Below are 56,167 nucleotides of genomic sequence, written 5' to 3'. Positions count from 1 at the left end.
TGGTCGCTGACGGGCTGATCCCCGAGGGCGAGATCGAGGACATGAAGGCCGCCTTCCAGAAGCACCTCAACGAGGAATTCGAGCAGGGCAAGACCTTCAAGCCGAACAAGGCCGACTGGCTTGACGGCAAGTGGTCGGGCCTCGACCGCGAGGGCGAGGAATATGTCGCGGGCGAGACCGGCATCGACCCCGAGGCGATGACCCGCATCGGCGCCGCGCTGACCACCGTTCCCGAGGGGATGAACCTGCACAAGACCGTGGGCCGTCTGCTCGAGGCGAAGAAGCAGATGTTCGCCACCGGCGAGGGCTTCGACTGGGCGACCGGCGAGGCGCTGGCCTTCGGTTCGCTGCTGCTGGAGGGCCACGGCGTCCGTCTGGCCGGTCAGGACAGCACCCGCGGCACGTTCAGCCAGCGCCATTCGGCCTTCATCGACCAGCAGAGCGAGGACCGCTATTACCCGCTGAACCACATCGCCGAGGGCCAGGCCCAATACGAGGTCATCGACTCGATGCTCTCGGAATATGCGGTGCTGGGCTTCGAATACGGCTATTCGCTGGCCGAGCCGAACAACCTGGTCATGTGGGAGGCCCAGTTCGGCGATTTCGCCAACGGCGCGCAGATCATGTTCGACCAGTTCATTTCCTCGGGCGAGAAGAAATGGCTGCGCATGTCGGGTCTGGTCATGCTGCTGCCCCACGGCTTCGAGGGTCAGGGTCCGGAACATTCCTCGGCCCGTCTCGAACGCTTCCTGCAGGGCTGCGCAGAAGATAACTGGATCGTCGCGAACTGCACGACGCCGGCGAACTACTTCCACATCCTGCGCCGCCAGCTGAAACGCAAGTTCCGCAAGCCGCTGGTCCTGATGACCCCGAAATCGCTGCTGCGCCACCCGATGGCGATCAGCAAGGCCGAGGAATTCCAGACCGGCAGCACCTTCCACCGCGTGCTGTGGGACGACGCGCAGCGCGGCGGCTCGGCCACGGAACTGGTCGCGGACGACAAGATGAAGCGCGTCGTCGTCTGCTCGGGCAAGGTCTATTACGACCTGCTCAAGGCGCGCGACGAGGCCGGGATCACCGACATCTACCTGCTGCGTCTGGAACAGTTCTATCCCTTCCCCGCCCAGGCGATGGTCAAGGAACTGGGCCGCTTCAAGCAGGCCGAGATCGTCTGGTGCCAGGAAGAGCCCAAGAACCAGGGCGGCTGGAGCTTTGTCGAGCCCTATCTGGAATGGTGCCTCGAACGTCTGGGCGCCAAGCACACCCGGGCGCGCTATGCGGGCCGCAATGCCGCCGCCTCGGTCGCCACGGGTCTCGCCTCGCGCCACAAGGCCGAGCAGGAGAGCCTGATCGCCGACGCGCTCGGCCTAGAAGGTTGATCCGATGAGCACGCCAGTCCACGTTCCCGCTCTGGGCGAGTCCGTGACCGAGGCGACGGTCGCCACCTGGTTCAAGAAACCGGGCGACCGCGTCGCGGCCGACGAGATGCTCTGCGAGCTGGAAACCGACAAGGTGACGGTCGAGGTGCCAAGCCCCATCGCGGGCATCCTGGCCGAGATCGTCGCAGCCGAGGGCGAGACCGTCGCCCCCGACGCCCTTCTGGCACGGATCGGCTCTGCCGATGCCGGCGCCAGCGAACCAAAGCCCGAGAAACCGCAGGCCCAATCGCAGGCCGACAAGACCCCGGAAGGACAAGGCAAGATGAGCGGCAAATCCGTGGACGTGATGGTCCCCGCCCTTGGTGAAAGCGTGACGGAAGCGACCGTCGCCACCTGGTTCAAGAAGCCCGGCGACCAGGTCGCCGCCGACGAGATGCTCTGCGAGCTGGAAACCGACAAGGTCTCGGTCGAGGTCCCGGCCCCGGCTGCGGGCGTTCTGGCCGAGATCCTGGCCGGCGAAGGCACCACGGTCGATGCAAAGGCCCGCCTCGCGATCATCACCGAAGGCGCCAGCGGCGCGAAATCCGCCGCCGCCAGCGGCGCGCAGGCCGCCCAGGACACGGTGCTGAAGAATGCCGGCCCCGAGGAGATGCGCCCCCGCGACCCCGAGGACGCGCCTTCCGCCAAGAAGGCCATGGCCGAGGCCGGTCTCAACCGCGACCAGGTCCAGGGCTCGGGCCGCGACGGTCGCGTGATGAAGGAAGACGTGGCCCGTGCCGCCTCGGCGCCCGCCCCGGCCCCGGCGGCCGCCCGCGCGCCCTCGTCCGCCGATGACGCGCCGCGCGAGGAGCGGGTCAAGATGACCCGCCTGCGCCAGACCATCGCGCGCCGCCTGAAGGACGCGCAGAACACCGCTGCGATGCTGACGACCTACAATGAGGCCGACATGAGCGGCATCATGGCGCTTCGCAACGAATACAAGGACGCCTTCGAGAAGAAGCACAAGGTCAAGCTGGGCTTCATGTCCTTCTTCGTGAAGGCCTGCTGCCACGCCCTGAAGGAAGTCCCCGAGGTCAACGCGGAAATTGACGGCACCGACGTCGTCTACAAGAACTTCGTCCATATGGGCGTCGCCGTCGGCACGCCCTCGGGCCTTGTCGTGCCGGTCGTCCGCGACGCCGACCAGAAATCCTTCGCCGCGATCGAGAAGGAGATCGCCGAACTCGGCACCAAGGGCCGCGACGGCAAGCTGTCGATGGCCGAGATGCAGGGCGGCACCTTCACCATCTCGAATGGCGGCGTCTATGGCTCGCTGATGTCCTCGCCGATCCTGAACCCCCCGCAATCGGGCATCCTCGGGATGCACAAGATCCAGGACCGGCCGGTCGTGGTCGGCGGCCAGATCGTCATCCGCCCGATGATGTATCTGGCGCTCAGCTACGATCACCGCATCGTCGACGGCAAGGGCGCGGTCACCTTCCTCGTCCGCGTCAAGGAGGCGCTGGAAGACCCCCGCCGCCTGCTGATGGATCTCTGATCCGCCGAATAACCTCGGCCCGGGCGCGCCACCGCGCCCGGGCCCTGCCCGGCCAAGGACAGCCCATGCCGACGCCCGCCCCGATCACCCGCATCCCGATCCGCCCGCACCCCGCCCCTGGCCCGGCGAACACGTTGCGCCGCCATGCGGTAACGCGCTAAGGCGGGACAAGGGACAGAGGGGCGCGAAACGGCATGACCATGACACCCGAACTGACCGTGCTGGCGCTGGCGGGCCTGCTGCAATTCGCGCAGATGATCGCCTTCTCGCTGGCTGCGCAGCGCCAGATCGGCCGCCGCGCGGCGATGGGCAATCGCGACGATCTGGCGGGCCACGCGCTGTCCGGTCGCGCGGGCCGCCTGCAGCGCGCGCTGAACAACCATTTCGAGGGGCTGATCCTCTTCACCATCGCCGTTGTCGTGGTGACGCTCGGCCAGAAGGCCTCGACCCTCACCGCCATCCTCGCCTGGACCTATCTCGGCGCCCGCATCCTCTATGTGCCCGCCTATGTGCGGGGCTGGGTGCCGGGCCGCTCGATCATCTGGGCGGTGGGCTTTCTGGCGACCATCCTCATGATCATGGCAAGCCTGCTGTGATTTGCCTTGGACCAAATATCCCGCGGGGGTCCGGGGGCGCGAAGCCCCCGGTCCTGCGGCCTGACGAAAGGAATTGCCATGTATGACCTGATCGTGATCGGCGCCGGACCCGGCGGCTATGTCTGCGCCATCCGCGCCGCCCAGCTGGGCCTCAAGGTGGCCTGCGTCGAAGGGCGCGAGACGCTCGGCGGCACTTGCCTCAATGTGGGCTGCATCCCGTCCAAGGCGCTTCTGCACGGCACGCATATGTTGCACGAGGCCCATGAGAATTTCGAGAAGATGGGCCTGATGGGCGCCCATGTCTCGGTCGATTGGGACAGGATGCAGGGCTACAAGGCCGAAACCGTCGCGGGCAACACCAAGGGGATCGAATTCCTCTTCAAGAAGAACAAGATCGACTGGCTCAAGGGCTGGGCCTCGATCCCCGAGGCCGGCAAGGTCAAGGTCGGCGACACCGTCCACGAGACGAAGAACATCGTGATCGCCACCGGCTCGACCCCGGCGCCGCTCAAGGGCGTCGAGGTCGACAACGAGGCGGGCCGCATCGTCGATTCCACCGGCGCGCTGGCGCTGCCGCGCATCCCGAAATCCATGGTCGTGATCGGCGCGGGCGTGATCGGGCTGGAACTGGGCTCGGTCTATGCCCGCCTCGGTGCCGAGGTGACGGTGCTGGAATATCTGGAAGTGATCACCCCCGGACTTGACGGCGAGGTGCAGAAGCAGTTCCAGAAGATGCTGGCCAAGCAGGGGCTGAAATTCACCCTCGGCGCCGCCGTGAAATCGGCCGAGGTTGCGGGCGACCAGGTCAAGGTCAGCTACGCCCTGAAAAAGGACGACAGCGCGCAGGAGATCAGCGCCGATGTCGTGCTGGTCGCCACCGGCCGCCGCCCGCATGTCGAGGGTCTGGGCCTCGACGCGCTTGGCGTGACGCTGACCGATCGCGGCTTCGTTCAGGTCGACAAGCACTGGGCGACCAGCGTCAAGGGCGTCTATGCCATCGGCGACGCGGTGCCCGGCCCGATGCTGGCGCACAAGGCCGAGGACGAGGGCATGGCCGTGGCCGAGGTCATCGCGGGCAAGCACGGCCATGTGAATTACGACGTCATCCCGGGCGTCATCTACACCACGCCCGAGGTCGCCAATGTGGGCCTGACCGAGGAACAGGCCAAGGCGGACGGCCGCAAGATCAAGATCGGCAAGTTCCCCTTCATGGGCAATGCCCGCGCCAAGGCGCAGTTTTTGGGCGAGGGTTTCGTCAAGCTGATTGCGGATGCGGAAACCGACCGCATCCTCGGCTGCCACATCATCGGGCCGTCGGCGGGCGACCTGATCCACGAGGTCTGCGTTGCAATGGAATTCGGCGCCTCGGCCGAGGATCTGGCGCTGACCTGCCACGCCCATCCGACCGTGTCGGAAGCGGTGCGCGAGGCGGCCCTGGCCTGCGGCGGCGGGGCGATCCATGCCTGAGGCGGCATTGCCCGTCTTGTTCGGCGCGGCGGGGGAGCTTTCCTCCGCCGACCGGAACAGCACCCGGAATCAAGACATCGCTCACCGCCTCGGGCGGCGCGGCCTGATCCTCGGGGTCCTTGCACTTGCGGCCTGCGGGGGCGGCGACAGCGCCACCTCGCGCCGCGGCGTGACGCATACCGGCCTCTACCCGAACGAGACGCCCCATCTGCGCCAGCGCATCAATTTCTGGGCCGGCCATTACGACGTGCCGCCCGCCCTGGTGCAGCGCGTGGTGCTGCGCGAATCCGGCCACCGGCCGGGCGCCCGCAACGGCCCCTATTACGGGCTGATGCAGATCCACCCGCAGACCGCCCGCACGATGGGCTTTCGCGGCCCGGATACGGCGCTTCTGGATGCGGACACGAACCTGAAATACGGCGTGCGCTATCTGCGCGGCGCATGGATGGTCTCGGACGGCAATCCCGACCGGGCGATCATGTGGTATTCGCGCGGCTATTACTACGAGGCTCGCCGCAGGGGCCTTCTGCGCGAGACGGGGTTGCGGCGCTAGGCCGCGACCCGCTCAGCCTCCGGCGATGATCCGCACATAGTTGCGGGTCTCGCGATAGGGCGGGATGCCGCCATATTTCTGCACCGCCCCCGGCCCCGCATTGTAGGCCGCCAGCGCCAGCCGCCAATTGCCGAACTGGTTGTACATCATCCGCAGATAACGCGCCCCGCCATCGAGGTTCTGCATCGGATCATGCGGGTTCACGCCCAGCTTCGCCGCCGTGCCGGGCATCAGCTGCGCCAGCCCCATCGCACCCTTGTGCGACCGCGCATTCGGGTTCCAGCCCGATTCCTGCTGAACGAGGCGCAGGAACAGGTCCTCGGGGATGCCGTGGCGCTGCGCCGCCGCGCGGGCATGGGGCAGGTATTCGCTGCGCCGCCCGGTATAGCGGGGGATGTTGCCGCCGTCGGGGGCCAGCGGCATGGCCTGCTCGATCCGGCCGGGCTGAAGCCGCGCCGATTGCTGGTATTGCGTCGAGAGCCGCGAATCCATCAGCCGGGTCTGGCGGGCGAATTGCTCGGCGCGCGACTTGGACGAACTGCCCGACAGCCGCAGCCCCTCGGCCGAGACCGGCGCCGCGACGCCCGTGGCCAGCGCCGCACAGATCGCGAGCCTGAGAAGATGAGTGAACCGCATGTCTCTGCCCTCGTGTTCGTCAGCTTGTCGCTGCTTCGACGCCGGGCACTATACACCGGTTTGCCCGCTCCGCCACCCGCCGCCTGCGCCCGGACGGGGACGCCCCGCCCCGCTCGGCGGCGGCTTGCCCATCGCCTGATGGCTTGCGGCTGGGGGCGCGGCTGCGCTAGACCGGCCTTCAACACTCGGAACAAGGGAACCCCGTCATGGCAGGCAGCGTCAACAAGGTCATCCTGATCGGCAATCTTGGGCGCGACCCCGAGATCCGCAGCTTTCAGAACGGCGGCAAGGTGGCCAATCTGCGGATCGCCACATCCGAGACCTGGAAGGACCGCACCACCGGCGAGCGGCGTGAAAAGACCGAATGGCACACGGTCGCCATCTTCAACGAGGGCCTCGTCAACGTGGTCGAGCGCTATCTGAAGAAAGGCAGCAAGGTCTATGTCGAGGGCGCGCTGGAAACCCGCAAATGGCAGGACCAGTCGGGCCAAGACCGCTACTCGACCGAGATCGTCCTGCGCGGCCTGGGCGGCAACCTGACCATGCTGGACGGTCGCGGCGAAGGCGGCGGTGGTGCGGGCGGCGGCAGCATGGGCGGCGGCTATGACGATTACGGCAGCAGCCGCGGCGGCCCCTCGGGTGCGCCGTCGGGCGGCGGACGCCCCGATTACGACGACGAGATCCCGTTCTGATCCTGACGGTTCAGGGCGAATCACTTCGGGGGCGGTCCGGCGGGCCGCCCCTTTTTCATGTGGCGCGCCGCGGCGCGGCGTAGCGATCTTGCCGCCGCCCCTGCCCCGACGATTTGCAAATTGCGCGCCGATGGCCCTGCCCTTTCGGAATGATCCTGCGCTTGCAACGGCTTTCAGGCGGCGTTTTCTGGTCTGAAGGACCTGACATAGGATAGCAGCCATGCCCCTGACCCTGACCGACCTGACCCCGCCCGACGGTTTCGAGCGCCTCGTGCTGGCCCAGCACCCCGAGGCGGGTCTGCGCGCGCTGATCTGCCTGCATTCGACGGTGCTCGGCCCGGCGGCGGGCGGTTGCCGGATGTGGCCCTATGCCGATGACGCGGCGGCCATCCACGACGTGACGCGGCTGGCGCGCGGCATGAGCTACAAGAACGCCATGGCCGATCTGGGCCTGGGCGGCGGCAAGGCGGTGATCATCGGCGATGCGCGCCGGGACAAGACCCCCGCGATGATGCGCGCCTTCGGCGAGGCGGTCGAGGCGCTTGGCGGGCGCTACTGGACGGCCGAGGATGTGGGCATCTCGCCCGAGGACATGGCCCATGCGGCCGAGGCCACGCGCCATGCGGTGGGTCTGTCGGGCGCCTCGGGCGACCCCTCGCCCTGGACCGCCGAGGGCGTGTTCCGCTGCCTGCGCGTCGGCGCGGCCCATGTCTTCGGCAGCGACGACCTGACGGGGCGGCGCGTTCTGGTGCAGGGTCTGGGCCATGTCGGCCTGTCGCTGGCCGAAAAGCTGGCCGCTGCGGGCGCGCGGCTGATCGTGACCGACATCCATCACGCGGCGCTTGACGATGCGGCGGACCGGCTGGGCGCCACGATCTGCGCGCCCGATCAGGTCTTCGCGCAAGAGATGGACATCTTCGCGCCCTGCGCCCTCGGCGGCGTGCTGAACGCGCAGACGATCCCGGCGCTGACCGCGCGGCTGGTCTGCGGCGCGGCGAACAACCAGCTGGCCAGTGACGACCTGACCGAGACGCTGGCCGCGCGCGGCATCACCTATCTGCCCGATTACGTCGTGAATGCGGGCGGCATCATCAGCGTCGCCAGCGAGATCCACGGCAAGAACGACGCCTGGCGGCTCGAGCGTCTGGCGGGCATCGCAGGCCGCGTGGCCCAGATGCTGGACCGCGCCGCCGCTAGCGGCCAGCCCCCGGCCCGCGTGGCCGATGCCATGGTCGAGACGATGCTGGACCGCAAGCGCGCCGCCTGACCGGGCTTGCGCGGCAGCCAGCCGAGCGCCCCCCCCTCGATGGGGGGTCGCGCGGCTTTCCGGGCCGGGACGGACGCGGGGCCTAGCGCGCGTCGCGCAGCACGGCTTCCAGTGTCGCGGTGTCGACCGCGTCGCTGACAAAGGCCTCGCCGATGCCGCGCGCCAGAACGAAGCGCAGGCGGCCGTCCACGACCTTCTTGTCCTGTCCCATCAGCGCGATCAGCGCCCGGTCGTCGGGCAGCGCGCCCGCGATCTCGGACAGGCGCGAGGGCATGCCCATCTGCCGCAGATGCGCCAGAACCCGGCTGGGCGCCTCTTGCGAACAAAGCCCCATTCGCGCCGACAGATCGAAGGCCAGCGCGCAGCCGATCGCCACCCCCTCGCCATGCAGAAGCCTGTCGGAATAGCCCGTCGCGGCCTCCAGCGCATGGCCGAATGTGTGGCCGAGATTCAGCAGCGCGCGCTCGCCCTGCTCGGTCTCGTCGCGGGTGACGATCCCGGCCTTCATCGCCACGGAATGCGCAACCGCCTTCAGCCGCAGCGCCGGATCGTCGCGCAGGCCCGGCGCGTTCTCCTCCAGCCAGTCGAAAAAGGCCGCATCCCCCAGCAGCCCGTATTTCGCGACCTCGCCGTAACCGGCCAGGAAATCGCGCGGGCTCAGCGTGTCCAGCACGTCGATATCGGCCAGCACCAGCGAGGGCTGGTGAAACGCCCCGATCAGGTTCTTGCCGTGCGCGCTATTGATGCCGGTCTTTCCGCCGACGCTGCTGTCCACCTGCGCCAGCAGCGTGGTGGGCAGCTGCACGAAACGCACGCCCCGCCGCAGGATCGCCGCCGCGAAGCCCACAAGATCGCCAATCACCCCGCCGCCAAGCGCCAGCACGACATCGCGTCGCTCGACCTGCTGTTCCAGCAGCCAATCGACGCAGCGCGTCAGATGCGGCCAGCTTTTCGTGGCCTCACCCGCAGGCAGCACTAGCGCGCGGCTCTCGATCCCTTCGGCCCGCAGCGCGGCCTCCAGCGCGGGCAGGTGCAGTCCCGCGACCACGGCGTCCGTCACGATGGCGACGCGCGGCCGCGCCAGCAGGGGCGCGATCTGTGCCCCCGCCAATCCGATCAGGCCCCGCCCGATGCGGACATCATAGGCGCGCGCGCCAAGGGGAACATGGACGGTGACGGTCTCGGTCATCAGGGTCGGTCCTTCGGAACAGGGGCAAAGGGGGACGAGGCGGCATTCTCGAGCGCCGTCAGCAGGCGCCGGGTCGAGGCCTCGATGCTGTCGCCCGCCTGCGAACGGAACCGCAGGTCGGCCAGCCCGTAGACCGGCGCGCGTTCCTCCATCAGCCGGATCAGCGTGCCTTTCGGATCGGCCGTCTGCAGCAGAGGCCGGGTCGGGCGCTGGCGGACGCGCTGCCACAGCGTCTCGATCTCGCAATCCAGCCAGACCGAGACCGCCGCCTGACCGATGGCCTTGCGGTTGCCCTCCTGCATGAAGGCGCCGCCGCCGGTCGAGATGACGCTGGCCGGCCCGGCCAGAAGCCGGCCCAGAACCTCGGCCTCGCGGGCGCGAAAGAAGGCCTCGCCGTCGCGGGCGAAGATCTCGGTGATGGTCATGGCGGCGGCGGTCTCGATCTCGGCATCCGAGTCGCGGAACGGCACGCCGAGGCGCCGCGCCAATTCGCCCCCGATCGCCGTCTTCCCCGCCCCCATCATGCCCACAAGCACGATATGCCTGATCAAGTGCCGTCGCATCGCAATCCCTTTATCTTGCGACTGAATGGCGTGATCTTCCCGGAATTGCCATATATAATCCTCTGGACCCGGCATCAGACCGGGCAAGGGCATGACAAGACCCCGATGGCAACGGGCAAGCAAGGGCAGGGCGATGCGGCTGATCAAGGTTCTGGCGGTGGTGATTCTGGCGGCTGTGATCGGGCTGGCCGGTTACGCCTATTTCGGCGACATGGAGCCCGCGCGCAAAGAGACGCGCCTGCCGCTGCAGCTGGGGATGCCGGGTGACTGAACGGCGCACCTTCGCGGCCCTGCTGGCCCTGACCCTTGCCCTGCCGGCGCCCGCAGCCTTGGCGCAGGGTCAGCCCCTCTCTGCCAGCGACTGGCTGTCGGGCAGCGTGCGCGGGCCGCAGCGCGAAACCTCGGCCTGGCGGCCCGGCGATCCGCCACCGCCCGAACAGGGCGCGATGTCGCGCCAGCCCGTGGCCGTCAGCGGCGATGTCGGGCCAGTTCTGGTGACGCGGCTGGATCAGGGCAATCCTGACGGCGCCGGCACGATGACGCCACGCCGGGCGGGGCTTCCGGCCGATCTGTGGGCGGGCAGCGACCCGGCCGAATTGTCGGCGCTGCTGCTGCGCACCCCGGCCCGGCTGCAATCCATGCAGGCGCTGATGCGCCGGGTCCTGTCGGCGCAGCTTGCACCGCCCCAGATCGACGGTGCGCCCGATCCGCAGGGACGTCTGTTCATGGCGCGGGTCGACCGGTTGCTGGACATGGGCGCGCTGGACGAGGCTCAGGCCCTGCTGCTGGCCGCCGGTCCCGGCGATCCCGAGATCTTCCGCCGCCTCTTTGACATCGCCCTGCTGGAAGGCGACGAGCACCGCGCCTGCCGGATCATGAACAACACGCCCGGCATCGCGCCCAGCTTTCCGGCGCGCATCTTCTGCCTGGCGCAGACCGGCGACTGGGCGGCGGCCGCGATCAGCCTGCACGGCGCCGAGAGCCTGGGCCTGATCGACGAGAGACAGGCGATCCTGCTGACGCATTTCCTGGACGATGCCTTCGTCGACGGCGAAGAGACGCTTGAACCGGCCGAGCGGATGACGCCGCTGGAATTCCGCATCCACGAGGCGATCGGCCAGCCGCTGCCCACCGTCACCCTGCCCGTCGCCTTCGCGCAGAGCGATCTGCGGCTGAACAGCGGCTTCAAGGCCCGGCTGGAGGCGGCCGAACGACTGGCGCGCTCGGGTGCGCTGCGACCCTCGACCCTGCGCTCGATCTATGGCGAACAGCGGCCCGCGGCCTCGGGGGGGGTATGGGAACGCGCGAGCGCGATGCGCACGCTCGAGGCGGGGTTGCAATCGGGCGAGCTGGCGCAGGCCCTGCCCCGCGCCTTTGACGAATTCGCCGCGGCCGGGATGGCGGATCTGCTGGCCGCGATGGTGGCCGCCGACCTGCCCGACCATTATCCGGGCGACGCGCGGACCGCCGAGATCGTCACCCTGCTGCGCCAGTGGCGCGGCCTGACCGGAACCGCAGCGCTTGAGCCCGCCCCCGAACTCGCCGCCGAGGCCGTCGAGCCGCCGGAAACGCAGCGGGGCGAGGCGCTGCTGCTGGCCATGGCCGATATCGACGCCGCGCTCGAGGGCGATCTGGCGCGGGCAGGGCGCGGCATCGCCATGCTGCGCGCGCTCGGCCTGCCCGAGGATGCGCGCCGCGCCGAGATCCAGATCACGCTTTTGCCCCGCATCGCCGGCGCCCCATGAGCCGCGACGCTGCCGCCATATCCGCCTTTCTGGATGCCCAGGCCGCCGAGGCGGGGGCGGCGCGCAACACGCTTCTGGCCTATGGGCGCGACCTTGGCGACCTGTCGGGCTGGCTGGCGCGGCAATCCCTGACGCTGGCCGATCTGACGCGCGAACGGGTCGAGGATTATCTGGCCTTCTGCGAGGCGCAGGGCCTGTCGCGGGCGACGCGGGCGCGGCGGCTGTCCTCGATCCGGCAATTCACGCGCTTCGCGCTGGAAGAGGGCTGGCGCCCCGACGATCCCGCGATCCGCATCAGCGGCCCCGGCCGCACGCACCGCCTGCCCCGCAGCCTCAGCCAGGCAGAGATCGCCTTGCTGCTGGACGCCGCCCCCGCCATCGGCCGGACCGCGCCCGACCGCGCGCGTTCGGCCTGTCTGGTCGAACTGCTCTATTCGACGGGCATGCGCGTCAGCGAACTGGTCGAACTGCCCGTCGCGGGCTGCCGGGGCGATCCGGAATTGCTGCTGATCCGCGGCAAGGGCGGACGCGAGCGGCTGGTGCCCCTGACCCGCCCCGCGCGGACGGCGCTGGCGGCGTGGCTGGCCCATCGCGACGCCCCGCCCGAGGGCAGCCCGCTGGCCCGGCTGATCGCGGGGCGCGGGGCGCGCTGGCTGTTTCCCGCGCCCGGCAAGGCGGGCCACATGCCCCGGCAGGCCATGTCACGACTGCTGGAACGCATTTCGCTGGCCGCCGGGCTGGACCCCGCCCGGGTGACGCCCCATGTCATCCGCCACGCCTTTGCCACCCATCTGCTGGAGGGCGGGGCAGATCTGCGGGTGATCCAGACGCTGCTGGGCCATGCCGATCTGGGAACGACGGAGATCTACACCCATGTCGTCAGCGCAAGGATGCGCGAACTGGTGCTGAACCATCATCCGCTTGCAGATGCAAGAACCGATAAAACATAGGTTTATCAAATCACAATGGACGATCCTTCAAGTAGTATCGACGGCGTCTTCTGGCTGACTTGCGGCGCCATCGCCTGTCTGCTGGCCATCTCGGCCTTCTTTTCGGGTTCGGAAACGGCGCTGACGGCTTCCAGCCGGTCCAAGCTGCAGGCCCGTGCCGACAAGGGGGAAAGCGGGGCACAGGCCGCGCTGCGCGTGACCGAGGACAGCGAAAAGCTGATCGGCGCGATCCTTCTGGGCAACAACGTCGTCAACATCCTGTCGGCCAGCCTCGCCACCGCCCTGCTGACGCGGGTGCTGGGCAGCAGCGGCGTCGCCATGGCCACTCTGGTGATGACGGTGCTGGTCCTGATCTTCGCCGAGGTGATGCCCAAGACCTATGCGATCTCGGCCCCCGAAAAGGTCGCAAGCCTTGTCGCGCGGCCGATCCGGCTGGTCACGATCATCCTGTCGCCGGTGGTCGCGGTCGTGCGTCTGATCGTGCGCGGCATCCTTGGGCTGTTCGGTCTCAAGACCGATGCGGGCGCGCACATGTTCTCCATCGAGGAAGAGATCGCGGGCGCGCTGTCGATCGGCCATGCCTCGGGCGCCGTCCAGAAAGAGGACCGCGACCGCCTGCTGGGCGCTCTGGACCTGGGCAACCGCACCGTCGAGGAGATCATGCGCCACCGCAGCGAGATCCAGATGATCGACGCCGACATGGCCCCCGAGCGCATCCTGGAAGCGGTGCTGTCCAGCCCCCATACCCGCCTGCCCGTCTACAAGGACGAACGCGAGAATGTCGTGGGCGTGGTCCATGCCAAGGATCTGCTGCGCGCCGTCAACCGTGCCGTGCGCGACCAGCGCGACCCTATGGCCGACCGCCGGCTTGACGTGATGGCCGTGGCCATGCCGCCCTATTTCGTCCCCGAGACGACCGCGCTGGACGAACAGATGCGCGAATTCCTCAAGCGCCGCACGCATTTCGCGCTGGTCGTGGACGAATATGGCAGCCTGCGCGGCCTCGTGACGCTGGAGGACATCATCGAAGAGATCGTGGGCGAGATCACCGACGAACACGACACCGAATCCGACCAGACGCTGAAGCCCGGCCCGCAGGGCGATTACCTGGTCGAGGGCGGCATGACGATCCGCGACCTGAACCGCCAGCTGGACTGGAACCTGCCCGACGACGAGGCGAACACGGTCGCGGGGCTGGTCATCCACATGGCGCAGTCGATCCCGGAACAGGGTCAGGTCTTCAGCTTCCACGGCTACCGCTTCGAGGTTGTGACGCGGCGCGAGAACCGGATCACGCGGCTCAAGATCAGGCCGCTTGCGGCGGCGCGGGGGGGCGAAAGCTGACGCCCGGCTTGCAACCCGGCCGCATCCAACCTAACAGGTCTGCGAAGCTTCTTGCCGCAAGGGACCCGTCATGGACATCGCCGCCCGCCGCTCCGCCAATCCCGACCACTGGAACCTCGCCGCGGCCATCCGCGTGCTGTCGATGGACGCGGTCGAGGCCGCCAATTCCGGCCATCCGGGCATGCCGATGGGCATGGCCGACGTGGCGACGGTGCTGTTTCGCAACCACCTGAAATTCGACGCCTCGGCGCCACACTGGTTCGACCGCGACCGCTTCATCCTGTCGGCGGGCCACGGTTCGATGCTGATCTACAGCCTGCTCTACCTGACGGGCTACCAGCAGATGACGCTGGACCAGATCCGCAACTTCCGCCAGCTGGACGCGATCACGGCGGGCCATCCGGAATACGGCCATGTCGAGGGCGTCGAGACGACGACCGGTCCCCTGGGCCAGGGCATCGCCACCGCCGTCGGCTTCGCCATGGCCGAAGAGGCGATGCGCGCCGAATTCGGCTCCGATCTCTGCGACCACCGCACGTGGGTCATCGCGGGCGATGGCTGCCTGATGGAGGGCATCAGCCAGGAGGCGATCGGCCTGGCCGGCCATCAGAAGCTGGGCCGCCTGATCGTGCTGTGGGACAACAACGACATCACCATCGACGGCCGCGTCAGCCTGTCGGACCGGACCGATCAGCGCGCGCGCTTTGCGGCCTCGGGCTGGCGGGTCCTGTCCTGCGATGGCCATGACGCCGCCGATATCGACCGCGCGCTGCGCGAGGCCGCGCAGGATGACGGCCGCCCGGTTCTGGTCGATTGCAAGACGGTGATCGGCTTCGGCTCGCCCGCCAAGGCCGACAGCAGCAAGGCCCATGGCTCGCCCCTTGGCGCGGCCGAGATCACCGCCACGCGCGAGGTCTATGGCTGGACCGCCGGCGCCTTCGAGATCCCCGGCGAGATCCTTGACCAATGGCGCCAGATCGGCGCGCGCGGCGCCGAGGCGCGCGCCGCATGGCAGGCCCGCGTCGATGGGCTGGAGGCCGCCGGGCGCGACGGTTTCGCCGCACGCATCAGCACCGACCCGAACCCGCGCCTTGCGCCGACCATCGCCGCCTTCAAGCAGCAGACGCTGGACGGCAAGCCGAAGGTCGCGACCCGCAAGGCCAGCGAGAACGTGCTGGAAGTGCTGAATGCCGAGATGCCCGAGAATTTCGGCGGCTCGGCCGACCTGACCGGTTCGAACAACACCAAGACCGGCGGTCAGGGCGTCTTCAGCCCCGAAAACCGTCTGGGCCGCTACATCCATTACGGCATCCGCGAACACGGCATGGCCGCCGCGATGAACGGCATCTGGCTGCATGGCGGCTTCCGCCCCTATGGCGGCACGTTCCTGACCTTCACCGATTACGCGCGTGGCGCGATGCGCCTGTCGGCGCTGATGGGCGTGCCGGTCGTCTATGTGATGACCCATGACAGCATCGGCCTGGGCGAGGACGGCCCGACCCACCAGCCGGTCGAGCATCTGGCGATCTGCCGCGCCACGCCGAACACGCTGACCCTGCGCCCCTGCGACCAGATCGAGACCGCCGAGGCCTGGGAAATCGCGCTGTCGCAGACGAACCGGCCTTCGGTTCTGGCCCTGTCGCGCCAGAACCTGCCGACGCTGCGCGAGGAGATCGCCGAGAACCTGTCCGCCAAGGGCGGCTATGTGCTGCGCGAGGCCTCGGCCGCGCCGCAGGTCGTGCTGATGGCCTCGGGCTCCGAGGTCGAGATCGCCGTTGCCGCGCGCGACGCGCTGGAGGCCGATGGCATCGCCACGCGCGTCGTCTCGGTCCCCTCGATCGAGCTGTTCCTGGCCCAGGACGAGGGCTACCGCGCCAGCGTCCTGCCCGCCGGCACCGTCCGCATCGCCGTCGAGGCGGCGATCGGCCTGCCTTGGGACCGGCTGCTGCTGGGTCTTGGCGGGTCCGAGGCGAAATCGGCCTTTGTCGGCATGACCGGATTTGGCGCATCGGGTCCGGCGCCCGCGCTCTACAAGCATTTCGGCATCACCGCCGAGGCTGTCGCGGAACGCGCCAAGGCGCTTCTGTGAGGCGCAAGCCCGCCCTGGAGGCGGAAAGCGGTGCAATTCGCGGCCCCCTTGGTGACAAGCGGGCCGCGGGCCGCACCCGCTGATGACCATGCCACGGCCTGCCATCGACTTGGCCCCGCCCCTGGGCCGCTTCTCGGGCCAGTCGGCGGGGATCGGGCTGCTTCTGGCCGCGATCCTGGGCTTCACGCTGATGGATGCGACGGCCAAGCACCTGACCCAGACCTATCCGGCGGGTCAGGTGATCTGGGCGCGCTTTGTCGGCAACCTGCTGATCTTCGCGCTGATTTTCCACCGTCACCTGCCCCGGCTGATGCGGACGCGGCAACCGGGGCTGCAATTCGCGCGCGCGCTGATGCAGCTGGGCTCGGTCGGACTGTTCTTCACCTCGCTGGCCTATATCGGACTGGCCGAGGCGACCGCGATCATGGACCTGAACCCGGTACTGATCACGCTTGGCGCGGCCCTGTTTTTGGGCGAGAAGATCGGCCCGCGCCGGGTCGTGGGCATCGTCGTCGCGCTGTTCGGGGCGATGGTGATCATCCGGCCCGGTCTGGGCGTCTTCCAGCCCGCCGCACTGCTGCCGCTGGCGGGGGCCTTCACCTTCGCGGCCGGCGCGCTGCTGACGCGGATGGTGCGTGGCGACAGCGTCGTCACCTCGGTCCTGTGGTCGGCGGTGGTGGGGACGGCGCTGACCAGCTTGGCCCTGCCCTTCGTCTGGCAGCCAGTCGCCGCCTCTGACCTCTGGGCGTTCGGGCTGCTTGCGATCCTGGGCACGGTCAGCCAGTATCTTCTGGTGCGCGCCTTCTCGCAGGCCGAGGCCGGGGCGCTGGCGCCCTTCGGCTATACCGGGCTTGTCTGGGCGGGGCTGTGGGGCTGGCTGTTCTTTGGCCAGCTTCCCGATATCTGGACGGTGGCGGGGGCGACGGTGATCGTTCTGGCAGGGCTTTATGTCTGGTCGCGCGAGGCGCAGGCCGCGCGCGCCGCGCGGAGGGCCGGATGAGCGACGAACGCCCCGGCCTTGCCGATCGCCTGGGCAACGCGGCCTTTCTGGCGCTGATGGGCGCTGTGCGCCTGCTGCCCTACGAGAGGCGCATCCCGGCGATGGGCTGGATCTTCTCGCGCCTGCTGGCTCCGGTCGCGGGCTGGCGGCGGCGCATCCGGGCCAACCTCGCGATGGCGCGGCCCGACCTGTCGGAGACCGAGATCGCGGCGCTTCTGCGCGCGGTTCCCGACAATGCCGGGCGGTCCCTGGCCGAGATCTATTCCGGCGAGGACTTCACCGCCCGCATCCATGCCTCGGACCCGCTGGAGGGGCCGGGCCTTCCCATGCTGGAGGAAGCCTTTGCCCAAGGCCGCCCCGTGATCCTGGCCTGCGCGCATTTCGGCAATTACGATGCGATGCGCGCGGCCCTGGCCGGGCGCGGCTGGCCGGTCGGCGCGCTTTACCGGCCGATGAACAACCAGGCCTTCAACCGCCATTACGTCCCCGCCATCACCGCCATCGCCGAACCGCTTTTCCCGCGCGGCCGGGCCGGACTGGCCGCGATGCTGCGCTTTCTCAAGGGCGGCGGCTGGCTGGCCTTGGGCTTTGACCAGTTCGACCATGACGGGGCCGAGCTGCGCTTTTTCGACCTGCCGACCCGGACCGTGCTGACGCCTGCCGAGCTCGCCCTGCGCTACGATGCGGTTCTGGTGCCCATCGCAGGGATACGCCTGCCCGACGGGCTGCGCTTTCGCGTCCATGTCGGCAGCCCGGTCGCCAAAGGCAGCCCGGCTGAGATGATGCAGGCGCTGAACGACGATCTCGAGATGCTGGTGCGCCAGCACATGGATCAGTGGTTCTGGGTGCATCGCCGCTGGAAATGAACAGGCCGACATGAAAAGGCCCCGCCAAGGCGGGGCCGTTCCATTCACCGTGCCCGCGTTCAGGCCCGAGCGACCTCGCGCAGGGGCGCGGCCTCTTCGCGGCGTGCCCGCAGTTCCTCGGCCACCAGGAAGGCCAGTTCCAGCGACTGGCTGGCGTTCAGGCGCGGATCGCAGGCGGTGTGGTAACGGTCCGACAGATCCTCGTCCGTCACCGCGCGCACGCCGCCGGTGCATTCGGTCACGTCCTTGCCGGTCATCTCGAAATGCACGCCGCCGGGGATCGTGCCCTCGGCCTTGTGGATCGCGAAGAATTCCCGGACCTCGCGTAGGATCGAATCGAAGGCCCGCGTCTTGTAGCCGGTCGAGGACTTGATGACGTTGCCGTGCATCGGATCGCAGGACCAGACGACATTCGCGCCCTCGGCCTGGACGGTCTGGATCAGGCGCGGCAGGTGGTCGCCGACCTTGCCCGCGCCGAAACGCGCGATCAGGGTCAGGCGGCCCGGCTCGTTTTCCGGGTTCAGCTTGGCCATCAACACCTTGAGATCGTCCGCCGTGGTGGTCGGGCCGCATTTCAGGCCGATCGGGTTCTGCACGCCGCGGCAGAATTCGACATGCGCGCCATCGGGCTGGCGCGTGCGGTCGCCGATCCACAGCATGTGGCCCGACCCCGCGACGGGCAGGCCGGTGGTCGAATCGATGCGTGCCAACGCCTCTTCGTATTCCAGCAGCAGCGCCTCGTGGCTGGTGTAGAAATCGACCTTGGAGAGCTGGTGCGCGGTGTCGGAATTGACGCCCGCCGCCCGCATGAAGGCCATGGCGTCGCTGATCCGGTCCGCGATGTCGCGGTATTTCGCGGCTTCGGGGCCGCCCACGAAATCGGCGATCCAGCTTTGAACGCGCTGCATGTCCGCGAAGCCGCCGGTCGAGAAGGCGCGCAGCAGGTTCAGCGAGGCCGCGGCCTGCGTATAGGCGGCCAGCATCCGCTGCGGATCGGGGATGCGCGCCTCGGCGGTGAAGTCGAAGCCATTGATGATGTCGCCCCGGTAGCTGGGCAGTTCCAGACCGTTCACGGTCTCGGTCGCGGCGCTGCGCGGCTTGGCGAACTGGCCCGCCATGCGGCCGACCTTGACCACCGGAAGCTGCGCGCCCCAGGTCAGCACGACCGCCATCTGCAGCAGCACCTTGAACGTGTCGCGCAGGTTGTCAGCGCTGAACTCGCTGAAGCTTTCGGCGCAATCGCCGCCCTGCAGCAGGAAGCTGCGGCCCGCGGCGACATCGGCCAGCTGCGCCTTGAGACGTCGCGCCTCGCCGGCAAAGACCAGCGGGGGGTAGCGGCGCAGCTGATCCTCGACCGCGTTCAGCGCCGCCGCGTCGGTATAATCGGGCATCTGGACGCGCGGATAGGCGCGCCAGCCGGCCTTGTCCCAGCTTTGGGTGGCGGCGGGTTTGCGGGGCTCCTGCGTCATCTTCCATGCTCCTTGGGAAAAACGATGCGGCCCGTATAGTCGCTAACAGCCGCCGTGGGAAGGCTTGGCTGCATTTGCGGCCGCTTTGCACAAGGGTGCCAGCCATGCCCTTGTGGCGGGGCCGAAAGCCTGTTTCTGTGAGGGTGGAACCGCAGCCAAGACAGCCCTCATGCCATCCCAAAAACCGCGCCGATTCACCTTTCTGCTTCTGGATCGATTCACCATGCTGCCCTTCACGGCCGCGATCGAGCCGCTGCGCCTGGCCAACCGGGCCTCGGGTCAGGCGCTGTTCGAATGGCGTCTGGTCGGCCCAGCGGGCGATGTGGCCACCTGCTCGAACGGGACGCGGGTGCTGCTGGACGGCGGCCTCGAGGGCGAGGCCACGCCCGGCCGGGACGAGGTCGTGATCGTCTGCGGCGGCACCGACATCGCGCGCGAGGCGACGCGCCCGGTCCTGTCATGGCTGCGCCGCCAGGCGCGCGGCGGCGCCTCGGTGGGGGCGGTCTGCACGGGGGCCTGGATCCTGGCCGAGGCCGGGCTGCTGGACGGGCGCAAGGCGACGATCCACTGGGAGAACCATGACGGCTTCGCCGAGGCCTTTCCGGGCGTCGATCTCTATCGGTCGGTCTTCGTGCAGGACGGCAACCGGCTGACAGCGGCCGGGGGCACCAGCTCCATCGACCTGATGCTGCACCTGATCGCCGAGGATCACGGCGACCAGATCGCCGCCGAAGTGGCCGACCAGATGCTGCATACCGCGATCCGCACCGATCAGGACCGCCAGCGCCTGTCGATCCCGACCCGGATCGGCGTGCGCCATCCGCGCCTTGCCGCCGTCATCGCCCGGATGGAGGCCAATCTCGAAGAGCCGATCAGCCCCGCGCAACTGGCCCAGGATGCCGGCATGTCCACCCGCCAGCTCGAGCGCCTGTTCCGCCGTTATCTGAACCGCAGCCCCAAGCGCTACTACATGGAGACCCGCCTTGCCCGGGCGCGCAACCTGCTGATGCAGACCGAGATGTCGATCATCGAGATCGCGCTGGCCTCGGGCTTTTCCAGCCCGTCGCATTTCTCGAAATGCTACAGGGCGCAATATGGCAGCACGCCCTATCGCGAAAGGGGAACCTCGGCGCCACGGGGCAAGGATTCCTTAACCTCTGTTAACCAAGCGTTAACCTGTTGACGCTAACCCTCTGCGGAACACGCATCCGCGCGTCAGCGGTTGCAGGGACAGGGGCAGTCGATGGAACGCGAGATCACCGTCCTGACGGTCAGCCAGCCGATCAATGTCGGCAGCGGCTCGCCGCAGATGTATGCACCCTTCTTCGGGCGAACCACGCCGTTCACGCTTGACGGGCCGGTCATCTCGACCATCCATCTGCTGGATGACGACGACCGCTTCCACAACAGCATCTACACCCCGGACGAGACCGGCCAGAGCCTGACGCGCCCCGCCACGATCGGCTTCGGCGACACGGCGGTCACCCTGCCGGCCGGCACGCGGCTGAACAATTTCATCGGCTCCATCATGGTGGACAGCGAGGGCAACCGCTTCGCCATGATCCTGCCGCGCCGCTTCGTGCCCGACGATCTGGGCGAGGAACTGGGCGACCGCCACAGCGTGCTGGTCTTCCCGTTGCCGGTCACGGGATCGGACGGCGCCACCACATTTCCGCGTTTCGACCCCACATTGCCGCTGCGCTATGCGGAGGTCTACCAGATCGGCGGCACCGAAAACTCGCTGGCCTATGCTCCGCCTGCCGAACCAGCCTTGCCCGATGATCCGCCGCCCTGTCTGGCGGAGGGCACGCTGGTCCAGACCTCAACCGGCCCCGTGCCGGTCGAGCGCGTGCGTCCCGGCGCGCGGCTGATGACGCTGGATCACGGCTGGCAGAGGCTTCTGTGGTCGGGCAGTCGCCATCTGGACCGGCGCGCTCTGGACCTGCGGCCCCAGGACCGGCCCATCCGGATCGAGCCCGGCGCGCTTGGCCCCGGCCAGCCGTCGCGCACACTGTTCGTCTCACCCCAGCACCGCGTCCTGCTACGCTCGCGCATCGCGCGGCGGATGTTCGGACATGACGAGATCATGGTCCCCGCCCGCCATCTGCTCGGCCTGCCCGGCATCTCGGTCGATCACGGCGCCCTTGCCGTCACCTACTGGCATCTGCTGACGGAAAACCACCAGATCCTGCTGACCGAGGGCGCCTGGACCGAAAGCCTGCTGCCGGGCCCGCAGGCCCTTCGCGCCTTTGGTCCGGCTCTGGCGGCGGCCATTCGTGACATCGCCCCTGCTCTTGCCGCCGACCCGGTCCCGGCACGGCCGGTGCCGCCCGGCCATGCGACGCGCCGCCTGCTACGGCGCCACATCGCCAACCCGGCCCGCGCGCTGGTCGAAGCTGCGCCGGAAAGCGTGACCTAGCCGTCCAGCCCGACCAGGGCGCGGGCGAATTCCCCGGCATCGAACGCATCCAGATCGTCGATCTGCTCGCCCACGCCGATCGCATGGATCGGCAGGCCGAACCGGTCGGCCAGGGCCACCAGAACCCCGCCCTTGGCGGTTCCGTCCAGCTTGGTCATGACCAGCCCCGAAACATCGGCCAGCTTGCGGAAGGTCTCGACCTGGCTCAGCGCGTTCTGGCCCGTCGTCGCATCCAGCACCAGCAGCGTGTTATGCGGCGCCTCGGGGTCCTTCTTGCGGATAACCCGGACGATCTTGGCCAGCTCCTCCATCAGATCCTGACGGTTCTGCAGACGCCCGGCCGTGTCGATCATCAGAAGGTCGGCGCCCTCCGCCTCGGCCCGGACCATTGCATCGAAAGCCAGGCTGGCCGGGTCGCTGCCCTGCGGGGCGACCATCACCGGAACGCCCGCGCGCTGGCCCCAGACCTGCAACTGCTCGACCGCAGCAGCGCGGAACGTGTCGCCCGCCGCGATGACGACCGACTTGCCCGCGGCGCGGAACTGGCTGGCCAGCTTGCCGATGGTCGTGGTCTTGCCCGCGCCGTTCACGCCCACGACCAGCACGACCTGCGGACGCTTGGCATAGATCGGCAGGGGGCGCGCGACGGGCGCCATGATCCGCGCGATCTCGTCGGCCAGAAGCCCGCGCAGCTCGGTCGAGGACAGGCGCCGCCCCATCCGCCCCTCCGCGATGTTGGCGGTGACGCGCAGCGCGGTCTCGACGCCCAGATCGGCCTGGACCAGCATGTCCTCCAGCTCCTCCAGCATGGAGTCGTCCAGAACCCGGCGCGGCTCGGCGGCCTCGGCCTCGCCCCGCCCGAACAGCCGCCCCACCAGACCCGCAGGCGCAGGCGCGGGCACAGATGCGGGCGCGGGCTCCGCCTCGCCCACGATCTCGTCAAGCCCCGCCCCGATCTTCGAGGAGGATCGCGTCAACCGCTCTCGCAGCTTCGAGAAGAACGCCATATCAAGTCCTTTCGCTAGCGTCCGGACCCTAGCCCGGACGCGCGGAAAGGAAAAGCCGCCCGGCCCTTGCCTTGGGCCAAATATCCCGGGGGGAGTCCGCAGGACGGGGGGCAGCGCCCCCCTGCCCGGTCGGACGCGCGGTGCCTCAGCCGCGCATCTGCCGGATCAGCCCGGCCAGCCGCTCGGTCGAGCCGTCATGGCCGCCGCCACCTTCGCCCTTCAGCAGGGGCTCGACCTTCAGCGCAAGCTCCTTGCCCAGCTCGACCCCCCATTGGTCGTAGCTGTTGATCCCCAGGATCACGCCTTCGACAAAGACGCGATGCTCATACAGCGCCACGATCTGCCCAAGCGCAAAGGGTGTCAGCATCTCGATCAGCAATGTGGTCGAGGGGCGGTTGCCCGGAAAGACCCGGTGGCGGGCCTGCCGCTCAAGCTCGTCGCCCTCAAGCCCCTTGGCCGCCATCAGCGCGCGCGCCTCGTCAAGGCTGCGCCCGCGCATCAGCGCCTCGGATTGGGCAAGGCAATTCGCGGCCAGCAGGATGTGGTGATGCGCCAGATCAGGCTCGTGTCCGCGCGCGGCCAGGATGAACTCGCAGGGCACGGGCGTCGTGCCCTGATGGATCAGCTGATAGAAGGCGTGCTGCCCATTCGTCCCGGGCTCGCCCCAGACGACCGGCCCCGAGACGACCGGCAGATCGCTGCCATCCATCGCCACGCGCTTGCCGTTCGATTCCATCTCGAGCTGCTGCAGATAGGCGGGCAGGCGCATCAGGCGGTTGTCGTAGGGCAGGACCGCGCGGGTGGGATAGCCGCAGACCTGATGGTGCCAGATCCCGACCAGCGCCAGCAGCACCGGCAGGTTCGCCTCCAAGGGGGCTGCGCGGAAATGCGCGTCCATCGCGGCGCCGCCGACGAGGAATTCGTCGAACCGCTTGGGCCCCACGGCCAGCATCAGCGACAGGCCGATCGGCCCCCACATCGAATAGCGCCCCCCGACCCAATCCTCGAAGCCGAAGACGCGCTCGGCCGCGATGCCGAAATCGGCGGCCTTGGCGGTGGCCGAGGACAGCGCCACAAATTGCGCGCCGGGATCGGCGACCGAAGCGGCCATCCAGTCCCGCGCGGTCTGCGCATTCGTCATCGTCTCGATCGTGGTGAAGGTCTTCGAGGCAACGATGACCAGCGTGGTGGCCGGGTCCAGCCCCTTTAGCCTGTCCGCGATGTCGGCGCCGTCCACGTTGCTGACGAAATGGGTGCGCGGCCCGTCATGATAGGGCGCAAGTGCCAGCGCCGCCATGGCCGGACCCAGATCCGACCCGCCGATGCCGATATTGACGACATCGGTGATCCGCCCGCCCTGCCCCGCAAAGCCGCCCTCGCGGACCGCGCGGGCAAAGGCCGACATGCGCGCATGGGTGTCGCGCACGGCGGGCATCACGTCCTGGCCGTCCACGACAACGCTGCCCGAAAGGTTGCGCAGCGCGGTGTGCAGGACGGCGCGGCCCTCGGTCTCGTTGATCTTCTCGCCCGAGAACATCGCCTCGCGCCGCGCCTCGACCGCCGCACCGCGCGCAAGGTCCAGCAGCAGATCGCGCGCATCCTCGTCGATCATGGTCTTGGAATAGTCGAGGACCAGCCCGTCGGCGCTGGCCGAAAACCGCGCGGCCCGGTCGGGATCGGCGGCGAACAGCGCCTCGATCCGCGCATCGCCCTGCGACTGACGATAGGATTGCAGACGGTTCCAGAGATCAAACATGTCGGTCCTCATTCCGCCCAATGAACGATGGCTTGGTCGAGAAAGGCGCGGATCGGCGCCTCGAGCGGGTCCAGCTTCTGCGCGCGGTCCAGCGCCTCGCGCTTTTCCGGTCCCATGATCAGGACGTGGATGTTCAGCGCATCGGCCAGCACGGGTCGCGTCAGGGTGATGCGCGGCTCTTCGGCGCCCTCGGCGCGAATCGCCATGACCGGGGGCGCGTCAGGGGCCATCGCGGCTGCCAGATGGTCGGCGCCCGGAAACAGGCTGGCCGTGTGCATGTCATTGCCCATGCCCAGCAGCACCACCGTCAGCGGCAGATGCGGCGCCAGCCGCTCCGCCAGCCCCTCGGTCGCCAGATCGGGCGAGGCATCCCCGGTATAGAGGTCGATATATTCGGCCGCCTCGGCCTTGTCCTTCAGCAGGTGCCGCCGCAGCAGGCGCGAATTCGACCGCTTGTGATCGCCATCCACCCAACGTTCGTCGCCCAGAACCACGGTCACGCGGCCCCAGTCCAGATCGGCGCCCGAAAGCGTCTCGAAGACCGGCGCGGGCGAGGTTCCTCCCGGCACGCAGAGCGTGGCGCGTTCGTTGCTGCGCAGATGCTGCGCCAGTTGCGAGGCGATGCGGTCCGCCAGCGACAGGGCCAGCATCTCGCGGTCGGGATAGTCGCGGAATTCCATGCTCATGACCTGATCTCCCTCCAGCGGCGATTGTCGCGGTGCATCAGGCGCAACGCTTCCTCGGGGCCCGAGGATCCGGGATCATAGGGTTCGGGACGGCGCTTGCTGTCCTCCCAGGCGTTGATGATCGGATCGGTCCAGGCCCAGGCGGCCTCGACCTCGTCGCCGCGCATGAACAGGGTCTGGTTGCCCCGGATCACATCCATGATCAGCCGCTCATAGGCATCGGGCATGTCCGCCCCTTCGGGGCCGAGCGCATCGGCAAAGGACATGTCCAGCGGCACCTGCACAAGACGCATCCCCCCCGGCCCCGGCTCCTTGATCATCACCTTGAGGTTCATGCCCTCGTTCGGTTGCAGGCGGATGACAAGCTCGTTGGCCTTGGGCTGGCCGCTATCGTCAAAGATCGAATGCGGCGGTTCCTTGAAGGTGATCGCGATCTCGGACGTGCGCGCGCGCAGCTTCTTGCCGGTGCGCAGGTAGAAGGGCGTGCCCTGCCAGCGCCAGTTCGAAATGCGGACCTTCATCGCCACATAGCTTTCCGTGCGCGATTCGGGGTCCTCGGCATCCTTCAGGTAATCGGCATCATCGCCGCGATACTGGCCGCGCACGATATCTTCGGGCGGCACGGCCTCCAGCGCGCGGATCACCTTGAGCTTCTCGTCGCGCACGGCATCGGGGTCGAAATGATAGGGCGGCTCCATCGCGATCAGGCAGAGAAGCTGCATCATGTGGTTCTGGACCATATCGCGGATCGCGCCGGACTTGTCGTAATAGCTGCCCCGGCCCGCCACGCCGACGGTTTCGGCGACCGTGATCTGGACATGGTCGATGAACTGCGCGTTCCACAGCGGCTCGAACAGCACGTTGGCAAAGCGCACGGCCATCAGGTTCTGGACTGTTTCCTTGCCCAGATAATGGTCGATCCGATAGATCTGATGCTCGTCGAAATGCCGCGCCAGCGTGGCATTCAGCGCGCGCGCCGAGGCCAGATCGCGACCAAAGGGCTTTTCGACCACGATGCGGCTGTCATCATCCGCGATGCCATGCCCGGCCAGCCGTTCCGCGATATCGCCGAACAGTGCCGGCGCGACCGAGAAATAGAAGGCGTGAACGGCGCCCGGACGCATCCGCGCCTTCAGCTCCTGCCAGCCGCCCTCGCCCCGCGCATCGATGGCGACGTAGCCCAGCAGCGGCAGGAATTCCGCCAGCTGCGGATCCTCGCCGGTCACGCCGCCGAATTCGCGGATCGCGCCCTCGGCCTCGGCCCGGAAGGCGTCGTCGTCCTGGGCGGTGCGGGCGGCGCCGATGATGCGGCTGGTCGCCGGGATCTGCCCGGCCTTGAAGCGCCGGAACAGGCCCGGCAGGATCTTGCGATGGGCCAGATCGCCCGTGGCACCAAAGATCACCAGATCGAAATCATCGACCGGAATGACGCGCGAGACCATGCTGTCCTCCTTGTGGATCGGCTTCGCCTTATCCGTTGTTAGCGTTAACAGCAACCGGGTTCAACCTTCACCACTCGTGCCAGCCTTGGCAGGCGGCAGCGTTTGAGCATCTGCGACATGTCCATGCCACCGCCAAGGGCAGCGGCCTTGGCGCGCGCGGCCTCCAGCGCGGCGCGCAGGGCGGCGGGATCGGTGCGGTGCAGGTCCAGCAGGAAGGCGTCGGGATGCACGGCCCGCAGGCCCAGATGCGCCATGATCCGCGGCGGGAAATCGCGCAGATTGGCCGTGACGACCAGATCGGCCCCGCCCGCCAGCGCGGCCTCGATCACATGGCGGTCGGCAGGGTCGGGCAGGTCCAGATCGATCGCGGCGGTCCCTTGATCGTCGCATTCCGCCTGCGGAAACCGCAGCCGCAGCAGCGCGATCTCGGCCCCTGCGACGGATGCGGCCTCGTCGCCCAGGCGCGCGGCGGCATGGCGCCATTCCTCGAGGATGCGCGGCGACCACAGCGGCTGGAACAGCCCCGCCCCCGCCAGATCCGACAGGATCTCGCGCAGGATGGTGGGGTAAAGCACGTTGGCGTCCAGCAGGGCGCGCATCAGTCCAGCCGGAAGAACAGCGCCTTCAGATAGCCCGTCTCGGCCAGCTGCGGCAGGGTCGGATGATCCGGCCCGGCCTGCCCGGTATGGATCAGCACGCCGCGCCGCCCGCCGCGCCCGATCCCGCGCGCGCTGACCTTGCGGAACGCGGTCAGGTCGGCGGCATGACTGCAACTGCACAGCCCCAGATAGCCGCCCGGCGCGACCAGAGGCGCCGCCAGCTTCGCCACCCGCTCATAGGCGCGAAGGCCGGCCTCCAAGGCGGGTTTCGAGGGCGCGAAGGCCGGCGGATCGCAGATCACCACCTCGAACCGGCGGCCTTCGGCGGCCAGCGCCTCAAGCGCGTAAAAGGCATCGGCGCGCATGATCTCCAGCTTGTCGGCGGCGCCCATGGCCTGCGCGCCCTGCTGCGCCAGCTCCAGCGCGGGCGCGCTGCCATCGACGCACAGCGCGCTGGAGGCCCCGCCCGCCAGCATCGCCAGCCCGAACCCGCCGACATGGCTGAACACGTCCAGAACCGCGCCGCCCCCGGCCAGCCGCTGTGCAAAGGCGTGGTTCGGCCGCTGGTCGTAGAACAGCCCGGTCTTCTGGCCGCCCATCAGATCGGCCATGTAGACGGCGCCGTTCATCGATACGGGCACAGGCCGTTCGGGGGCGGCGCCGCGCAGAACCTCCATCCGCTCGTCCAGTCCCTCAAGTCCGCGCGCGCGGCCCTGTCCGTTCAGGATGACGCCCGTGACGCCCGTGACGGCGATCAGCGCATCCGCGATGGCATCGGCCATCCCGTCCGCCCAAGCGGCGTTGGGCTGGATCACGGCATGATCGCCGAAACGGTCGATCACCAGACCGGGCAGCCCGTCAGCCTCGGCATGGACCAGCCGGTAGAAGGGCGCGTCATGCAGCCGCTCGCGCAGGGCCAGCGCGCGCGACAGGCGCGCCTCCAGCCAGGCGGCGTCGATGCGCGCCTCGGGATCGGCATCCATCACCCGCGCCACGATCTTCGAGTTCGGATTGACCGTCACCAAGGCCAGAGGCCGCCGTTCGGCATCCTCCAGCACGGCCAGCGCGCCCGGCGAGACGCCGCGCGTGCGCCGGTCCAGCACCGCCTCGTCGGCATAAACCCAGGGAAAGCCGTGGCGGATCGCCTGGGGCTTCGATTTCGGACGCAGGCGGATGACGGGCAGGTCGGACATGGCGGGATTCCTTTCGTGGCCGATCTGACACGCGCCGCCGCGCCAGACAAGCCACAGCCGCAGCCCCGCCGGATATCAGCGGCACCGCAGGCGGAGGAACGGCGCCCCCACCCCGCCGCCAAGCGGAAGCCCGGTTGAACTGTTACCGCTAACGATGTATATGACACCCATAGCCAGAGGAGCACCAGATGACCCTTCACGCCACGCTCGACCGGGTGACCGACCGCATCCGCGAACGCTCGCACAAGGCGCGCAGCGCCTATCTGGCCAAAATCGCCCGGGCGGCCCAGGACGGTCCGGCGCGCGCCCATCTGTCCTGCGGCAACCAGGCCCATGCCTATGCCGCAATGGAGGACAAGGCCGATCTGGCCACCTCGCGCAAACCCAATATCGGGATCGTGACCGCCTATAACGACATGCTCTCGGCCCACCAGCCCTATGAGCGCTATCCCGACATCATCCGCCGCGCGGGCCGCGCAGCAGGCGCCACGGTGCAGGTCGCGGGCGGCGTCCCGGCGATGTGCGACGGCGTCACGCAGGGCCGCCCGGGGATGGAGCTGTCGCTCTTTTCCCGCGACGTGATCGCGCTGGCGGCGGGGGTCGCGCTGTCGCATGACTGCTTCGACGCCGCGCTCTATCTGGGGGTCTGCGACAAGATCGTGCCGGGGCTGATCATCGCGGCGGGCACGTTCGGCCATATCCCGGCGGTCTTTGTCCCGGCCGGGCCTATGCCCTCGGGCCTGCCGAATGACGAGAAGGCCAAGGTCCGCCAGCAATTCGCCACGGGCGAGGTCGGGCGCGAGGCGCTCATGGCCGCCGAGATGGCCAGCTATCACAGCGCAGGCACCTGCACCTTCTACGGCACGGCGAACACGAACCAGATGCTGATGGAGTTCATGGGCCTGCATTTGCCCGGTTCCAGCTTTGTCAATCCCGGCACGCCGCTGCGCGAGGCATTGACCGTCGCCGCCGTGCAGCGCGCCGCGCAGCTGACCAATCTGGGCAACGAATATCTGCCCGCAGGCGAGGTTCTGGACGAACGCGCCTTCGTGAACGGGATCGTCGGGCTGATGGCGACAGGCGGCTCGACCAACCTCGTCCTGCATCTTCCGGCCATGGCGCGGGCCTCGGGCGTGATCCTCGACATCGAGGATTTCAACGACCTGTCCGAGGCCGTGCCGCTTCTGGCGCGGGTCTATCCCAACGGTCTGGCCGATGTGAACCATTTCCACGCGGCGGGCGGGCTTGGCTTCATGATCCGGCAGTTGCTGGAGGGCGGGCTCTTGCATGCCGACGTGAAGACCGTGAACGGCACCGGTCTTGACGGCTACATCGCCGAACCCAAGCTGGACGGGACGGCCATCCGGTGGGAGGAAGGGGCCCGCGAAAGCCTGAACGACCGGATCGTGCGCCCGATCAGCGACCCCTTCGCGCGGACGGGCGGGCTGAAGCAGCTTTCCGGCAATCTGGGCCGCGGCGTCATCAAGATCAGCGCCGTCGCCCCCGAACGCCACATCATCGAGGCCCGCGCACGTGTCTTCGAGGATCAGGAATCGGTCAAGACCGCCTTCAAGGCCGGGGAATTCACCGAGGACACCGTGGTCGTCGTCCGCTTCCAGGGTCCGCGCGCCAACGGGATGCCGGAACTGCATTCGCTGACGCCCACGCTGGCCGTGCTGCAGGATCGGGGCCTCAAGGTCGCGCTGGTGACGGACGGGCGGATGTCGGGCGCCTCGGGCAAGGTGCCGGCCGCGATCCATGTCGCCCCCGAGGCGGCGGGCGGCGGTCCGCTGGCGCGGCTGCGGGACGGCGATCTGGTCCGGCTGGACGCGGTGGCAGGAACGCTGGACTGCCTCGAACCCGGCTTCGAGACGCGCGAGCCCGCGATCCATGACGCAAGCAGCAGCGCCGAGGGCGTGGGGCGCGAATTGTTCGCGGCCTTCCGCGCCGTGGCGGGCCCCGCCGATGAAGGCGCGGGCGTCGTCGTCTGACGCCCGTCCTGCCGCCACGATGACAGGGGGCGCGGCCCGCCGCGCCCCCTTTGACCCTCAGCCGACCTGCAGGGGATAGGCTCCCACACCCAGATCGTGGCGCAGATAGGCCAGAGCCGTCGCCATCACCCCTTCGGGCTGCGGGGCAGCATCGCAGATCGACAGGATCGCGGCGTTGAGCGTGTCGTCATCGGCCTCGGGGTCGAGGCCCAGAACCCGGCGGGCATCGCCGCGATGCGCCTGGATCTTCGTCAGGCTCCAGCTCATCATCGCGTGAAGAACCGCGTCATCGTGATCGCGCAGCGCCAGCTGCGTGACGGCCGCGGCCTCGGGCCAGCAGCCGGCACGCGCCGCCGCGATCAGCCCGAAGGCCGCGATCTCGGCATCCGCGCGGCCCAACTGAAGCACACGGCGCAGCAGCGGCGGCGCGCTGGCATGGCGATGCGCCCGGTCCAGCACGTCCAGCATCAGCGCATATTGCGAAAGGGGCGGCGCGAGCTGCTCTGAGGGGTCGCAGAGCAGGTCGTTGAGCCACTGGAACGCCGTGCGCGCGCGCTCGGACGCGAAGTGGAAATGGAAGTTCGACGGGTAATCGTTCGGCCCCTTGACCAGCAGCACGCCGTCCCGAAATCCCGACATGTGGATCACCAGAGGCGCGGCCTCGACCGGCTGCACATGCGGAAAGGGCACTGCCTGCTCGACATGGTCGATCTGCTGGAACAGGTTGAGGATCGGCGCGACCTGCGCGGGCCAGCCCGGGATCGCCAGCGCGTCGCCATCGGCCAGCTGGTCCAGCCGGTCGCGCAGGGCCACGTGATCCTCCCACAGGGCGGGGTCGCCTTGTTCGACGCGCGGCTCGGACAGTTCGATCCCCCAGAGGCCCGCGCGCCCCACCGCCTGGGCTGCGGAGCCGGGCGCCAGAGGCAGCGTCTCGGGGGCCGCGCCGGCCTCGGCGGTGCAGATGGCGATGATGTTGTGCATCCGGTCGATGCGCGAGATGACAGGCCCCGCGGGAAGTTCGGCCCCCGGCCGCCCCAGATCCAGCATCAGCGATCCGAAGCTGCCGATCGTATTCGGCGCCGTCATGGTGATCGAGCCGCCCAGCCGCAGGAAGAACGCCGTCTGCACGTCCTCGACCAGATACAGCCCGCCGGGCTTGAGCGCCGGGAACAGCATCCGGAAGCTTTCCCAGACATGGGCGTTGTCGTGGCTGCCGTCATCGACGATCACGTCGAAGGGACCGTGATCTGCAATCAGCCGCGCGATCACGTCCGGGTCGACCTGGCTGCCCTGAACCAGCGTGACGCGCGGCCCCAGATCCAGTTCCTTGGCGGCGATGTCCAGCGCGACGATATCCGCGTTCGGCATGTAGTCGCGCCACATCGCCAGAGATTCCCCGCCCGCGTGGGGATCATCATAGCCGCCGATCCCGATCTCGAGCAGTTTGAGGGGCTTGTCGCGGTGCTCCGCCAACAGCGCGTGATAGACCGGCGTATAATCGTGCATCCCGAACTTGTCGGTGCCGTGAAGGATCGCCAGGCGGGTGAGCGGATCGACCATGAAAACTCCTGCAATTCACGGCGCACAGGATGCCCGCAGCGCCGCCCGCTTGGCAAGGTCTCAGGCCGCCGCCGCGACCACCTCGCAGACGGCGCGGCGCAGATAACCCGTAAAATCCGAGGCAACCAGACGCGCCGGGCCGTCAGCGACATAGACGTTCAGCCAGGTCGGCGGCAGGGGCGGCAGCGCGCCGCCATGTTCGACCACCTCCAGCCCCGGCGTCGAGATCCCGCGCGGCAGGATCGTGATTCCCAGATCCGCCGCCGCCAGGACCCGCCAGGTGTCGCTGCCGCCATCGCCCACGACCTGCACCCATTCGATCCCCGCATCCTGCAGGGCCGCCATGCCCACCGGGTAATAGGCGCAATGGGGGGAATTCGCGATCGGCAGGGGCCTTTCGCGCCATGCACTGCCCCGCAGCGCGCCGAACCAAGCCAGATCGACCTTGGCCAGATGGGTCGCGCCGGCGGGCGCGTCGAATTCCGTGGTCAGGATCACGTCATGTTCGCCCCGCTTCATCTGGGCGCGCAGATCCTTGCTGCGGGCATCGTTGATGATCAACTCGACCTGCCCGTTCTCGCGGCGGAAGGCGCGCACGGCCTGCGCCACCCGGTCGAACAGCCAGTCGCTGGTCAGCCCGACGCGCAGCCGCATCTCGGGGCGGGCGCCGGTGAAGCGGGACAGGATCGCATCGTTCAGCGCCACCAGCTTGCGGCTTTCGCCCAAGAGATCCTGCGCGAAATCCGACAGGACCACCCCCCGCCCCGAGCGTTCCAGCATCGGGCGGCCAAAGACCTCCTCCAGCCGCTTCATCTGCATCGACAGCGCGCTCTGGGTCATGTTCAGCGCCTCGGCCGCGCGCGTCACGGCGCCGTATTCGGCCACCGCCTGCAGCGATCGCAGCGTGGCTATGTCCAGATTTCGCATCCCGGTCGCATCCTTCAGCATCCATGATGGGACAGATCAAAAGCATTCGTTTCACAAATATCAGCCGCCGGCTTATCCATCAATCAGGAATATCGGAAACGCCCCAATCATCCATTCTGATGATGATAATGATCAGCGGAGTTGAACCATGACTACCAGATCCAATGCCATGCTGCGCGTCGTCACCGGCCAGGGCCTGATCCCCCGCCCGCGCCTGCTGGAACGCCTGCTGACCATGTTCGACGTCAAGCGCACCCGGATCGACCTGTCGCGGCTGGATGACGCCATGCTGCGCGATATCGGCCTGACCCGCGAAGAGGTCGAGGCCGAGATCGACCGCCCGATCTGGGATGTGCCCGCCAATTGGCGGCGGCGCTAGTCGCTCTCTGCCGGGCGGTGCACGCCGAAGCGTTCGCGCATCCGCGTCTCGATCTGGTCGCGCACCTGGCGATAGAGCGCCAGCTTCGCATCCCGGCCCTCGGCCAAGCCCGAAGGGTCCATGATGGGCCAGTATTCGACCTCGATATGGGCATGGCGCGTCATTTCCAGCGCCATCCGCTGGCTGGCGGGGGACAGGGCCACGATCAGGTCGAACTGGCCCAGATCGTCGCCCCAATCCTGCATCTCGTCGAAGCTGCGGCTGCGGTGATGGGCCAAGGGCACGCCGATCTCGTCGCAGACGGCGATGGCGAAGCCATCCACCTCCATGTCGTTCTTGACGCCCGCCGATTGCACATAGGCGGCACGGCCGTAGAACTTCTTCATCATCCCCTCGGCCATGGGGGAACGGATGGCATTGTGATCGCAGCAGAACAGTATCGACGACGGGATCTTGTCCTCGGCCATCGCGTCACGCCTGCGGGATCAGCGCGCAGATCAGCGTGAACAGACGCCGGGCCGTGTAGACATCCAGATCGGCCTTGCCTTCCAAACGTTCCTGAAGCGTGCGCGCCCCCTCGTTGTGGATGCCGCGGCGGGCCATGTCGATGGCCTCGATCTGGGCCGGAGGCAGGCGGCGCACGGCGTCGAAATAGCTCTGGCAGATCTGGAAATAGTCCTTGACCACCTGCCGGAACGGCCCGAGCGACAGATGGAATTCGGCCACCTTGTCGCCGGTTTCCTGCTGCACGTCGAAGACCAGACGCCCTTCGCGGATGCACAATTCCAGCACGAAGGGGCCGTCGGGGGCGGACTGGCCGTCACGGCCGGGAATGGCGAAGCTGTTCTCCTCGATCAGGTCGAAGATCGCCACGCGGCGCTCCTGTTCCATCTCGGGGGTCGCGGGCGGTGCCGCGCTGTCGTCAATCTCGATCCTGATCAGGCGGCTCATCCGGCAGGCCTTTCGTTCAGCGTCCCCAGCCGAGCCTGAACCGAAGCGCCATGCGCCTGCAAGCCCTCGGATGCGGCCAGCCGCACCGCGGCGGGGCCGATTGCCGCCAAAGCGCCCGGTGTCAGCCGCGCCAGCGTCGTGCGCTTGAGGAAATCCATCACCGAAAGCCCCGAACTGAACCGGGCGGACCGGGCGGTGGGCAGAACGTGATTCGGCCCGCTGACGTAATCGCCGACCGCCTCGGGGGTGTGGGCGCCCAGAAAGATCGCGCCCGCATGGACGCATTTGGCGGCCAGTGCCTCGGGGTCGGCGACGCAGAGTTCCAGATGTTCGGGCGCGATCCGGTTCGACAGGGTAGCCGCCTGGTCCAGATCCTCGACCACGATCAGCGTGCCGTAATCGCGCCAGCTGGCACCTGCGATGGCCGCGCGGTCCAGCGTGGGGATGATGCGATCGACCGCCTCGGCCACGGCGCGGGCCATGGCGGGATCGGTGGTGATCAGGATCGACTGCGCGTCGGCATCATGTTCGGCCTGCGCCAGCAGGTCCCAAGCCAGCCATTCGGGGTTCTGCTCGCCATCCGCGATGACCAGCACCTCGGACGGGCCCGCGATCATGTCGATGCCCACGCGGCCAAAGACCTGCCGCTTGGCGGCTGCGACATAGGCGTTGCCCGGCCCGGTGATCTTGTCCACCGGCGCGATGGTCGCGGTGCCGTAAGCCATCGCCGCCACGGCCTGCGCGCCGCCGATGCGGTAGATCTCGTCCACGCCGGACAGGCGCGCGGCCAGCAGGACCAGCGGATTGACCACGCCCCCCGGCGTCGGCACGCAGATGACCAGCCGTTCCACCCCCGCCACGCGGGCGGGAATCGCGTTCATCAGTACGCTGGAGGGATAGGCCGCCTGCCCGCCCGGCACGTAAAGCCCCGCCGCCGAGACGGCCGACCAGCGCCAGCCGAGCGTCGCGCCCTCGGGGTCGGTCCAGCTGGCATCCTGCGGCATCTGACGGGCGTGATAGGCGCGGATGCGTTCGGCGGCCAATTCCAACGCGGCGCGATCCTCGGGGCTGACAAGGGCGATCTGGGCGTCGATTTCATCCTGCGAGAAGCGCAACCCCTCGGCCGGCAGGTCCAGCCGGTCGAAACGGGCCGTCAGCTCGCACAGGGCCAGATCGCCCCGCGCGCGCACATCCGCGATGATCGCGGCCACCGCGTCGTTCACATCGGTCGAATCCTCGCGCTTGGCCGACAGCATCCGGCCAAAGCCCGCCTCGAAATCGGCATCCGCCATGTTCAACCAGACAGGCATCGTGTCTCTCCTTGCCGAAAACCGGGCGCTTGATCCCGGACACGTCATCCGCGCCCCGCGCGGCGCATGCCATCGGACAGGGTGACGCGGACGCCCTGCCCGGCCGCCCTCAATCCGGGTGGTTCGGCGCCTGACGCGCCTGCGCCAGATGCGGGCGCGTCACGTCGCGCAGGTCGAGGTTGATGCATTCCACCTCGGCCACGATCGTGCCGTCGCCCGCGAAATCCAGCACCAGACGCCCCGTCCCGTCCTCGCCGGGCTGCCAGCGGATCGCCAGAAGCGCCAGCACCGTATCCGCGTCGCGCGCCACGCCGTCGCTGAGAACACGCATCACGTCGCCGATGGCCAGAACCGAACGCACGCGCTCGAAGGGGCGGCCCTCGGCCTCGGCGGCCTCGGCATCCTCCCACCGGAAGCGCGTCAGCAGCAGCGACAGGCAGCGCCGGCGCGCGTCATGGGAAATGTCGGCGCCCGCCAGAACCGCATCCTGCACCAGCGACGACAGGATCCGCAGATCGACCTCGTCCTCGGCCTTCAGGGCCAAAGGCCGCGGGTCGGCATCGGCAAAGCGGGCATCGCGGGTCATGCCTGATCCTCCTTGACACGTTCGATATGGGCTCCGACGCCGCGCAGCTTGCGCACGACATGTTCGTAGCCGCGATCCAGATGATAGACGCGGCTGACCGTGGTCTGCCCCTCGGCGGCCATGCCCGCGAGGATCAGGCTGACCGATGCGCGCAGATCTGTCGCCATGACCGGCGCGCCGCGCAGCGTCTCGACTCCGTGGACGGTGGCGTGACCGCCCTGAACCTCGATGCGCGCGCCCATCCGGGCCAGTTCGGGGGCGTGCATGAAGCGGTTCTCGAAGATCGTCTCCTCCAGGACGCTGGTGCCGTCGGCAAGGCACATCAGCGCCATGAACTGCGCCTGAAGGTCGGTCGGAAAGCCGGGGAACGGCGCGGTCGTCACGTTCACCGCACGGACCCGGCCATTGGGGCGCGAGACCTTGATGCCGCGCGCCGTCTCCTCGACGACAAGCCCGGCCTCGACCAGCTTTTCGCAGAACGCCTCCAAGAGCTCGATCCGGCCGCCCAGGCATTCGACCTCGCCGCCGCACATGGCGGGGGCCAGCATGTAGGTGCCCAGCTCGATCCGGTCGGTGACGACGGGATGGGTCGCGCCATGCAGGGCATCGACGCCCTCGATGGTCAGGATGCCGGTGCCCTCGCCCTCGATCCGGGCGCCCATGGCGCGCAGGCAGCGGGCCAGATCGACGATCTCGGGCTCGCGGGCGACGTTCTTCAGGACGGTGGTGCCGCGCGCCAGCGTGGCGGCCATCAGCGCGTTCTCGGTCGCGCCCACCGAGACCAGCGGGAATTCGAAGACCGCACCGCGCAGGCCGCCATGCGGCGCGCGGGCATGGACATAGCCATCGCGCAGGTCCAGCGAGGCGCCCATCGCCTCGAGCGCGCGCAGATGCAGATCGACCGGCCGCGCCCCGATCGCGCAACCGCCGGGCAGCGAGACCTTGGCCACGCCGTCCCGCGCCAGCATTGGCCCCAGGACAAGGATCGAGGCGCGCATCTTGCGCACGATGTCGTAATCGGCGCGGTGGCTGGTCAGCGCATGGCTGGACAGCGCCAGGACCTGGCCTTCCTGCAGCGCCGCCACTTCGGCGCCAAGCGATTGCAGCAGCGCGGTCATGGTGCGGATGTCCGACAGGCGCGGCGCGTTGGTTAGCGTCAGCGGCTGGTCGGTCAGAAGCGTCGCGGGCATCAGCGTGAGGCAGGCATTCTTCGCCCCGGCAATCGGGATCTCGCCCTTCAAGGGGCCGTTGCCCCGCACGATGATCTGATCCATCAGCTTTCGTCCCCGCCCGTGTTCTCTTCGGCCGCCTGTGCCGCGGCCCTGCCTGTTTCGTCCGACCCGGCGGCCCCGCCCGCCCGCGCGCGGGCCTGCGCCTTGCGCCGCTGCAGATTCGCCCGCAGCGCCTCGCGCAGCCGGTCCTCGCGGCTGGTCTGCTCTGTGCCGGTTCCGGATCGTTTGCTCATGCCACGCCCTTAGCGCCGCTTGGCGCGACAGTCCAGCAAAGCGACGCGGCGCCCCGGGCGGTGTCACATTTTCCGCCGGAAATCGCGCGACCCCCCTTGCGCTGCCCCGACGCATTGTCTAAACGCCGCTGCACAAATGCTGTGGTAGCTCAGTGGCAGAGCACTCCCTTGGTAAGGGAGAGGTCGAGAGTTCAATCCTCTCTCACAGCACCATCCTTCCCCATTGATTTGCTGGAACTTCTCGCCATAACACGGACATGGTCCGCGTCACTGGTGCACAGGGCTTGGTCACATGGGCTTGAGAATGGCGTCACCTTGGACGCATCCTGAACCAAGTCGCTTCTACCTCCTGACCTGCCCCCCTCGTCCCTCGCTCATATCGAGAGTGAGCTGATTTGAGATTGGTAGTCAGCGGGTGGTTTCGTGCCAAGCGCGCCGGGCGCGGAGCCATCAGGGAGCGCAAGCGTCCGGCGCGCTTCGATCGGCGTCAGGTTGCGAAGCGAGCAGTGCGGCTTGACGGCGTTATGGTCGTAGCGCCAAAGGGCGATCTTGCGTCGGGCGTCATCCAGCGTGTCGAAGATCTCCTCGTTCAACAGCTCGTCGCGCAGGCAGAAAATCGCCCTTGTCTTTCGACCAGCGCACGCCTACACGATCGAGAATTGCGGCCAGCAGGTGACGTTCACCAAGGCGCCCGAACGGGCGGTCGCGCTTGGCCATAACAGCGCCGAGATCCTGTTCATGCTTGGGCTCGAGGACCGGATGGCGGGCACCGCCTTCTGGCCGAACCGTGTCCTGCCCGAGCTTGAGGACGCGAATGCCAAGGTCGAGGTGCTGACCGTCGAATTTCCGACCCTCGAGGCGATCTTGGCCAGGCAGCCCGATTTCGTGCCCGCGATGCTGCTGACGCTGCTGGGACCGGACAGCAAGGTCGCCAAGCGCGAGGATTTCGAGCGGCTGGGCATTCCGACCTATCTGTCGCCCAGTGCCTGCACCACCGTCGCAGATACCCGGAACGAGGCTGGCAGCAAGGCCACCGGCGTCTTTGGCCTGCGCGAGACCCTCTGGAACATGGACCTGCTCTACCAGGAAATCGACGATCTGGCGCGCATCTATGACGTGCAGGACCGGGGCGAGGCGCTGATCGCCGATCTGAGGGCCAGAGAGGCCGCGCTGCGCGAGGAATTCGCGCGACGCGAGGATCTGACCTTCCTGTTCTGGTTCTCGTCCCCCTCGCCCTCGGACGATGCCTATCTGGCGGGCGGGAACGGTCCCTCGGGCTATATCGCCGACCTTCTGGGCGGCTCGAACGCGCTGAGGACCGAGGCCGAGTGGCCTGCCCTGGGATGGGAGGGGATCATGGCCGCGAACCCGACCGTGATCGTCGCCGCGCAGGTCGATCGCAAGCGTTGGGGGCTGGACGAGTCCGAGGCCAAGATCGAGTTCCTGACCACCGATCCGGCCATCAGCCAGATGGAGGCCGTCAAGGCCGGCCGCATTGCGGTGATGAGCGGGGCGTCGATGAACCCCTCGATCCACACCCTTTATGGCGCGGAACAGCTGGCCGAACAGCTTCGGACGTTTGACCTGCCGTGAACATGGACGACGAACAACAGGGCGGGGCGGGACGGCTTGCCCTGTTCCTTGGGCTGGTGCTGATCCTGCTGGCCGTCGCGGTCGCCTTTGCGGCCGCGATCGGCGATTACCGGATCGGTGTGGGCACGGTGTTTCTGGCGGTGACGAACGGCCTTGGCCTGACCTCGGCCGAGATCCCGCCCATCGAGCAGAGCGTGGTCTGGGATCTTCGGTTGAGCCGGGCGCTTGTCGCGGCCCTGGCGGGGGCGGGGCTGGCGATCTGCGGCGCGATCCTGCAGGCGCTGCTGCGCAACGCCCTGGCCGAGCCCTTCGTGCTGGGCATCTCGGCCGGGGCCTCGACCGGGGCGGTGGCGGTGATCGTGCTGGGGATCGGTGCGGGCAGCCTGACCCTGTCGATGGGCGCCTTCGCCGGAGCCTTCGCGGCCTTCGCCCTTGTGGCGATGCTGTCGAACGGCGCGACGAGCGGGCCGAACCATACGATCCTGGCGGGCGTGGCGGCGTCGCAGCTTTTCAACGCGCTGACATCCTACATCGTGACCACGTCGGGCAATGCCCAGCAGGCGCGCGATGTCATGTTCTGGCTGCTGGGCAGCTTAGGCGGGGTGCGCTGGCCGGACTTTCAGCTTCTTGTGCTGGTCGTCTCGGCCGGGCTGGCCCTGTGCCTGTTCATGGCGCGCTCACTGGACGCATTCACCTTTGGCGACGAGGACGCGGCAGCGTTGGGCGTGCCGGTCGGCCGGATCCGGCTGATCCTCTTTGCCGCGACCGCGCTGATGACGGCCACCATCGTCAGCATGGTGGGCACGATCGGGTTCGTCGGCCTCGTCGTTCCGCATGCCGCGCGCTATGTGGTGGGGCCGCTGCATCTGCGCCTTCTGCCCGCCTGCGCGGCGGTGGGGGCGCTGTTTCTTGTGCTGGCGGACATCGCCTCGCGCGTGGTGGCCCATCAGCAGACCATTCCCATCGGGGTCGTCACCGCCCTCGTGGGCGTGCCCTTCTTCGCCATCATCCTTTACCGGGCAAGGCCGCAGACATGAGCGTGATCGCACAGAACCTGATCTGGGGCGTCCGGCGCAGGACCATCGTGAACGATGTCTCGCTGACCGTGGCCGAGGGCGAGACCCTGGGCCTGATCGGGCCGAACGGATCGGGGAAGTCGTCGCTGCTGCGGCTTCTTGCCGGGCTGAAGTCCCCCGGGTCCGGCCGCGTCGAGATCCTGGGCCAGGACATCGCCCGCGTCTCCCGCCGCGCGCTGGCGCGGCAGGTGGCATTCGTTCAGCAGAACGCGACCACGGACACGAATGTATCGGTCCGCGACGTTGTGCGGCTGGGGCGCACGCCGCACCGCTCGCCCCTGGCGGGCTGGACGATGGCGGACGAGGCTGCGGTCTCGACCGCGCTGGAACAGGTCGACATGGTGGGTCTGCGCGGCCAGGCGTGGCAGACGCTGTCGGGCGGTGAGCGTCAGCGCGTCCATATCGCCCGCGCCTTGGCCCAGAGCCCGCGCGTGATGTTCCTGGACGAGCCGACCAACCATCTGGACATCCACCACCAGATCGAGATCCTGCGCATGGTGCGTCGCCTTGACCTCACCAGCATCGTGGCCCTGCATGACCTGAACCTTGCCGCCATGTTCTGCGACCGGATCGTCGTTCTTCAGGGTGGACGCGTGGTGGCCTGCGGCGTGCCCGCCGAGGTGCTGACCCGGTCCCTGCTTCAGGATGTGTTCCGGGTCGAGGCCGAAGTGACCCCCGGCCCGCTTCCCGGCCAGCCGCATATCCGCTTCATGGCCGCCTGACGGCTTGCGGGGCCGAGGTCGCCCGGCCGCAGAATGACCTTCCCGCCCCCGCGCTTTTGACTTACGCTCGTCACGATCCGAAGCCAGAGTATCGCGCCGACATGTCCCGCCCCACCATCCATGACGTCGCCCGCGTAGCGGGTGTGAGCCTGTCCACCATCGACCGCGTCCTGAACGGGCGCAGCGGCGTTCGCAGCGTCACCCAGCAGCGCGTGGCCGATGCGATGCGTGAGCTGGGCTATGAACGCAATGCGGCCGCGGCCAATCTGGCCAGGCGGCGGCAGGACCGGCTGCTGTTCATCCTGCCCGCCGGGACGAACAGCTTCATGCGCGGGCTCGAGCGCGAACTGACGCAGCGGGCCGATGCCTGGCAATTCACCTCGATCAGCGTCAGGACCGTGCCCGCCTTCGACGACGCGGCGCTGGCCGAGGCGCTGCAGGCCGTTGACGCCGACAAGACGGACGGCGTCGCGGTCGTGGCCACCGACAGCGCCGTTGTGCGCGCCGCGCTGGCCGAGTTGCGCAACCGGGGGGTCGCCGTGGTGACGCTGGTATTCGACCTGCCCTCGTCCCGGCGCCAGCATTTCGTGGGGATCGACAACGTGCAGGCGGGGCGGACTGCGGCCAGCCTGCTGGGACGGTTCTGCCGGGGGCGGCCGGGGCAGATCGTCATTGTCGCGGGCTCGATGCTGGTGCGCGACCATGCCGAGCGCAGGCTGGGCTTCGAACAGGTGCTGCGCGCCGAATTCCCCGAGCAGCAGGTGCTGCCGCCGCTGGAGGGCCTCGACGATCAGGATATCGTCGCCGCCGAGCTGGAGGCCGTGTTGCGCGCCAATCCCGACGTGACCGGCATCTACAGCCTTGGCGCGGGGACGAGGGGCGTTGCCCGCGCGCTTGCCGTATCCGGCGCGGCGCTGCCCCGTCCATCGGTCGTGGTGCATGAACTGACCGCCCATTCCCGGCAGGCGCTTCTGGATGGCAGCTTCGACGCGGTCATCCACCAAGACCCCGCGCGCGAGATCGCAGCGGCCGTCTCCGTCCTGCAATCGCTGGTGCAGGGCCGCCCGGTCGAGCCTGATGCGGGGCGCATCAGCATCGAGGTCTTCCTGCGCGACAATCTTCCCTGACGCCGCCCGCCGGAATCGGTTGCGGTGCGCGCATTTCTGACTTACGTTAGTCATATTCTGACGCAGATACGCCAGAATGCCGGCGGGGGAGCCGGTCAGAGGGAGGACAAGATGAAATATCCGACCGCGGCCCTGGCCGCCGCCATTGCCCTGGCCAGTGGACCGGCCGCCTTGGCACAGACGCAGATCAACGTGCTTCGCGTCGTCGTGAACCCCGAGCAGGAGGCCTATCTGGAGCAGATCGCCCGCGACTTCGAAGCGCAGCGCGACGGCGTCACCGTCACCTTCGATTACGTCGCGAACGAGGCCTACAAGGCGCGCCTGCCGACGCTGCTTCAATCGAACGCGGCGCCCGACATCTTCTACAGCTGGGGCGGCCAGACCGTGGTCGAGCAGGTCGAGGCGGGCTTTCTGCAGCCGATCGACGACCACCTGCCCGAGGGGTTCCGCGAGACCATCCCAGAGGCCGGGCTTCAGGCCTACGAGGTCGAGGGCCAGCTTTACGGCCTGCCCCAATACGCGACCGAGGTCGTGCTGTGGGCCAACCGCGAGCTGACCGAACAGGCCGGGATCGATCTGGATGCGATCCAGACATGGGACGATTTCCTCGGAGCGGTGCAGACGATCAAGGATGCCGGGATCACCCCGATCATCGCGGGAGGTCAGGACAAGTGGCCGCTGCATTTCTACTGGAGCTATCTGGCGCTGCGCCATGGCGGCCCAGACATCGTGACCAATGCCATGGCCGGAGAGAACGGCGGCTTCGAGAACGAGGCCTTCATCGAGGCCGGGCGCGAATTCCTGCGCCTTGTCGAGCTTGAGCCGTTCCAGCCCGGGTTCATCAGCACCACCTACGAGACCGCCAGCGGCATGTTCGCCGACGGCGCCGGCGCCTTCCACCTGATGGGGGACTGGGACTACCTGCCGATGCGCGAACGCTCGACCAGCGGCGAGGGGCTGCCCGACGAGCAGCTGGCGATCATCAGCTTTCCCACCGTCGCGGAGCCTTTGGCCGAGGGCGGCAACGAGGCGACCCTTGGCGGCATCAACGGATGGGCGGTCAGCGCCAGCGCCGAGCCGGAAGCCATCGAGTTCCTGGCCTTCATGATGAGCGCCGAGAACCAGCGCGAGGCCGGGGCGCAGGAATTGTTCATCCCGATCGCCATCGACACGTCGGATGCGATGGAGAACCCGTTCTACGTCCAAGTCGCCCGGAACATCGAGGCCAGCAGCTACCACCAGATCTTCCTGGACCAGTTCCTGGGTGCCTCGGTGGGCGCCACGATCAACGACATCTCTGCCGATCTGGCGCAAGGCACGATCACACCCGAGGATGCCGCCGCGCAGGTCGAGGAGGCCTGGGACTTCCGCTGAGCCCTCTTCCCGGCGGAACCGGCGGGGGCGCAAGTCGTCCCCGCCGCCAGCACAACCCACACCAATCAGGAGCCGGAATGACACTCGCCGACGCCGAAAGGCGGCTGCCCGCCTCTGCCCGCTGGCGCCGCGCCGTCTCGAACGGCCGCGTCTCGGCGGTGCTGATCCTGCTGCCGCCCGCGCTGATCCTCTTCACGATGTTCGTGACGCTGCCTTTGGGCGAATCCGCCTGGTATTCCTTCTTCAACTGGAACGGCTACGGGACGCCCTCGAACTTCGTCGGCTTCGGGAATTACGAGCGCATCCTGAACCATTCCGTCTTCCACATCGCCGTCGGCAACACGTTGAAGATCGTCGCGATCTCGCTTCTGGTGCAGATGCCGCTGGCGCTGTTCCTGGCGCTGCTGATCTACAAGAAGACGCCCACCAACGCCGTCTTCCGGCTGGTCTTCTTCCTGCCCTACATCCTGGCCGAGGTCGCCGCCGGCCTGATCTGGTCCTTCGTCTTCGACGGGAACTACGGCGTCACCGCCTCGATCGCGCAGAGCTTCGGGCTGGGCAACGTCTTCATCCTGTCGGACCCGGACCTCGCCTTCATGGCGATCATGACGGTGATCGTCTGGAAGTATTTCGGCTTTCACATGATGATCTACATCGCCGCGCTGCAGAGCGTGCCGCAGGACCAGATCGAGGCCGCCAGGATCGAGGGCGCGTCGCGCTGGCAGGTCGTCCGCTACGTCCAGATCCCCCATATCCGGCCGGCCATCGCGGTCAGCGCCTTCTTCGCCATCATCGGCGCGCTGCAGGTCTTCGACGTCATCATCCCGCTGACGAATGGCGGGCCGTCGAACCAGACGCATACCATCGTGACTTATCTCTACACCTTCGGCCTGACGCGGCTGAACATCGGCTTCGGCTCGGCGGTGGGCGTGATCCTCTTCATCGGCGCGGTGACGGTTGCGGTCTTCTACCAGCGCATCTTCATGAAGAGGGCCGAGGCATGACCCGCAACATCCTGCGCGTGACGCTGCTTCTGATCGTGGCCAGCTTCGTGCTGGCCCCGATGATCGCCACCATCCTCGGCGGCTTCAAAACGAACGCCGAGATCCGCACCAACGCGCTCGGCCTGCCCGCCATGTGGAACACCGAGTTCTACGGCCAGATCATCACCGACCCGGCCTTCTGGCGCTACCTACGCAACTCGCTGATCATCTCGGTCGGTTCGGTGGTGCTGACGCTGATCGTGGGGGCGGCAGCAGCCTATGTCTTCGCGCAGATCCGCTTCTTCGGCTCGCGGATGCTGTTCTCCTACATCCTCCTTGGCCTGATGTTCCCCTTCGCCACCGCGATCCTGCCCCTCTTCATCAAGGTCCGCGACATCGGGCTGCTGGACACGTGGTGGGCGGTGATCCTGCCGCAGACCGCCTTTAGCCTGTCGCTGGCGATCCTTCTCTTCCGCACCTTCTTCGCCCAGCTCCCGAAAGAGCTGTTTGAGGCCGCCTATATCGACGGCTGCGGCTATGTGCGCTTCTTCTGGCGCTTCACCCTGCCCCTGTCCGCGCCGATCCTGGCGACCGTCGGCGTCTTCGTCTTCGTGCAAAGCTGGAACAACTTCCTTCTGCCGCTGGTGGTCCTCAACTCGCGCGAGGTGTTCACCTGGCCGCTCGGGATGATGCAGTTCCGCGGCGAATACGTCACCCAGTGGAACCTGACGCTGGCCTTCGTCACGCTGACCATCGTGCCCGCCATCGTCTTCTTCCTCGCTGCCCAGAAATACATCGTCGCCGGCCTGACGGGCGGCGCCGTCAAAGGATGAGACCCATGATCCAGAACCCGATCCTTCCGGGCTTCAACCCCGACCCCTCGATCGTGCGGGTGGGGGCCGACTACTACATCGCCACCTCGACCTTCGAATGGTATCCGGGCGTGCAGATCCACCATTCGCGCGATCTGGCGAACTGGCGGCTGGTGACGCGGCCCCTCGCCCGCGCGGCGCAGCTGGACATGCGCGGCGATCCCGACAGCGGCGGCATCTGGGCGCCCTGCCTGACCTATGCCGATGGCCTCTTCTGGCTGATCTATACCGACGTGAAGCGCCGAGACGGGGCGTGGAAGGACAGCCACAACTACCTCGTCACCGCGCCCAGCATCGAGGGGCCGTGGTCGGACCCGGTCTACCTGAACTCGTCGGGCTTCGATCCCTCGCTCTTCCACGACGCGGACGGGCGCAAGTGGCTGCTGAACATGATCTGGGACCACAACCAGACCGGCGGCGACCGCTTCGGCGGGATCGTGATGCAGGAATACTCGCCCGAGGACCGCAAGCTCGTCGGCCCCGTCCGCAACATCTATCGCGGCACGGATCTGAAGCTGACCGAAGGCCCGCACCTCTACCGCAAGGACGGCTTCTACTACCTGCTGACGGCCGAGGGCGGCACGGGCTATGACCACGCCGTGACGATGGCCCGCTCGAAGGACCTCTTCGGGCCCTACGAGACGGATCCTGCCAAGCATGTCCTCACCGCGCGAGGCACCGACGGCCTGCTGCAACGCTGCGGCCATGCCGATATTGTGGAAACGCAGGACGGCCAGTTCTACATGGTCCACCTCTGCTCGCGTCCTTTGGACGAGACGCGCCGCCTGCCCGCCGGCAATGGCGGCATCCATGCCGATGACGTCCGCCGCTCGCCGCTTGGTCGCGAGACGGCGATCCAGAAGCTGGACTGGCCCACGGGCGAGTTCCCCCGCATGGCCCATGGCGGCAACGCCCCCGCCGACACCGCGCCCTGCGATCTGCCCCCGCACCCCTTCCCCGAAGACGCCCCCCGCGTCACCTTCGACGGCGCCCTGCCCCCGGCCTTCCAATGGCTGCGCACGCCCGAGGCGGACCGCCTCTTCAGCCTGACCGAGCGCCCCGGCGCCCTGCGGATCTTCGGCCGCGAGTCCCCCGGCTCGGCCTTCGAGCACGCGCTGCTGGCCCGCCGGCAGACCGCCCTCAGCTTCCGCGCCGAGACGACGCTGGAGATGGAGCCGGGCGATTACCAGCACTTCGCCGGCCTCATCGCTTGGTATGGCCGCTTCAAGTTCCACTACCTTGCCGTAACCGCCAACGAGGACGGCCAGCGTGTCCTGACCGTCTACAGCTGCGCCGCCGACTGGCCCGACGCGCGCGTCACCTACCCGATCACGCCCATCCCGCTGCCGGACGGCCCGATCCAGCTGGGCTGCGACGTTGACGGCATGACCCTGCGCTTCCGCTACAAGACCGATGGCGACTGGACCGACCTCGGGATCACGCTGGACCAGTCGGCGATCTCGGACGAGGCCGGCAACGGGCCGGGCAACAACTTCACCGGCGCCTTCATCGGCATCTGCGCGCACGACACTTCGGGTCGCGGGCGGCATGCGGATTTCCTCGATTTCACCTATCAGCCGCTGAACGGCGGGCCGCAGGTGAGCCATGGCTGAGGTCCGCCTGCACAACATCACCAAGTCTTTCGGCGCGCTGACGGTTCTGCCGGACCTGAACCTGACGGTGCCGGACGGCTCCTTCACCGTGCTGGTCGGCCCCTCGGGCTGTGGCAAGTCCACGCTCTTGCGCATCATCTCGGGGCTGGAGGAGCCGACTTCCGGCGCCGTGATGATCGGCGGGCAGGACGTGACGCTGGACGAGCCATCGAAGCGCGGCATCTCGATGGTCTTCCAGTCCTACGCGCTCTACCCGCACATGACGGTCGCGCAGAACATCGACTTCGGCCTGCGCCTTGCGAAGATGCCCGCCGCCGAGCGTCAGTCCCGCGTGGCCGAGGCCGCGCGTATCCTCGCGCTGGAGCCCTATCTCGACCGCAAGCCCGCGCAGCTTTCGGGCGGCCAGCGCCAGCGCGTCGCCATCGGGCGTTCCATCGTGCGCCAGCCCAAGGTGTTCCTGTTCGACGAGCCCCTGTCGAACCTCGACGCGGCGCTGCGGACTCAGATGCGGGTCGAGCTGGCGCAGCTGCACCAGTCGCTGGACGCCACGATGATCTACGTCACCCACGACCAGGTCGAGGCGATGACCCTGGCCGACCAGATCGTGGTGATGAATGCGGGCCGGATCGAGCAGGTCGGCGCCCCCATGGAGCTTTACGACCGTCCGCAGACCGTCTTCGTGGCAGGCTTCATTGGCTCGCCCAAGATGAACCTGATCCCCGCCGCCTCCATCGGCCAGCCCCATGCCCGGACAGCCGGCATCCGCCCCGAACATCTGGTCATCGACCCCGAGGGCCGCCCCGCCCGCGCGCTGGTGGTAGAGACCCTCGGGGCCGACACGATCGTGCATGCCGATGTCGAGGCCATCGGCCCCATGACGATCCGCCTGGCCGGGAACAATCGCCTGCGCACGGGCGACGTGATCCGCGTCAGCCCCCAACCCGGACAACTGCATCTGTTCGACGAACAGGGACAGCGCCTGCCGGACCCGGAGACCACGACCCTTCAAAGGAACCAACCATGAGCTATTTCAAGGACATCGCCCCGATCCGCTACGAGGGTCCGAACAGCGACAACGAATTCGCCTATCGGCATTACAATCCGGACGAGATCGTGATGGGCAAGCGGATGGAGGATCACCTGCGCCTTGCAATCGCCTATTGGCATTCGCTGGCCTATGAGGGCGGCGATCCCTTTGGCGGGCGCACCTTTGATCGGCCGTGGTATGGCGACGATATGGCCGCCGCCCGTGCCAAGGCCGATGCGGCCTTCGACCTGTTCGGCATCCTCAACGTGCCCTTCTTCTGCTTTCACGACGCGGACGTCCGCCCCGAGGGCAGCAGCTTTGCCGAGAGCCGCCGCAATCTGGAAGAAATCTGCGATGTCTTCGCCGGCAAGATGCAGCAGACGGGCACGAAGCTGCTCTGGGGCACGGCGAACATGTTCAGCCACCGCCGCTGGATGGCCGGGGCCGCGACCAACCCGGACCCCGAGATCTTCGCCTATGCCGCCGCGACCGTGAAGGCCTGCATGGACGTCACGCATCAGCTGGGCGGCGAGAACTACGTCCTCTGGGGAGGCCGCGAGGGCTATGAGAGCCTCTTGAACACCGACCTGACCCGCGAGGCCGAGCAGGCGGGCGCGTTCCTCAGCAAGGTCGTGGATTACAAGCACAAGATCGGCTTCAAGGGCGCGATCCTGATCGAACCGAAGCCGCAGGAGCCCGCCAAGCACCAGTACGATTTCGACGTCGGTACGATCTACGGCTTCCTCAAGCGCTTCGGCCTTGAGACCGAGGTCAAGCTGAACATCGAGCAAGGCCACGCCATCCTCGCCGGCCACAGCTTCGAGCATGAGCTGGCGCTGGCGGGCTCGCTTGGGCTCTTGGGCTCCATCGACATGAACCGCAACGACTATCAGTCTGGCTGGGACACGGACCAGTTCCCCAACAACGTCCCCGAGGTCGCGCTGGCCTATTACGAGGTGCTGCGCGCCGGCGGGTTCGAGACCGGCGGGACCAACTTCGACGCGCGCATCCGCCGCCAGTCGCTGGACCCCGAGGATCTGGTCCTGTCCCATGTCGGCGCCATCGACATCTGCGCCCGGGGTCTGAAGGCGGCCGCCGCGATGCTGGAGGATGGCGGCCTCGAAAAGATGCGGGCCGAGCGTTACACGGGCTGGGACAGCCCAGCCGCACAGGCCATGCTGAAGGACGAGCCCCTCGAGGCCATCGCTGCGCGGGTCGAGGATCAGGGTCTGGACCCGCAGCCCCGTTCGGGCCGGCAGGAACGGCTGGAGAACTGGGTCAGCCGCTTCGTCTGAAGCACTTGTTCACGAGGCGGACGGCAGCCTGCGCTGGTTGTTTCACAGCGTGGTTTGTCGGGCATGACGATGACATACTGGCAATCCGCCCGCACCAATGCAAATCGTCAACCCCGGCGCTGTGAATAGCGCCGGGTCTGCCGGAGGCCCCAACTCCCGGGTTGGATGGAGCGTCCTGAGCAAAACAATGAACAAGTTTGCCCCGAAGTGCGCGAAGGTGCGGGGCGGTCAGCCTCCGACAACGAGGGTCAGCACGAGTCGCGGTGGCAGTCCATCTTGTCGATGAGCGGGAAGATCGGCTGCTTTATGAAGTCAGGAAGGCCTGGCGGCAGCCTTGTAGAAGCGGCCGTTTGTCCTCGAGGGGCACCTTCTGCGTCTTTATCCACCTGTCGAGCGAGCAGGGATCGCTCGCGTTGCGACTGGCAGAGCACCAAGCTTGGCTTCAGGAGGGCGGCGCGTGGGAGGCGAGCGAGGCAGCTGGAAAGCGCGCGACCGAGGAAACGGCCGCGTGCCGGCCAACGTAATGCGCGATTGTGCACAAGGTCGAGACTCGCGCAGTCGGCAGCGCGTCGCGCAGGATGACGCCGCCGACCCCGGGACGTCATGCACAAAGCCACAGAGCCCGTCGTCATGCCGTGTCCGCCAGACGCCGTCTCGACAGATGCAGCAGCCCCTTCTGCAGCAGGATGAAGGCCAGCAGCAGCAACCCGATCACGATCTTGGTCCACCAGCTGGACAGCGAGCCGTCAAAGACGAGATAGGTCTGGATCAGACCCATCGTTAGCACGCCGACCAGCGTTCCGAAGACATAGCCGGCCCCGCCGGTCAGCAGGGTGCCCCCGATCACCACCGCCGCGATGGCCGTCAGTTCCGTCCCGACCGCCGCCAGCGCATAGCCAGAGCCGGTATAGACCGAGAAGACGATCCCGGAGAGCCCCGCCATCAGCCCCGAGAAGGCATAGACCAGCACCGTCGTGCGCCCCTGCCTCACCCCCATCAGCCGCGCGGTCTGCTCGCCCCCGCCCAGGGCATAGACCGAGGTGCCGAAGCGTGTGCGATGCGCCAGGATCATGCCCAGAATGACAACGGCCACCATCAGCATCCCGATCAGCGTCAGGCGCCCTCGGCCCGGCAGCAGGATATAGGCGCCCTGCAGCGTCTGGTAGAAGGGATGGGTGATGGGCACCGAGGGGATCGACAGCATGTAGGCCGCGCCGCGCGCCAGGAACATCCCCGCCAGCGTGACGATGAAGGCGGGCATGGCGAGCCGGTCGATCATGAAGCCCATCCCCGCTCCGAAGGCGCTGGTCAGGACCAGAAGCATCACGAAGACCGGCAGCGGATGCAGCCCGGTGTCGCGCAGCATCACCGCGATGAAGACGCCCGAGAAGGCGATGACCGAGCCGACGGACAGGTCGATCCCGCCCGACAGGACCACCAGCGTCATGCCCACCGCGACGATGCCCAGATAGGCGTTGTCCGTCAGCAGGTTGCCGAAGACACGGGTCGAGATGATGTTCGGAAACTGGGTCCATGCCAGCAGGCAGGCCAGCAGGAAGATCACGATCGTCGCATAAAGCGGAAGGGCGCGGGTGTTCATTTCCGGTTCCCGGTGGTGGCTTCGGGCGGGGCGCGCCGGGCGCTGCGGGGCTGGGCGCGGTGGCTTTCACGCATGAGCTTCCATTCCGCCGAGATGCGAGGCGATTGCAGGACGAGGATGACCAGCACCAGCCCCGCCTTGATGACGAGGTTGTATTCCGACGGAAAGCCCGCCAGCAGGATACCGGTGGTGATCGTCTGGATGATCAGCGCCCCGAGAACCGAGGCCGCGATCGAGAACCGCCCACCCAGAAGCGAATTGCCCCCGATGACGACGGCGAGGATCGCATCCAGCTCCAGCCAGAGGCCGGCATTGTTGGCGTCGGCGCCGCGGATGTCGGCGGTCACGATGATGCCCGCCAGTGCGGCGCAGAGGCCGGAGGCGACATAGACCGCGATCAGCAGCACGGTCGCGTTCACCCCGGCCAGACCCGAGGCGCGGCGATTGACGCCCACGGCCTCGATCAGCAGGCCCAGGGCGGTGCGCCGCATCAGGGCCGCGACCGTCAGCCCCGTCGCCAGCCACAGCCAGACCGGGACCGGAAGGCCGAAGGCGATGCCCGATCCCAGCCAGGACAGGCCCGGATCGTTGAAGGTCAGAATGCGGCCCTCGGTGATCAGCTGCGCCACGCCGCGCCCCATGGTCATCAGGATCAGCGTGGCGACGAAGGGCTGGATGCCCAGCAGCGCCACCAGCACGCCGTTCCAAAGACCGGCAGTCGCCCCAGCCGCCAGCGCCAGCGCCAGGGCCGGACCCGTGCCCCAGCCCTGGGTGATTGCCCAGGCGGCCGATGCTCCGCAGATGGCCATGATCGCGCCCACCGACAGATCGATGCCGCGCGTGGCGATGACCAGCGTCATGCCGATCGCCAGCAAGGCCACCGGCGCGCCGCGCTTGAGGATGTCGATGACCGGCCCGACGAGCCGCCCGTCATTCAGCTGAACCGACAGGAAGGCGGGATAGAAGACCGAGACCAGTGCCACCAGCGCCACAAGGGCGACCAGCTGGGGCGCGATGCGCTGCAAGGCCCCGCTCATGCCGCCGCCCCGTCGGTCGTGCCGCCCTGCGCGATGGCGCGCATGATCGCATCGCCCGACACCTGCTCGCCCGTCAGTTCCGCGACATGGCGGCGGTCGCGCAGCACGATGACGCGGTCCGCCACGGCGACCATCTCGTCGATCTCGCTGCTGATGACCAGGACGGACATGCCCCCGGCCGTCAGGGTGCCGATCAGGCGCAGGATCTCGGCATGGGCGCCGACATCGATCCCGCGTGTGGGTTCGTCGAGGATCAGGAAACGCGGGTTCATCGCCAGCCACCGGGCCAGCACGGCCTTTTGCTGATTGCCGCCGGAAAGCTCGCCGATGGGCTTTTCCCGGCCAGAGGTGCGGATGTCGAGCCGCCTGATATAGTCGTCGGCCAGCCGGTTCTGCTCGGCCCGGGAGATGGGCCGGGCCCAGCCCCGCCGCGCCTGCAGCCCCAGGATGATGTTCTCGCGGATCGAAAGCTCGGCGACGATCCCGTCGGTCTTGCGATCCTCGGGGGCAAAGCCGAAACCTGCGGCGATGGCTGCGCGCGGGCTGCGCAGGTCAAGCGGCCCCTCCGCATCCCGCGCGGTTCCGGTTTGCATGGGCCTGATGCCGAACAGCAGTTCTGCCGTCTCGGTCCGGCCCGAGCCCAGCAGACCCGCAAGGCCAACCACCTCGCCCGCGCCGATGGCCAGGTCGAAGGGCTCGACCGCCCCTGACCGGCCGACGCTGTCAAAATGCAGCACCGGCTCGGGCGCGACGGCCGCGCTGGTGCCGGGCGCCTGGACGACATCCTCCAGCACGCGGCCCAGCATATGTTCGACAAGGGTCATCCGGTTCAGCTCGGCGGTCGGCGCGGTGATGATCTTGCGGCCGTTCCGCAGGATCGTCACGCGATCGCTGAGATCGAAGACCTGATCCAGGAAATGGGAAACGAAGACGATGCCCATCCCCCTGTCGCGCAGGGACCGCACCATGTCGAAGACCATCGCCACCTCGGCCGCGTCAAGGCTGGCGGTCGGCTCGTCCAGGATCAGCACCTTGCCCGAAACCTCGACCGCCCGCGCGATGGCGATGATCTGCTGGATGGCCACGGAAAAGCTGCCCAGGTCGCGGTCCACATCCAGATTCAGACCGTAACGCGCCAGGATGTCGCGCGCCTGCAACCGGGTGGCGCGGGTGTCGATCATCCCGAAGCGACGCGCCTCGCGCCCGAACATCAGGTTCTGCGCGACGGTCAGGTTGGGCAGCAGGTTCACCTCCTGATAGACGGTGCCGATGCCCAGTTCCTGCGCCTCGCGCGTGGAGCGGGGGTCGATGGCCGCGCCGTCCAGCGTGACCGCGCCAGCGTCACGGCGATAGGCACCGGTCAGGCACTTGATCAGGGTGGACTTTCCGGCGCCGTTCTCGCCCAGCAGGGCGTGAACCTCGCCCGCCGCAATGTCCAGATCGACATCGTCCAGCGCCCGCGTGCCGGGAAAGACCTTGGTGAGGGATCGGATTGAAAGCAGCATTCCAATGGGCCTTGTTCAAGGTTCGGACGGACCGCAGCTGCGGCCCGCCCGAAGGGGATCAGTAACCCAGATCCTTGCGCCGATCGTATTCGCCCTGCGGATCGTCGGCCTGGGTATACAGCCTGGATTCGGTCTGGATGAACTTCTCGGGCATGGTGCCGTCGGCCCAGTAGGCCTCGAGCGCGTCGAAGGCAGGACCCGCCATGTTGGGGGTCAGCTCGACCGTAGCATTCGCCTCGCCCGCCGCCATGGCCTGGAAGATGTCGGGCACCGCGTCGATGGAGACGACCAGGATATCCGTGCCCGGCTGCAGCCCGGCCTCCTTGATCGCCTGGATCGCGCCCACTGCCATGTCGTCGTTATGGGCGTAGAGCGCGCAGATATCGGCACCGCCATTTTCGGCCTGAAGGAAGCTCTCCATCACCTCCTTGCCCTGCGCCCGGGTGAAATCGCCGGTCTGGCTGCGCACGATCTGAAGGTTGTCATGGCCCGAGATGGCATTCTCGAACCCGGTCTTCCGGTCGATGGCGGGGCTGGAGCCCGTCGTGCCCTGCAATTCGACGATGCGGCATTCCTCACCCGCCACCTGGTCGACAAGCCACTGGCCGGCCACCTCGCCCTCGTGGACCAGATCCGAGCCTACGGCGGTCAGATACAGGCTTTCGTCGCTGTCGACCCTGCGATCCAGCAGCACGACGGGGATTTCGGCCTCCTGCGCCTCGCGCAGGACGGCATCCCAGCCGGTTGCCACAACCGGTGCCAGCAGGATCGCATCCACGTCCTGGGCGACGAAGGACCGGATCGCCGCGATCTGGTTTTCCTGTCGCTGCTGGGCGTCCGAGAATTGCAGCTGGTAGCCGCGTTCCTCTGCCTGCTGGCGGGTCAGCGTGGTTTCCGCCGCACGCCAGCCCGATTCCGAGCCGATCTGCGAAAAGCCGATTGTCCTGGTTTCGGCTAGGGCGTTCGTGGCCGTCAGCGCCAGCGCGGCGACGCTGGCCAACATGGTGGTTCTGTTCATCGTTTCCTCCCAGAAAGTGTGATTAGAGTTCGTCAGCTTCGGGCGCGCAGGTCCTTGGGTGGCAGGTTGGCACCGCGGATCGACCGGTCATCGGCGGCCCTGACGTCGCGGGCGGCGGCACGAGGCAGGGTCATCCTGCGAATGGCAGCCCGTCCCGGCACGTCCTCGCCCCCGTCGATCATCTGCCCGACCTGGACCGGGTGGTTTGTCATGTCGTCATTGGTATCTTGCGGGCCTGTCTCGCCGCCCGCTTGCAGGAACCGTTTCACCGTGCCGTTGCCCGCGAAGACCAGCCCCGCATGAGACGCGATGCCGTTCGGGATGCGGACGGTCTGGGCGACAGTGCCCGCGACCGGACAGCAAAAGACGGTCGCCAACGCGATGTCCGTGGTCCTGATTGTCATGTTCCCCCCCGGTGGCGGACAGTTCCGCCGCGCCCGATCTAGTGCCGTCTCCCCTCGGCACGCGATCAGCATAGCAAGGCCGGGACATGATGGTAAAATGACATTATTCCGAATCTGCATAACGATATTGGTATGTTCATTTTCCTGCCCGACCCGTCGGCGCGGGGTGCATGACGCAGGCACCAGCGCTCGAACCGGTGCGCACAGCCAACGGTAAGGCCTGCGTCGCAAGTGATCGGAGATTGCTGTTGCTATCGCTCTATCTGATCACCGCAATCAGCATCTCGGGCCCGAGGACGGCCAGCGCTGCATGGTGAAACTAGGGGTTCCAGGCGTTTTGCCTAGGTTGCGCAGACGATACAAGGATCGGTCGAGGCCGAGGCGCTTCTTGCGTGACGTGCGCATTGGCATGACGGGCGAGACGTCGCGTTTGTCCATGAAATTGCGGATGCTGTCAGCGTCTTAGCCTCGGTCGGCCGGCAAGACGCTTGAGCTGGGCAGGTTTCCGCGATGACCAGATCGAAGCCAAGATAGTCAGAGGTTTGCCCCGCGGTGATCTCGGTCCTCATGGGCAGCCCTGCAGCATTGACGAGGAGGTGGATCTTGGTCGTGAAGCGGAAGGCGGTCCAGAAAACGATCCACTGGATCGTTTTCCCACCGGACGCTCTTGAGCGGCCTAAACCCTGTCGCCTTCGCCATGGTCTCGAATCAGTGGCGCCTCATGGCTAAGCCCCCTTTAGCGCCCGCTGCCTGATGATGGGCGCGAACGACCGTGCCGTCAGTCATCTGGAGTGCGTGCTGTACTGCCCCGCTTTCGTTCAGGGCGTCCATGACCTGCTGCCAGAGCCCCGCCAATGCCCAACGCCGAAACTGCCGGTAAACACTGGACCACTTCCAGAACTCTGACGGGAGGTCCCACCACGGGATTCCGGTGCGTGCAATCCAGAACACGCTATCCAGAACAAGGCGGTGGTTGGTAGATTTGCGTCCGTTCGGGGCGCAGACCGTCCGGGATGAACCGCTCGAAGAACGCCCATTCCTCGTCCGACATCAGCGTCTCGTGCCAACCTGGTCTCCATCGCAGACGCCAGCTTGAATCACGATCAGCTCTGTGAATCCCTTTTGTCAACGTGACCTAGCGATCAGCGTGCAACGAACGCCATCTCACTTGTGGTCATCAAGACTGAACTGGCCCCCTTTTCGACCGGACACTCGGGCATAACCATGGAGGCTTAGGCATATGCCTGAGCACGTGCTTATGTCTTCTTTGGTTGCCGCCCGTGATGCAAGAGGCTTCAGACCCCGGTG

At 67.8% G+C, this 56,167-nt stretch carries 51 protein-coding genes, 1 tRNA gene and 2 pseudogenes (1 of these 54 cut by a window edge); 29 read left to right on the top strand and 25 right to left on the bottom strand.

The features are described 5' to 3' along the window. The 5 genes from QAR72_RS01800 to QAR72_RS01780 form a co-directional block, all read left to right on the top strand. Positions 1–1,379, top strand: partial view of a 2-oxoglutarate dehydrogenase E1 component gene (locus QAR72_RS01800; RefSeq protein ID WP_304615646.1) — the end only. Its footprint begins 1,588 nt before the window's first position; 1,379 of the gene's 2,967 nt are visible here — the last part of the coding sequence; its start codon lies beyond the left edge, outside the window; its stop codon occupies positions 1,377–1,379. Positions 1,380–1,383: 4 nt separating this feature from the next. Further along, positions 1,384–2,916, top strand: a complete 1,533-nt coding sequence (gene odhB, locus QAR72_RS01795; RefSeq protein WP_304615645.1) for a 2-oxoglutarate dehydrogenase complex dihydrolipoyllysine-residue succinyltransferase — start codon at positions 1,384–1,386, stop codon at positions 2,914–2,916. A gap of 200 nt (positions 2,917–3,116) precedes the next feature. Next, complete coding sequence (locus QAR72_RS01790; protein ID WP_304615714.1) at positions 3,117–3,512, top strand: MAPEG family protein; 396 nt, start codon at positions 3,117–3,119, stop codon at positions 3,510–3,512. 72 nt (positions 3,513–3,584) lie between these two features. Continuing rightward, positions 3,585–4,979 carry a dihydrolipoyl dehydrogenase gene (lpdA, locus tag QAR72_RS01785; protein ID WP_304615713.1) on the top strand — a complete coding sequence of 465 codons (1,395 nt, stop codon included), beginning with the start codon at positions 3,585–3,587 and terminating at the stop codon, positions 4,977–4,979. A gap of 76 nt (positions 4,980–5,055) precedes the next feature. Continuing rightward, positions 5,056–5,532 (top strand): lytic transglycosylase domain-containing protein, encoded by a 477-nt coding sequence (locus tag QAR72_RS01780; RefSeq protein WP_304615712.1) that lies wholly within the window; start codon positions 5,056–5,058, stop codon positions 5,530–5,532. A gap of 12 nt (positions 5,533–5,544) precedes the next feature. Here QAR72_RS01780 and QAR72_RS01775 read toward each other — a convergent pair whose 3' ends face one another. After that, positions 5,545–6,168, bottom strand: coding sequence for a lytic transglycosylase domain-containing protein (locus tag QAR72_RS01775; RefSeq protein WP_304615644.1), 624 nt, complete (start codon positions 6,166–6,168; stop codon positions 5,545–5,547). Between the two features lie 206 nt (positions 6,169–6,374). Between QAR72_RS01775 and ssb the strand changes: the two genes are divergently transcribed. Both ssb and QAR72_RS01765 read left to right on the top strand, forming a co-directional pair. Then, positions 6,375–6,860 (top strand): single-stranded DNA-binding protein, encoded by a 486-nt coding sequence (gene ssb, locus QAR72_RS01770; protein ID WP_304615643.1) that lies wholly within the window; start codon positions 6,375–6,377, stop codon positions 6,858–6,860. A 220-nt stretch (positions 6,861–7,080) separates the two neighbouring features. After that, a complete protein-coding gene (locus tag QAR72_RS01765) occupies positions 7,081–8,127 on the top strand; it encodes a Leu/Phe/Val dehydrogenase (RefSeq protein WP_304615642.1) in 1,047 nt (348 codons plus the stop codon). Positions 8,128–8,209: 82 nt separating this feature from the next. Here QAR72_RS01765 and aroB read toward each other — a convergent pair whose 3' ends face one another. Both aroB and QAR72_RS01755 read right to left on the bottom strand, forming a co-directional pair. Then, positions 8,210–9,316: a 3-dehydroquinate synthase gene (aroB, locus tag QAR72_RS01760; RefSeq protein ID WP_304615641.1), complete on the bottom strand. Its 1,107-nt coding sequence runs from the start codon at positions 9,314–9,316 to the stop codon at positions 8,210–8,212. Further along, a complete protein-coding gene (locus QAR72_RS01755; RefSeq protein WP_304615640.1) occupies positions 9,316–9,954 on the bottom strand; it encodes a shikimate kinase in 639 nt (212 codons plus the stop codon). The genes aroB and QAR72_RS01755 overlap by 1 nt, the downstream gene beginning before the upstream one ends. Positions 9,955–10,012: 58 nt before the next feature. On the opposite strand from QAR72_RS01755, the gene QAR72_RS01750 reads away from it, so the two are divergent. The 7 genes from QAR72_RS01750 (at position 10,013) to QAR72_RS01720 (ending at position 17,873) form a co-directional block, all read left to right on the top strand. Further along, the gene (locus QAR72_RS01750) at positions 10,013–10,150 is read left to right on the top strand and encodes a hypothetical protein (RefSeq protein WP_304615639.1); all 138 of its coding nucleotides are present in this window, start codon (positions 10,013–10,015) and stop codon (positions 10,148–10,150) included. Then, positions 10,143–11,624 carry a hypothetical protein gene (locus QAR72_RS01745; protein WP_304615638.1) on the top strand — a complete coding sequence of 494 codons (1,482 nt, stop codon included), beginning with the start codon at positions 10,143–10,145 and terminating at the stop codon, positions 11,622–11,624. Before QAR72_RS01750 ends, QAR72_RS01745 begins: the two co-directional genes overlap by 8 nt. Beyond that, positions 11,621–12,574: a tyrosine recombinase gene (locus QAR72_RS01740; protein ID WP_304615637.1), complete on the top strand. Its 954-nt coding sequence runs from the start codon at positions 11,621–11,623 to the stop codon at positions 12,572–12,574. Before QAR72_RS01745 ends, QAR72_RS01740 begins: the two co-directional genes overlap by 4 nt. 15 nt (positions 12,575–12,589) lie before the next feature. After that, positions 12,590–13,918, top strand: coding sequence for an HlyC/CorC family transporter (locus QAR72_RS01735; protein WP_304615636.1), 1,329 nt, complete (start codon positions 12,590–12,592; stop codon positions 13,916–13,918). A gap of 70 nt (positions 13,919–13,988) precedes the next feature. Then, positions 13,989–16,007 carry a transketolase gene (gene tkt, locus QAR72_RS01730; protein WP_304615635.1) on the top strand — a complete coding sequence of 673 codons (2,019 nt, stop codon included), beginning with the start codon at positions 13,989–13,991 and terminating at the stop codon, positions 16,005–16,007. 82 nt (positions 16,008–16,089) lie between these two features. Next, complete coding sequence (locus QAR72_RS01725) at positions 16,090–17,007, top strand: DMT family transporter (RefSeq protein ID WP_304615634.1); 918 nt, start codon at positions 16,090–16,092, stop codon at positions 17,005–17,007. Then, positions 17,004–17,873, top strand: a complete 870-nt coding sequence (locus tag QAR72_RS01720) for a lysophospholipid acyltransferase family protein (protein ID WP_304615633.1) — start codon at positions 17,004–17,006, stop codon at positions 17,871–17,873. The genes QAR72_RS01725 and QAR72_RS01720 overlap by 4 nt, the downstream gene beginning before the upstream one ends. A gap of 59 nt (positions 17,874–17,932) precedes the next feature. Here QAR72_RS01720 and QAR72_RS01715 read toward each other — a convergent pair whose 3' ends face one another. Further along, the gene (locus QAR72_RS01715; protein WP_304615632.1) at positions 17,933–19,342 is read right to left on the bottom strand and encodes a class II 3-deoxy-7-phosphoheptulonate synthase; all 1,410 of its coding nucleotides are present in this window, start codon (positions 19,340–19,342) and stop codon (positions 17,933–17,935) included. 223 nt (positions 19,343–19,565) lie between these two features. Between QAR72_RS01715 and QAR72_RS01710 the strand changes: the two genes are divergently transcribed. Further along, on the top strand, positions 19,566–20,525 hold the full coding sequence (locus QAR72_RS01710; protein ID WP_442953536.1) for a GlxA family transcriptional regulator: 960 nt from the start codon (positions 19,566–19,568) through the stop codon (positions 20,523–20,525). Between the two features lie 60 nt (positions 20,526–20,585). Further along, entirely contained in the window at positions 20,586–21,761 is a 1,176-nt protein-coding gene (locus QAR72_RS01705) for a Hint domain-containing protein (protein ID WP_304615630.1), read from the top strand. Here the strand turns inward: QAR72_RS01705 and ftsY are convergent. The 6 genes from ftsY to QAR72_RS01675 all read right to left on the bottom strand — a co-directional run bounded on the left by ftsY (position 21,758) and on the right by QAR72_RS01675 (position 28,444). Then, positions 21,758–22,768, bottom strand: a complete 1,011-nt coding sequence (gene ftsY / locus QAR72_RS01700) for a signal recognition particle-docking protein FtsY (RefSeq protein ID WP_304615629.1) — start codon at positions 22,766–22,768, stop codon at positions 21,758–21,760. The two genes, QAR72_RS01705 and ftsY, sit on opposite strands and share 4 nt — an antisense overlap. 145 nt (positions 22,769–22,913) lie before the next feature. Beyond that, positions 22,914–24,524, bottom strand: a complete 1,611-nt coding sequence (gene pgi / locus QAR72_RS01695; RefSeq protein WP_304615628.1) for a glucose-6-phosphate isomerase — start codon at positions 24,522–24,524, stop codon at positions 22,914–22,916. Between the two features lie 8 nt (positions 24,525–24,532). Further along, entirely contained in the window at positions 24,533–25,204 is a 672-nt protein-coding gene (gene pgl, locus QAR72_RS01690) for a 6-phosphogluconolactonase (protein WP_304615711.1), read from the bottom strand. Positions 25,205–25,206: 2 nt separating this feature from the next. Next, complete coding sequence (zwf, locus tag QAR72_RS01685; protein ID WP_304615627.1) at positions 25,207–26,652, bottom strand: glucose-6-phosphate dehydrogenase; 1,446 nt, start codon at positions 26,650–26,652, stop codon at positions 25,207–25,209. A 44-nt stretch (positions 26,653–26,696) separates the two neighbouring features. Continuing rightward, entirely contained in the window at positions 26,697–27,251 is a 555-nt protein-coding gene (locus QAR72_RS01680) for an RSP_2648 family PIN domain-containing protein (protein WP_304615626.1), read from the bottom strand. Further along, positions 27,251–28,444, bottom strand: coding sequence for an RSP_2647 family RNA methyltransferase (locus tag QAR72_RS01675; RefSeq protein ID WP_304615625.1), 1,194 nt, complete (start codon positions 28,442–28,444; stop codon positions 27,251–27,253). Before QAR72_RS01675 ends, QAR72_RS01680 begins: the two co-directional genes overlap by 1 nt. A gap of 188 nt (positions 28,445–28,632) precedes the next feature. On the opposite strand from QAR72_RS01675, the gene edd reads away from it, so the two are divergent. Beyond that, positions 28,633–30,435 (top strand): phosphogluconate dehydratase, encoded by a 1,803-nt coding sequence (edd, locus tag QAR72_RS01670; RefSeq protein ID WP_304615624.1) that lies wholly within the window; start codon positions 28,633–28,635, stop codon positions 30,433–30,435. Positions 30,436–30,492: 57 nt separating this feature from the next. Here the strand turns inward: edd and QAR72_RS01665 are convergent, their stop codons facing one another. Next, positions 30,493–31,995 carry a class I SAM-dependent methyltransferase gene (locus QAR72_RS01665; RefSeq protein ID WP_304615623.1) on the bottom strand — a complete coding sequence of 501 codons (1,503 nt, stop codon included), beginning with the start codon at positions 31,993–31,995 and terminating at the stop codon, positions 30,493–30,495. 60 nt (positions 31,996–32,055) lie between these two features. Continuing rightward, positions 32,056–32,943, bottom strand: a complete 888-nt coding sequence (locus QAR72_RS01660) for a LysR family transcriptional regulator (protein ID WP_304615622.1) — start codon at positions 32,941–32,943, stop codon at positions 32,056–32,058. 127 nt (positions 32,944–33,070) lie between these two features. Here QAR72_RS01660 and QAR72_RS01655 point away from each other — a divergent pair, with 127 nt between their 5' ends. Then, entirely contained in the window at positions 33,071–33,301 is a 231-nt protein-coding gene (locus QAR72_RS01655) for a DUF1127 domain-containing protein (protein WP_304615621.1), read from the top strand. Here QAR72_RS01655 and QAR72_RS01650 read toward each other — a convergent pair. The 6 genes from QAR72_RS01650 to QAR72_RS01625 form a co-directional block, all read right to left on the bottom strand. Further along, positions 33,298–33,768 carry an arsenate-mycothiol transferase ArsC gene (locus QAR72_RS01650; protein ID WP_304615620.1) on the bottom strand — a complete coding sequence of 157 codons (471 nt, stop codon included), beginning with the start codon at positions 33,766–33,768 and terminating at the stop codon, positions 33,298–33,300. The two genes, QAR72_RS01655 and QAR72_RS01650, sit on opposite strands and share 4 nt — an antisense overlap. Before the next feature lie 4 nt (positions 33,769–33,772). Beyond that, on the bottom strand, positions 33,773–34,252 hold the full coding sequence (locus QAR72_RS01645) for a UPF0262 family protein (protein WP_304615619.1): 480 nt from the start codon (positions 34,250–34,252) through the stop codon (positions 33,773–33,775). Then, positions 34,249–35,562: a histidinol dehydrogenase gene (gene hisD, locus QAR72_RS01640; protein WP_304615618.1), complete on the bottom strand. Its 1,314-nt coding sequence runs from the start codon at positions 35,560–35,562 to the stop codon at positions 34,249–34,251. Before hisD ends, QAR72_RS01645 begins: the two co-directional genes overlap by 4 nt. Before the next feature lie 109 nt (positions 35,563–35,671). After that, a complete protein-coding gene (locus QAR72_RS01635; protein ID WP_304615617.1) occupies positions 35,672–36,148 on the bottom strand; it encodes a DUF2948 family protein in 477 nt (158 codons plus the stop codon). Continuing rightward, the gene (gene murA, locus QAR72_RS01630; RefSeq protein ID WP_304615616.1) at positions 36,145–37,422 is read right to left on the bottom strand and encodes a UDP-N-acetylglucosamine 1-carboxyvinyltransferase; all 1,278 of its coding nucleotides are present in this window, start codon (positions 37,420–37,422) and stop codon (positions 36,145–36,147) included. The genes QAR72_RS01635 and murA overlap by 4 nt, the downstream gene beginning before the upstream one ends. Then, positions 37,422–37,613: a hypothetical protein gene (locus tag QAR72_RS01625; RefSeq protein ID WP_304615615.1), complete on the bottom strand. Its 192-nt coding sequence runs from the start codon at positions 37,611–37,613 to the stop codon at positions 37,422–37,424. Before QAR72_RS01625 ends, murA begins: the two co-directional genes overlap by 1 nt. 138 nt (positions 37,614–37,751) lie before the next feature. Here QAR72_RS01625 and QAR72_RS01620 point away from each other — a divergent pair. Beyond that, positions 37,752–37,826, top strand: a tRNA-Thr gene (locus QAR72_RS01620). Between the two features lie 161 nt (positions 37,827–37,987). Here the strand turns inward: QAR72_RS01620 and QAR72_RS01615 are convergent. Beyond that, positions 37,988–38,221: pseudogene (locus tag QAR72_RS01615) on the bottom strand (integrase core domain-containing protein); the annotation flags it as partial. Between the two features lie 64 nt (positions 38,222–38,285). Between QAR72_RS01615 and QAR72_RS01610 the strand changes: the two are divergent. From QAR72_RS01610 to xylA, 10 genes are all read left to right on the top strand, one after another. Beyond that, the gene (locus QAR72_RS01610) at positions 38,286–39,206 is read left to right on the top strand and encodes an ABC transporter substrate-binding protein (protein ID WP_304615614.1); all 921 of its coding nucleotides are present in this window, start codon (positions 38,286–38,288) and stop codon (positions 39,204–39,206) included. A 2-nt stretch (positions 39,207–39,208) separates the two neighbouring features. Further along, on the top strand, positions 39,209–40,243 hold the full coding sequence (locus QAR72_RS01605) for a FecCD family ABC transporter permease (RefSeq protein WP_304615613.1): 1,035 nt from the start codon (positions 39,209–39,211) through the stop codon (positions 40,241–40,243). Beyond that, on the top strand, positions 40,240–41,004 hold the full coding sequence (locus QAR72_RS01600) for an ABC transporter ATP-binding protein (RefSeq protein ID WP_304615612.1): 765 nt from the start codon (positions 40,240–40,242) through the stop codon (positions 41,002–41,004). Before QAR72_RS01605 ends, QAR72_RS01600 begins: the two co-directional genes overlap by 4 nt. A 101-nt stretch (positions 41,005–41,105) precedes the next feature. Continuing rightward, entirely contained in the window at positions 41,106–42,131 is a 1,026-nt protein-coding gene (locus QAR72_RS01595) for a LacI family DNA-binding transcriptional regulator (RefSeq protein ID WP_304615611.1), read from the top strand. Positions 42,132–42,242: 111 nt separating this feature from the next. Then, positions 42,243–43,505 (top strand): ABC transporter substrate-binding protein, encoded by a 1,263-nt coding sequence (locus QAR72_RS01590; RefSeq protein ID WP_304615610.1) that lies wholly within the window; start codon positions 42,243–42,245, stop codon positions 43,503–43,505. A gap of 77 nt (positions 43,506–43,582) precedes the next feature. Continuing rightward, positions 43,583–44,509, top strand: a complete 927-nt coding sequence (locus QAR72_RS01585; protein ID WP_304615609.1) for a carbohydrate ABC transporter permease — start codon at positions 43,583–43,585, stop codon at positions 44,507–44,509. Beyond that, positions 44,506–45,321 carry a carbohydrate ABC transporter permease gene (locus QAR72_RS01580; protein WP_304615608.1) on the top strand — a complete coding sequence of 272 codons (816 nt, stop codon included), beginning with the start codon at positions 44,506–44,508 and terminating at the stop codon, positions 45,319–45,321. Before QAR72_RS01585 ends, QAR72_RS01580 begins: the two co-directional genes overlap by 4 nt. A gap of 5 nt (positions 45,322–45,326) precedes the next feature. Further along, the gene (locus QAR72_RS01575) at positions 45,327–46,973 is read left to right on the top strand and encodes a glycoside hydrolase family 43 protein (protein ID WP_304615607.1); all 1,647 of its coding nucleotides are present in this window, start codon (positions 45,327–45,329) and stop codon (positions 46,971–46,973) included. Next, positions 46,966–47,997 carry an ABC transporter ATP-binding protein gene (locus QAR72_RS01570; RefSeq protein ID WP_304615606.1) on the top strand — a complete coding sequence of 344 codons (1,032 nt, stop codon included), beginning with the start codon at positions 46,966–46,968 and terminating at the stop codon, positions 47,995–47,997. Before QAR72_RS01575 ends, QAR72_RS01570 begins: the two co-directional genes overlap by 8 nt. Continuing rightward, the gene (gene xylA, locus QAR72_RS01565) at positions 47,994–49,295 is read left to right on the top strand and encodes a xylose isomerase (protein WP_304615605.1); all 1,302 of its coding nucleotides are present in this window, start codon (positions 47,994–47,996) and stop codon (positions 49,293–49,295) included. Before QAR72_RS01570 ends, xylA begins: the two co-directional genes overlap by 4 nt. 628 nt (positions 49,296–49,923) lie before the next feature. Here the strand turns inward: xylA and yjfF are convergent. From yjfF to QAR72_RS01535, 6 genes and pseudogenes are all read right to left on the bottom strand, one after another. Next, positions 49,924–50,895, bottom strand: coding sequence for a galactofuranose ABC transporter, permease protein YjfF (yjfF, locus tag QAR72_RS01560; protein WP_304615604.1), 972 nt, complete (start codon positions 50,893–50,895; stop codon positions 49,924–49,926). Beyond that, positions 50,892–51,932 (bottom strand): ABC transporter permease, encoded by a 1,041-nt coding sequence (locus tag QAR72_RS01555; protein ID WP_304615603.1) that lies wholly within the window; start codon positions 51,930–51,932, stop codon positions 50,892–50,894. Before QAR72_RS01555 ends, yjfF begins: the two co-directional genes overlap by 4 nt. After that, positions 51,929–53,437 carry a sugar ABC transporter ATP-binding protein gene (locus QAR72_RS01550; protein WP_304615602.1) on the bottom strand — a complete coding sequence of 503 codons (1,509 nt, stop codon included), beginning with the start codon at positions 53,435–53,437 and terminating at the stop codon, positions 51,929–51,931. The genes QAR72_RS01555 and QAR72_RS01550 overlap by 4 nt, the downstream gene beginning before the upstream one ends. 58 nt (positions 53,438–53,495) lie before the next feature. Continuing rightward, entirely contained in the window at positions 53,496–54,455 is a 960-nt protein-coding gene (ytfQ, locus tag QAR72_RS01545) for a galactofuranose ABC transporter, galactofuranose-binding protein YtfQ (RefSeq protein ID WP_304615601.1), read from the bottom strand. A gap of 32 nt (positions 54,456–54,487) precedes the next feature. After that, positions 54,488–54,859, bottom strand: a complete 372-nt coding sequence (locus QAR72_RS01540) for a hypothetical protein (protein ID WP_304615600.1) — start codon at positions 54,857–54,859, stop codon at positions 54,488–54,490. Positions 54,860–55,201: 342 nt separating this feature from the next. Next, positions 55,202–55,938 (bottom strand): annotated as a pseudogene (locus QAR72_RS01535) (IS5 family transposase); the annotation flags it as partial. Positions 55,939–56,167: the final 229 nt, after the last annotated feature.

The organism is Paracoccus sp. (in: a-proteobacteria), assembly GCF_030604785.1.
Taxonomy (GTDB): domain Bacteria; phylum Pseudomonadota; class Alphaproteobacteria; order Rhodobacterales; family Rhodobacteraceae; genus Paracoccus.
Note: the sequence above shows the minus strand (reverse complement) of the source record. Positions and strands in the feature narration are given on the sequence as shown.

Excerpts from the sequence above, each read along its gene's own strand:
- QAR72_RS01705 (WP_304615630.1), top strand. The coding sequence starts at position 20,586 with ATGGAACGCGAGATCACCGTCCTGACGGTCAGCCAGCCGATCAATGTC.
- QAR72_RS01650 (WP_304615620.1), bottom strand. The coding sequence starts at position 33,768 with ATGGCCGAGGACAAGATCCCGTCGTCGATACTGTTCTGCTGCGATCAC.
- QAR72_RS01750 (WP_304615639.1), top strand. The coding sequence starts at position 10,013 with ATGCGGCTGATCAAGGTTCTGGCGGTGGTGATTCTGGCGGCTGTGATC.
- QAR72_RS01585 (WP_304615609.1), top strand. The coding sequence starts at position 43,583 with ATGACACTCGCCGACGCCGAAAGGCGGCTGCCCGCCTCTGCCCGCTGG.
- QAR72_RS01540 (WP_304615600.1), bottom strand. The coding sequence starts at position 54,859 with ATGACAATCAGGACCACGGACATCGCGTTGGCGACCGTCTTTTGCTGT.
- hisD (WP_304615618.1), bottom strand. The coding sequence starts at position 35,562 with ATGCCTGTCTGGTTGAACATGGCGGATGCCGATTTCGAGGCGGGCTTT.
- odhB (WP_304615645.1), top strand. The coding sequence starts at position 1,384 with ATGAGCACGCCAGTCCACGTTCCCGCTCTGGGCGAGTCCGTGACCGAG.
- QAR72_RS01725 (WP_304615634.1), top strand. The coding sequence starts at position 16,090 with ATGACCATGCCACGGCCTGCCATCGACTTGGCCCCGCCCCTGGGCCGC.
- QAR72_RS01635 (WP_304615617.1), bottom strand. The coding sequence starts at position 36,148 with ATGACCCGCGATGCCCGCTTTGCCGATGCCGACCCGCGGCCTTTGGCC.
- QAR72_RS01665 (WP_304615623.1), bottom strand. The coding sequence starts at position 31,995 with ATGGTCGATCCGCTCACCCGCCTGGCGATCCTTCACGGCACCGACAAG.
- murA (WP_304615616.1), bottom strand. The coding sequence starts at position 37,422 with ATGGATCAGATCATCGTGCGGGGCAACGGCCCCTTGAAGGGCGAGATC.
- QAR72_RS01645 (WP_304615619.1), bottom strand. The coding sequence starts at position 34,252 with ATGAGCCGCCTGATCAGGATCGAGATTGACGACAGCGCGGCACCGCCC.
- QAR72_RS01775 (WP_304615644.1), bottom strand. The coding sequence starts at position 6,168 with ATGCGGTTCACTCATCTTCTCAGGCTCGCGATCTGTGCGGCGCTGGCC.
- QAR72_RS01625 (WP_304615615.1), bottom strand. The coding sequence starts at position 37,613 with ATGAGCAAACGATCCGGAACCGGCACAGAGCAGACCAGCCGCGAGGAC.
- pgl (WP_304615711.1), bottom strand. The coding sequence starts at position 25,204 with ATGGAATTCCGCGACTATCCCGACCGCGAGATGCTGGCCCTGTCGCTG.
- QAR72_RS01660 (WP_304615622.1), bottom strand. The coding sequence starts at position 32,943 with ATGCTGAAGGATGCGACCGGGATGCGAAATCTGGACATAGCCACGCTG.
- QAR72_RS01655 (WP_304615621.1), top strand. The coding sequence starts at position 33,071 with ATGACTACCAGATCCAATGCCATGCTGCGCGTCGTCACCGGCCAGGGC.
- QAR72_RS01550 (WP_304615602.1), bottom strand. The coding sequence starts at position 53,437 with ATGCTGCTTTCAATCCGATCCCTCACCAAGGTCTTTCCCGGCACGCGG.
- QAR72_RS01675 (WP_304615625.1), bottom strand. The coding sequence starts at position 28,444 with ATGTCCGACCTGCCCGTCATCCGCCTGCGTCCGAAATCGAAGCCCCAG.
- QAR72_RS01680 (WP_304615626.1), bottom strand. The coding sequence starts at position 27,251 with ATGCGCGCCCTGCTGGACGCCAACGTGCTTTACCCCACCATCCTGCGC.
- QAR72_RS01765 (WP_304615642.1), top strand. The coding sequence starts at position 7,081 with ATGCCCCTGACCCTGACCGACCTGACCCCGCCCGACGGTTTCGAGCGC.
- zwf (WP_304615627.1), bottom strand. The coding sequence starts at position 26,652 with ATGGTCTCGCGCGTCATTCCGGTCGATGATTTCGATCTGGTGATCTTT.
- edd (WP_304615624.1), top strand. The coding sequence starts at position 28,633 with ATGACCCTTCACGCCACGCTCGACCGGGTGACCGACCGCATCCGCGAA.
- ftsY (WP_304615629.1), bottom strand. The coding sequence starts at position 22,768 with ATGGCGTTCTTCTCGAAGCTGCGAGAGCGGTTGACGCGATCCTCCTCG.
- tkt (WP_304615635.1), top strand. The coding sequence starts at position 13,989 with ATGGACATCGCCGCCCGCCGCTCCGCCAATCCCGACCACTGGAACCTC.
- QAR72_RS01755 (WP_304615640.1), bottom strand. The coding sequence starts at position 9,954 with ATGCCGGGTCCAGAGGATTATATATGGCAATTCCGGGAAGATCACGCC.
- ytfQ (WP_304615601.1), bottom strand. The coding sequence starts at position 54,455 with ATGAACAGAACCACCATGTTGGCCAGCGTCGCCGCGCTGGCGCTGACG.
- aroB (WP_304615641.1), bottom strand. The coding sequence starts at position 9,316 with ATGACCGAGACCGTCACCGTCCATGTTCCCCTTGGCGCGCGCGCCTAT.
- QAR72_RS01790 (WP_304615714.1), top strand. The coding sequence starts at position 3,117 with ATGACACCCGAACTGACCGTGCTGGCGCTGGCGGGCCTGCTGCAATTC.
- QAR72_RS01605 (WP_304615613.1), top strand. The coding sequence starts at position 39,209 with ATGGACGACGAACAACAGGGCGGGGCGGGACGGCTTGCCCTGTTCCTT.
- QAR72_RS01555 (WP_304615603.1), bottom strand. The coding sequence starts at position 51,932 with ATGAGCGGGGCCTTGCAGCGCATCGCGCCCCAGCTGGTCGCCCTTGTG.
- pgi (WP_304615628.1), bottom strand. The coding sequence starts at position 24,524 with ATGTTTGATCTCTGGAACCGTCTGCAATCCTATCGTCAGTCGCAGGGC.
- QAR72_RS01735 (WP_304615636.1), top strand. The coding sequence starts at position 12,590 with ATGGACGATCCTTCAAGTAGTATCGACGGCGTCTTCTGGCTGACTTGC.
- QAR72_RS01595 (WP_304615611.1), top strand. The coding sequence starts at position 41,106 with ATGTCCCGCCCCACCATCCATGACGTCGCCCGCGTAGCGGGTGTGAGC.
- xylA (WP_304615605.1), top strand. The coding sequence starts at position 47,994 with ATGAGCTATTTCAAGGACATCGCCCCGATCCGCTACGAGGGTCCGAAC.
- QAR72_RS01580 (WP_304615608.1), top strand. The coding sequence starts at position 44,506 with ATGACCCGCAACATCCTGCGCGTGACGCTGCTTCTGATCGTGGCCAGC.
- QAR72_RS01600 (WP_304615612.1), top strand. The coding sequence starts at position 40,240 with ATGAGCGTGATCGCACAGAACCTGATCTGGGGCGTCCGGCGCAGGACC.
- QAR72_RS01720 (WP_304615633.1), top strand. The coding sequence starts at position 17,004 with ATGAGCGACGAACGCCCCGGCCTTGCCGATCGCCTGGGCAACGCGGCC.
- QAR72_RS01590 (WP_304615610.1), top strand. The coding sequence starts at position 42,243 with ATGAAATATCCGACCGCGGCCCTGGCCGCCGCCATTGCCCTGGCCAGT.
- QAR72_RS01740 (WP_304615637.1), top strand. The coding sequence starts at position 11,621 with ATGAGCCGCGACGCTGCCGCCATATCCGCCTTTCTGGATGCCCAGGCC.
- QAR72_RS01575 (WP_304615607.1), top strand. The coding sequence starts at position 45,327 with ATGATCCAGAACCCGATCCTTCCGGGCTTCAACCCCGACCCCTCGATC.
- ssb (WP_304615643.1), top strand. The coding sequence starts at position 6,375 with ATGGCAGGCAGCGTCAACAAGGTCATCCTGATCGGCAATCTTGGGCGC.
- yjfF (WP_304615604.1), bottom strand. The coding sequence starts at position 50,895 with ATGAACACCCGCGCCCTTCCGCTTTATGCGACGATCGTGATCTTCCTG.
- QAR72_RS01570 (WP_304615606.1), top strand. The coding sequence starts at position 46,966 with ATGGCTGAGGTCCGCCTGCACAACATCACCAAGTCTTTCGGCGCGCTG.
- QAR72_RS01710 (WP_442953536.1), top strand. The coding sequence starts at position 19,566 with ATGCTGCCCTTCACGGCCGCGATCGAGCCGCTGCGCCTGGCCAACCGG.
- QAR72_RS01715 (WP_304615632.1), bottom strand. The coding sequence starts at position 19,342 with ATGACGCAGGAGCCCCGCAAACCCGCCGCCACCCAAAGCTGGGACAAG.